The organism is Streptomyces sp. NBC_00223, assembly GCF_036199905.1.
In the GTDB taxonomy this organism is placed as follows: domain Bacteria; phylum Actinomycetota; class Actinomycetes; order Streptomycetales; family Streptomycetaceae; genus Actinacidiphila.
In genome coordinates this window covers 7470001-7526548 of sequence record NZ_CP108109.1, presented here as the reverse complement: position 1 = coordinate 7526548, position 56548 = coordinate 7470001, and the positions used below count along the sequence as shown (strand labels likewise).

Below are 56548 nucleotides of genomic sequence, written 5' to 3'. Positions count from 1 at the left end.
CTGGCCGGCCGCGTGCGGTGCCGCCTGGGCGGCGGGCTCCGTCAGGGTCCCCGCCGGTGGCGTCGGACAGTCCGTCACCGGACCCCCGCCAGATCGATGCCGAGGTGGCCGACGGAGGTGTCCACGGTGTCGAAGAGGCGGTTGACCGGGCGCGGCAGACCGTAGTGCTCGCGCAGCGTCGTCCCGGTGTATTCGGTGCGGAACAGCCCGCGCTCCTGGAGGATCGGGACGACCCGGTCCACGAAGAGCTCAAGGCCGGAGGGCAGTACGGCGGGCATGATGTTGAAGCCGTCCGCCGCGCCCTGGCCGTACCAGTGCTCGATGGTGTCGGCGACCTGCTCGGCCGTGCCCGCGAAGGTGCGGTGGCCGCGTCCGCCGCCGAGCCGGCCGATCAACTGACGTACCGTCAGCCGTTCCCGCCTGGCCAGCTCCACGACGAGCGTGTAGCGGCTCTTGGCGCCCTCGATCTCATCCTCGGTGGGTATGTCCAGGGGCAGTTCGGCGTCGAGGTCGAGGTCGTCGGGCGCGATCCTGAGCCGCTGGGCGAGCTGCCGCTTGGCGAACTCGGGGCGGATCAGCCGGTTCAGCTCGTCGTCGAGCGCGTGCGCCTCGGCCTCGGTGTCCCCGATGACGGGCACGATGCCGGGCAGGATCTTGATGCCCTCGGGGTCGCGGCCGAAGCCGGTCACGCGCTGCTTGACGTCCTTGTAGAAGGCGACGGCCTCCTCCAGGGTCTGCTGCGCGGTGAAGACCGCCTCGGCGTAGCGCGCGGCGAAGTCCTTGCCGTCCTCGCTCGACCCGGCCTGGACGAGCAGCGGGTAACCCTGCGGCGAGCGCTGGACGTTGAGCGGGCCGTCCACCCGGAAGAAGTCGCCCTTGTGACCGAACTTCCGTACCCGCTCGGCCAGCGCGTGCACCCCGGCCTCCTTGTCGGCGACGATCGCGTCGTCGGCCCAGCTGTCCCACAGCTTGGTGGCCACGTCCACGAACTCGGCCGCCCGCAGATAGCGTTCGCGGTGCAGCGGGGTGTCGTCGAGGCCGAAGTTGCGGGCCGCGTCGGCGCCCGCGGTCGTGACGATGTTCCACCCGGCCCGCCCGCCGGAGACATGGTCGACGGAGGCGAACCGCCGGGCCAGGTTGTACGGCTCGTTGTAGCTGGTGGACGCGGTCGCGATCAGACCGATCCGGCTGGTCACCCCGGCCAGCGCGGTGAGCAGCACGGTCGGTTCCAGCTTGCTGACCGGCCGCCGGCCGGGGTCGCCCTGGAGCACGGGGCTGTCGGCGAGGAAGAGCGAGTCCAGCTTGCCGCGCTCCGCGATCCTGGCGAGGTTCTTGTAGTGCTCCAGGTCGGTGCCGCCCGAGGCGGGGCTCTCCGGCAGCCGCCAGGCGGCCTCGTGGTGCCCGACCGACATCAGGAACGCGTTCAGATGCAGCGGCTTGCGGTCAGTCCTGCGGGTCATGGGGGTTCTTCTCCTCGTGAGAGCGCGCGGGATCGGCGGATACGGGGGCGGCGGCCGGTACGTCGGCGGACGGTACGGAAGCGGTCGGTACGGGGGCCGTCGGGTCAGCGGGTACGGCGGCGGCCGTCGCGCGGGCGGCCGGGTCCGGTTCCGTCACGCCGAGCGCGGCGAGCAGCGTGTCGCGGTACTCCTGGAACCGGGGATCACGTCGGCTTCTGGGGGTCGGCAGATCGACGGCCAGGTCCACCGCGATCCGGCCGTCCTCCAATACCAGTACCCGGTCGGCGAGTTCCACAGCCTCGTCGACGTCGTGGGTGACCAGCATGACGGCGGGGCGGTGCCGCTCGTACAACTCCCGCAGCAGGTCGTGCATCTTGATCCGGGTGAGCGCGTCGAGCGCGCCGAACGGCTCGTCGGCGAGCAGGAGTTCGGGGTCGCGGACCAGGGCGCGGGCCAGCGCGGCGCGCTGCTGCTCGCCGCCGGACAGCTCGTGCGGCCAGGAGCGTTCCCGGCCGGCGAGGCCGACTTCGGCGAGCGCGGTGCCGCCGCGTGCGCGGGCGTCGGGGCCGCGCACTCCGAGCACCACGTTGTCCAGCACCCGCATCCAGGGCAGCAGCCGGGAGTCCTGGAAGGACAGCGACACCCGTTCGGGCACGGTGAGTCCGCCGGAGCCCGCCACACCGTGATCCAGCCGGGCGACGGCCCTCAGCAGGGTGGACTTGCCCGAGCCCGAGCGGCCCAGCAGGGCGGTGAACTCGCCCCGGCCGATGGTCAGATCGAGCTCCTTGAGCACGTCCCGGTCGCCGAAGCTGCGGACCAGCCGGGTGGTGCGCACGGCGGCGTCCACGGTGTCCGTGCCACGGGGACCTCGCGGGGCCGCCGTGTCCGGCGGGCCGTCCGTACGGGGGTGTGGGGCGGTCAGCCCGCCAGTGTGCGTCGCCATGACAGCACCCTCCTTTCGACCGCCCGCACCGCCGCGTCGGAGGCGAAGCCGAAGATCCCGTAGATCACGAGGCCGACGATGATCACATCGGACTGGGCGTAGAGCTGGGCCTGGAACATCATGTAACCGATGCCCCTGGTGGCGTTGATCTGCTCGACCACGACCAGGCCGAGCCAGGACGAGGTGACGCCGAGCCGCAGCCCGACGAAGAAGCCGGGCAGCGCGCCGGGCGCGACCACCTTGCGGATGAACTGCCAGCGGCTCAGGTCCAGGCTCTCGGCCAGCTCCACATATCTGCTGTCGATGCCGGTGAGCGAGGCGTAGGTGTTGATGTAGACGGTGACGGCGACCCCGAGCGCGATGAGGGTGACCTTCATCTGCTCGCCGATGCCCAGCCACAGGATGAGCAGCGGCAGCAGGGCGAGCGAGGGAATGGCCCGCTTGACCTGGAGGGTGCCGTCCAGCAGGTACTCGCCGACCCGGCTGAGCCCGGCGGCGACCGCGAGCACCACCCCGGCGACCACCCCGAACAGCAGGCCGAGACCCGCGCGTTGCAGGGAGATCAGTACGTTGTCCTGGAGCCGGCCGCTGCGGATCAGGTCGAGCGCGGTGGACGCGACCGCGCCGGGTCCCGACAGGATGCGCGGGTCGAGGTACTGGAGTGCGGAGGCCGCCCACCAGACCACGACGACCAGCACCGGGCCGAGCAGCCGCGCGAAGGGGATCGCCCGGCCGGGGCCGAGCCTCCGCCGGGTGCCCCGGGCGGGGGCGAGCGGCCGGGCCGACGGCGCCGCGGCGGGTACGGCGGCGGGTGCGGGGGCCGCCGCAACCGGCTTGGCGCGTCCGAAGGACCGTACGGTCGTGGCGGGCGAGGTGGCGGCAGGGTCGGCGGGGTTGGCGGCGGTCCGCGGTTCCCCGGGGCGGACGTCCGACAGGGCCTCGGTCATGACGCCACCCGGTACTTCTCCGCCACGGCCCGCGCGGCCAGCCCCTCGAAGCGGCGGTCGAACAGCTCCTCGGCCTTGACCTTCTTCACGAAGCCGCCCTCCGCCATCAGATCGGCGGTCTCCTGCTCCCAGGCGATGGCCTTGTCCCAGCTGACCGGGAACTGCGGCTGCGACAGCGAGGCCACGATGCGCTTGCCGTCCTCGGCGGTGACGCCCTGGTCCTTGACGTAGTACGACTGGATCCACTCGTCGGAGTGCTCCCACGCCCACACCACGCCCTGGGCCCACAGCGGGATGAAGCTGCGGATCGCGGCGGCCTTCGCCTCGTCCTCGATCACCTCGATCGGCGCCCACAGGATGGACAGCAGGTCCACCACATCGGTCTTCACCCCGACCGCGCCGTCCTTGCCGTACTGGCTCAGGTACTTGGTGAGCGACGGCTCGCCGAGCGGCGCCACATCGACCTGCCGGGACTGAAGGGCGGTCAGGAACTGGGTGCTGGGCAGCGCCACCAGCTGGACGTCGGAGTTCTTCAGCCCGGCCTCCTTCAGCGCCCGCAGTACGACCACACCCTGCGCCTGCCCTTGCGAGAAGGCGATCTTCTTGCCCCGGAAATCGTCGGCCGAGGTGATGGAAGTGCCCGGCGCGGTGGCGAAGCTGTAGATCGGGTGATTGCGCGACTGCACGGCCACGATACGGGCGCCCACGTCAATGGCCTGCGCCTGGATCGGCGGAACTCCGGCATTGCTGGCCAGATCGATGGAATGCGCGCGGAATCCCTGGATCACATCGGGTCCTGCGGTCAGATTCGGCCAGCTGGAGACGGTGAAGGGCAGTTTCCTGTCCAGCCCGGAGCCGGCGAGCTGGAGTTTCGAGGTGTGAATGGATATCGCGAGCTTGGTACCGGGCGGCGGCGCACCCGAGGGAAGCGCTCGCGTGGGTACGGTGTCCGCCCCCGTGCCCGTGTGCCGTGCGCAGGCGGCGAGGGAGAGTACGGCGCCTCCGGTGAACGCGAGAAAGGATCTGCGGCGAAGGAGTTCGGACGATGAACCGGTGGCCATGGTGAATTCCAGGTGAGTAGGTGTCCGGCGCGGGTCGGCGCGGGTCAGAGGGAGTGATAGGTGCCGTCGTGGAAGAGCAGCGGGCTGCGGCCGTCGTCGAGCCAGGAGTCCTCGACCCGGGCGACCACGATGCGGTGGTCGCCGGCCGGGACGATCTGCTCGAAGCCGACCCGCAGCCAGCCGGTGACGCCGTCGAGCACGGGCTCGCCCTGCGGCAGCCTGCGCCACCGGGTCGGCGCGGCGAAGCGGTCGATCCCGCTGGTGGCGAAGCGCCTGGCCACGTCCTCCTGCTCGGCGCCGAGGAAGTTCACCACCGCGCCGCCGGCCTGCTCGACATGCGGCCAGGACGACGCGGTGACGGCGATCCCGAAGGACACCAGCGGCGGCGTCAGGGAGAGCGAGGTGAGCGAGGTGGCGGTGAAGCCGGCCGGTCCGCGGCCGGCGTCCACGGTCACGACGACCACCCCGGCCGGGTAGTTGCGGAATACCTTTTTGAACCGCTCCGGGGCGATGCCCGTAGCGGGAAGCGAAGACACGGTGACAGTCAACGTCTCCCCCAGGAGAAAAGAGTGCGGGTTTTCCGGCGGACGGGCAGGGCGGACCGGCGCCCCTGCCGTCCGGGAGCGGCAGGACGCGAGCGGTGCCGTGGGTCACCGGGAAATGGCGGTGCCGGCGCGGGTGTGCGCGGATTTCGTCCGGGAATTTCCGCGGACCGCCGTTATGGCCGAGGGCTCAATCCGGAAGGCGCTCGGGATTCAGCGAGAGCCCTGACAGGAATACGGAACGCGGCACACGCGACAGTCGTGCGCGGCGGCACCGGAGAAACCGTACTGCCCGGCACGACCGGTACCGCCGGAACACCCGGCGCGTGCGGCGCGACAACACCGGCGGAGCGCGAATCCGCACTCCGGGAGAGCGGCCGCGCGGAAGCGACGTGCCGGTGTCGGCACGTTCGGCGTATTCCGCTGCTGGCTGCTCATGAATCCATTGTCCTGTTCGGGATCTGCCCTGGTCAACAATGCAACTTGCTGAATTAAGTCGGATACCGAGGCCGCCGCCGCGCCGGGGTCAGGAGACCGCGGGCAGCGCGGGCCAAGGGCCGAGCGGGTCGGCGTAGAGCGCGCCGAGGGCCACCGCGCCGCCCGCGACGGGCAGTACGGAACCGGTGAAACTGCTGGCCACGACGGCCCGTTCGGGATCGTCGCAGACCCAGGACCGCTCGGCGACCTCGGCCCGCAGCTCCGCCAGGCACTCCGGCAGCCGGCCGGCGCCCGGCTCGACCACCACCAGCACCTCGGGGTCGAACATGTCGAGCAGCAGGGCCGCGACCCTGCCGACCAACCGCGCCCTGCGCCGCATGAGTTCACGCGCCTTCGGGTCCCCGGCGAGCGCCAGGTCGAGCAGGTCACGGAAGACCCGTACCGGCAGTCCGAGGTCCACCGCCCGCTGGACCATGGTCAGTTCGGAGACCTCGGACTGGAGACAGCGCGGTGTGCCGCACGGGCAGACCTCCACCACCGGGCCGTCCCACGTGTCATCGGGCCCGACCGGCAGATGGGCCACGCTGCCGGCCCCCGAGCGCGGGCCGCGGTGCACGGTGCCCGCGGTGGCGAAGGCCGCGTCCACCACCGCGCCGACGAAGAGCAGCACCGTGCTCTCCCGGGTCGAGACGTCGCCGAACAGCTGCTCGGCGCGGGCCAGCGCCCGGGAGTGGCTGTCCACGTGCACCGGCAACCCGGTGGCGGCGGTGAGGAGTGCACGGGCGGGCACATCGCGCCAGCCGAGCCGGGGGTGGTCGACGATCACCCCGGTGGCCGGGTCCACCCACTGCCCGGTGGCCAGTCCGAGCGCGAGCACCGTACGGCCGTCCGCGTGCCCCGCGACCAGCCGGGGCAGCCGCGCGGCCAGTCCGCCGAGCACCCGTCGCGGGTCGGTGCCGCGGTGGACGCGGCGGTCCTCGGCGACGATCCGGCCGCGCAGATCCATCAGCGACAGCGTGGAGTGCGCCACCGCGATGTGCGCGCCGGCCACCAGATAGCGGGCGGTGTCGATCTCCAGCGGGATGTGCGGGCGGCCGAGGCCGCGCGGGCCCGCGGTCTCCGGGCTCTCCTTGATCAGCCCGCGGGCCAGGAACTGCGCGCTGTGCCCGCTGACCGCGGCGGGCGAGAGCCCGGTGAGCCGGGCCACGGTGCTGCGGGCCACCGGGCCGTGGTCGAGGATCGCGCTGAGCACGGCGCCGGCCGCCGACGTACGGCGGACCGGCGCGGTCGGCGGAAGGTCGGCGCGGCGCAGCGGTGTCGGGAGGTGCAAGGAGGCAGGACGGGGGTCGGGCGGCAGTCGTACCACGGATGCCTTCCAGGTCATGGGTGGCGGAGGGAGCCGTCCCGAGCCGCGCGCCGGCGGCGGGCCGACGGTGAACCGGCGGGGCGGGAGCTCCCGTTGACGCTCCTTGACGGAGTCGTTCGCTCAGACCTGGTGACACGCGGCGGAGCACACACGCTTGAGGTCGACATGACCTCGCGTCGTCAGGTGTGTGGTTCGCTGCATGCCGCGCAACGTAACGGGCGCGGCGAGAGTCGGTCAAACACATGACCGCATGGTGGACAGCGGGCGCCCGCACGGCGGGACACCGCGGCGGCGGGGACACACCGCCGTATTCCCGCGTTTCCCACGGCGACAACACCCGCTGACGTGCCGTCAGCCCCGGAAGGTCTCCAGCAGCCGCAGCCAGACCTCGCTGATCGTGGGGTAGGCGGGTACCGCGTGCCAGAGCCGCGCCAGGGGCACCTGTCCGGCCACCGCGACCGTCGCGGAGTGCAGCAACTCCCCGACGCCCGGGCCGACGAACGTCACGCCGATCAGGTTTCCCCGGTCGAGGTCCACGACCATACGGGCCTTGCCGCGGTAGCCGTCCGCGTACAGGCTCGCGCCCGCGACCTGCCCGAGGTCGTAGTCGACGACCTTGATCCGGCGGCCGTCGCGTTCGGCCTCCGCCGCGCTCGGGCCGACGGCGGCGACCTCGGGGTCGGTGAAGACGACCTGCGGTACGGCCTCGGTGTCCGCGGTCGCCACGTGCCGGCCCCAGGGGGCGGTGTCCAGCGGCTCGCCCTTGGCGCGGGCGGCGATCACGGCTCCGGCGATCCGGCCCTGGTACTTGCCCTGGTGGGTGAGGAGCGCGCGGTGGTTGACGTCACCGGCCGCGTAGAGCCAGCCGTCGGCGACCTCGGTGACGCGGAGGGTGTCGTCCACGGTCAGCCAGTCGCCGGGGGTCAGGCCGACGCTCTCCAGGCCGAGGTCGCCGGTGTGCGGGTCGCGGCCGACGGCGAACAGGATCTCGTCGGCGGCCAGTTCACCGCCGTCGTCGAGAACGGCCCTGACCTCGCCGCCCTCGCGGCTCACGGACGTCACCGACACCCCGAACCGCACCTCCGTCCCGGCCTCCCGCAGGCTCTCGGCGACCAACTCGCCCGCGAACGGCTCCATCCGCGGCAGCAGCCCGTCGCCGCGCACAAGGACGGTCACCCGCGCGCCGAGTGCCTGCCACGCGGTGGCCATCTCGACGGCCACCACACCGCCGCCGACCACGAGCAGCCGTCCGGGCACGTCCTTGGCGCTGGTGGCGTCCCGGCTGGTCCACGGGCGCGCGTCCGCGATCCCCGGCAGATCGGGCAGGGCCGCGACGGTGCCCGTGCAGACGGCGACCGCGTGCCGCGCGGTGAGCCGCAGGGTGCCGCCGTCGGGCGTGCTCACGGTCACCTGGCGGGGGCCGTCGAGCCGGCCGTGGCCGCGTACCAGTTCGACGTCGACGGAGGTCAGCCAGTCGACCTGGCTGTCGTCCTTCCAGTGCGAGGTGAACTCGTCGCGGTGCGCCAGGACCGCGGCGGCGTCCAGCGGGCCCGCCACCATCTGCCGCACCCCCGGCACCCGGCTCGCGTCGGCGCGGGCGACGACCGGCCGCAGCAGCGCCTTGCTCGGCATGCACGCCCAGTACGAGCACTCGCCGCCGACCAGCTCGCTCTCCACGATCACCGTGCTCAGCCCGGCCGCCCGGGTACGGTCCGCCAGGTTCTCCCCGACCGGGCCCGCTCCGATGACCACCACGTCGTAGGTGCGGGATGCGTCGTTCATACCGGCTCCTGTGCTGCTGTCGCTGTCGGACGGCTGGTCCGCCCGCTCGGCCCGTGCCCGCTCGGCCCGTGCCCGCGCGGCCCGTGCCTCCGCGCCGCCCGGGTACGCCGCCGCGCGTCCCCCGCGGGTCGCGCGTCCTTACGATCAGACCGAGACCGCGCGACCGCCGCAACCGGGGCCGCCCGGCCTCGTCGTACGGTCGCGGCGTGCCGGTGAGCCTTTCCCGCGGCCCACGGTTCATGCGGGGCACGGGAGTTGGGCGGGCCGGGCGGTACGGCTTGGCGTCGGCAGGACGAGGGCCGGGAGCGGGCGGGCGGGGGTACGGGGTCGCGGTACGGGGACGTCGCCGCGGGCGTTCCGCGAACAGGGCGACGTATGATCACAAAGCGGCGCCGAGGGGCGTCACCGGAGGTGTCTCGATGGGCGAACTGGTTCTGGTCCGGCACGGGGAGACCGAGTGGTCCCGCTCCGGGCAGCACACCAGCTACACCGATCTGCCGCTCACTCCGGACGGCGAGGAGCAGGCCCGTACGCTGGCGCCGCTCTTGGCCTCGCCGAACGTCGCACGCGTCCTGACCAGCCCGATGCTGCGGGCGCGGCAGACCGCGAAGCTCGCCGGACTGGGCCGGGCCCGGGTCGACCCCGACCTGCGCGAGTGGGACTACGGCGGCTACGAGGGTGTCACCTCGCTCGACATCCACCGGGCCCGCCCGGACTGGGACCTGTGGCGCGACGGCGTCATCCCGGGACCCGAGGGGCACCCCGGGGAGACGGCGGCGGAGGTCGGCGAGCGGGCCGACCGGGTGCTGGCCCGCGCGGAGGCGGATCTCGCGGACGGCGATGTCGTCCTGGTCGCCCACGCCCATCTGCTGCGGGTGCTGACCGCGCGGCGGCTGGGCCTCGCGCCCGCCCACGGCGCCCTCTTCCAGCTCGCGACCGGGACGGTGAGCCGGCTCGGCTCGGAGCACGGGTACCACGTCCTCACCGCCTGGAACCGGCTGCCCTGAGGCGCCGCCGCTCGGGGCCGACTGCTTCGGGGCGGCTTTCGGGGCGGCTTTCGGGGCGGCTGAGGCCGCTCGGCTCATTGAGGCAGCGGGGGCGCCCGGCGCGTCGTCCGGCGGGCACGCGTCGCCCGGACGGCCCGTCCGGCGAGGCGGGACCCGCGGTGGTCCGCGGAGACTGGGCGGGTAAGGCTCCCAGGAAAGGACGCGATCATGGGGTTGGCGTACCGCAAGGACCTCGGACTGCTCGCTCTGCGTCTCGGCGCGGGGTCGGTGCTGTTCGCGCACGGCACCCAGAAGCTCTTCGGCTGGTTCGGCGGGGGCGGGATCGAGGGGACGGCGGGGGCCATGGACCAGATGGGCTTCCGCCCGGGGCGGCCCGCCGCGATCGCCGCGGGGCTCGGTGAGGCCGGCGGCGGCGCGCTGCTCGCCCTGGGGCTCGCCACGCCCGTCGCGGGGGCCGCGGCCGCCGGGGCGATGGCCAGCGCGGTCTCCTTCCACGCGCCCTCCGGCTTCTTCGCCGCCACCGGGGGCTTCGAGCACCCCGGGCTGCTCGGCTGGACCGCCGCGTCGATCGGCGTGACCGGGCCCGGGCGCTTCTCTCTCGACCACGCGACGTGCCATGTGCTGGACCGGCCGTGGGTGATCGTGACGGCGTTCGCGGCAGCGGCGGCGGCCGCGACGGTGGTGATCTCGTCGCGGGCGAGGAACCTGCGGGAGGCGGCTTCGGAGGCGGCGGCGGAGACGGGGCTGGAGGCGGACGCGACCTGAGCGGGCGGCGTCCGCCGGTTGTCGGGCCGGGCCGTCGCGCGCGCAATGGGTGCGCTGCCCGCGGGCGTCCGCCGCCGACCGTAGGCCGAAGCTGCCGGCCACCGGGCCCCGGGGTGACTCGGAGGGGCGGGGGCGGGGGAGGATGGGCGCAGACGGCACCGCAGGTGAGGGCGCCCCAGTGGTGAGGGAGCGGGTATGACGGTGACGGCCGAGGAACGCGCGACGGCCCTGCTCTCCTCTCCCTGGACCCGTGGGCTCGCCGCGGCCGCCGCGGGCGCGCTGCCCGCGCTCGCCTTCCCGGCGCCGTCGCTGTGGTGGCTCGCGTACGTGGCGCTGGTGCCGTGGATGCTGCTGGTCCGCTCGGCGGGGACCGGGCGGCGGGCCGCGCTGGACGGATGGCTGGGCGGGGCCGGGTTCATGCTGGCCGTGCACCACTGGCTGTTCCCGAGCCTGAACGTGTTCCTCGTCGTCCTCGCCCTCCTGCTGGGCGCGCTGTGGGCGCCGTGGGGGTGGGTCGTACGGCGCCTGCTGGGCACGGGTGCCGGGGCGGCGGCCTCGTCCGGGGCGGGGGTCGGGGTGCGGCGGGTGCTCGCGGCGACCGTACTGGTCCCGTCGGCCTGGCTGCTGGCGGAGCTGGTCCGCTCGTGGCAGTACCTCGGCGGACCCTGGGGGCTGCTCGGCGCCAGTCAGTGGCAGGTCACGCCCGCGCTGCGGCTCGTGTCGATCGGCGGGGTGTGGCTGGTCAGTTTTCTGCTCGTCGCGGTGAACACGGCGCTGACCGCGCTGATCGCCGTACGCGCGCTGCGCCGTCCCGCCGTGGCGGCGCTGGCGGCGGTGGGCGTGGCGGCGACGGGGGTGTGGCTGTGGGCGCCGCGTCCGCAGTCGTCGGGGTCGGCGCGGATCGCCGTCGTCCAGCCCGGGGTGATCGCCACGGCCGACGCGCGGTTCGCCCGCGAGGTGGAGCTGACCCGCGGGCTCGCCGGTACGCATCCGGACCTGGTGGTGTGGGGGGAGAGCAGCGTCAGCGTGGACCTGACGAACCATCCCGAGGTCGCGGACCGCCTCGCCTCGCTCTCCCGCGAGGTCGGCGCGGACCTGCTGGTCAACGTGGACGCCCCCCGCGCCGACGGCACCGGCATCTCCAAGACCTCGGAACTGATCGGGCCGGACGGCGTGACCGGGCCGACGTACGACAAGATGCGGCTGGTCCCCTTCGGCGAGTACATCCCGCTGCGGTCGGTGCTCGGCTGGGCGACGTCGGTCGGCAAGGCGGCGGGCGAGGACCGCAGGCCGGGTACGCGGCAGGTGGTGATGGACGCGGGCGCGCTGCGGTTCGGTCCGCTGGTGTGCTTCGAGTCGGCGTTCCCCGACATGAGCCGCCATCTGGCGGGGAACGGGGCCCGGTTGCTGATCGCGCAGTCGTCCACGTCGTCGTTCCAGGGGAGTTGGGCGCCGGCGCAGCACGCGTCGCTGGCGGCGCTGCGGGCGGCGGAGACCTGGCGTCCGATGGTGCACGCGACGCTCACGGGGATCAGCGCGGTGTACGACGCGGACGGCCGGGCGGTGGGCGGCCGGGTCGGCATGAGCGCGAGTACGTCGGCGGTGTACGAGGTGCCGCTGGCCTCGGGCCGCAGCCCGTATGTGCGGTTCGGTGACTGGGTGCCGCGGCTGGCCCTGCTACTGCTGGCCGGGGCGGCGGCGTACGAGGGGACCCGGCGGGTCCGGGGACGGGGGCGGGGTGCGGCGGGGGCGGGGGTCGGGGCCGGGGCTGGCGAAGAGGGCGTCACGAACGTGACACCCTCTAACAAACGCGACACCGCTCGCGCCGGGCGCAAGCGTGACAGCCTCTAACGAAAGTGAGGGCCAGCCACGTCGGGTGGGTGCGTGACAGCCTCTAACAAACGTGAGAGTCGGCCCGGCCCGACAGGGGCGTGACACCCTCTAACGAACGCGAGGGCCAAGCAAAGCGTGAGACCCCCTCACGAAAGCGAGGCGCCAAGCAGGCGTGAGACCCTCTCACGAACGCGAGAGCCAATCGCAAGCGCGAGCCACCCTCGCCAACGCGAACCCCGCCCAGTATCGCAACCGCCCCGCCCGCTCAGCCCAACACGTCCAGGACGATCCGCTCGCACAGCTCGTGCGTGGCCAGCGCGTCCCGCGCGTCCAGCGTCGTGCCCGACCGGACCGAGTCGAGGAAGGCGAGCGTGATCTGCTCGATCCCGCGCTGCCGCGCCACCGACACCCAGTCCCCCCGCCGCCGCACACTCGGCTGCCCCTTGTGGTCGATGACCTCGGCGAGGTTGAGCACCTGGCGACGCGAGTCGCCCCCGCTGACGTCCAGCGACTCCTCCGTCGACCCGCTCATCCGGTTCATCGACCCGATCGCCGTGAAGCCGTCCCCGGCCAGGTGCAGCACGACGTGGTGCAGCAGCCCGTCCCGCACCTTCGCCGACACCTTGACCTGCTCGACCGGCCCCGGCGCCAGGAACCGCAGCGTGTCGACCACATGGATGAAGTCGTCGAAGATCACCCCGCGCACCTCGTCCGCGAGCCCGATCCGGTTCTTCTGCATGAGGATCAGGTCGCGCGGGTGGTCCACGCACTGGGCGTAGCCGGGCGCGTAACGGCGGTTGAACCCGGCCATCAGTGTGACGCCCCGCTCCCCCGCCAGTTCCACCAGCCGGCGGGCCCCCGCCAGATCCTGGGCCAGCGGCTTGTCCACGTACGCCGGCACGCCCGCCTCGATCAGGCGCTCGGTGATGTCCACATGCAGGGCGGTGGGCGCGTGCACGAAGGCGGCGTCGAGCCCCTGGTCGAGCAGCGCGTCCAGCGAGGTGTGCCGGTCCGGCAGCCGGTAGGTGTCGCCGACCAGGTCGAGCGTGGCCGGAGTACGGGTGTGCAGATGGAGTTCGACGCCCGGCTGGGCGGCCAGCACCGGCAGATACGCCTTCTGCGCGATGTCACCGAGTCCGATGACGCCGATCTTCAGGGGGGCGCTGCCGGGTGCCATGCGTACTCCTGTCGTTCCCGCCGCCGGCGGGGTGTTTTTTGCGGTGTCCCCGCAGCATACGGGCCTGCGACCGGCCTCCGGTGGACGGTCCCGGACGGCCCCCGACGGGCCGGACCTCACTCGTAGGGGTGAGGAGCGAACGGACGGGGCCGAACGTTCACCCGCCCGGGGAATACCCCACTGAACGGGTTTACGGCACAGTTACCGAAGTGCGCCGTATCTCCGCTGTGGTGATCCTCGTGACGGCCTGCGCCGCCGCCGGATGCACCACCGTCTCCCCCTCCCCGGCCCCCGCTCCCGCCGCGCGGACCTCAGCCCCCTGGAAGCAGGGCACCGACGTGCCCGACGCGCTCACGGTGACCCCGCCGCCCGACCACGAGGTGCTGGCGACCGTACGCCCCGACCCGGTCGCGGGCCCGTCCCCGTCCGCCGCTCCCCCGCACCGGGCGACGCCCGCCGTACCCGGTCGGCGCCCCGCCCGTCCGGCCCGGCCCGAGCAGCGGCCCCGCAAGGCGCACGCCCCGACGGTGGCGCTACCCGGCGGCCCGGGCATCTGCACCCTCGGCGAGAGGTACGGCGGCTGGCCGTCGGGCAGCCCGGCCTCCCGTATCTGCCGGGGGGCCTACGGCAGGTGACACCCGGCGGGCGCGGGCAGCACCCCCGGCCACCGCCCGCGCCCGCCCGCCTCGTGCCCACGCACCCCCGCCCCGAGCCGGCCCCGCCGCCGGACCGCTAGGGCAACTGCTCCGACCCCGTCAGCCGCAGCTCCATCCGCCCGATCGCGGCCCGCACCCCGTCCCCGTAGGCGTCGTCCCCCAGCGCCCCTGACGCCTCGCGGGCCAGCGCGAGGTGGTTGCGGGCCAGCCCGGACTCCCCCACCTTGGTGTACGTCGCCGCGAGGTTGAGGTGCAGCGAGGGGTAGAAGCCGCGTACCTGCCCGGCCGGCCCGGACCCCTGCCCGGTGAGCAGATCGGCGGCGCGCAACGCCCGCAGGTCCCAGACCAGTTCGTCCTCGGGGTCGTCCTGGGTGTCGGCCATGTAGTGCGCCAGTGTGCAGCGGTGCAGCGGCTCGCCCTGCTCGCCGATCTCCGCCCACAGCGCGGCGAAGCGGTCTCTGGCCTCTTCCCGGTCACCGCCGTGCAGCAGCATCAGGATCTGCCCGATCCGGGTCATCATCGGATCGTCGCCCACCGAGTCCGGTTCTTCCACTTCGTCCACCGGCGCCTCCTCGCCTCGTCCTGGCGAAGACGCTAGCTGGCCCGCGCCTCCAGATCCGGGATGCGCCAGTCGATCGGGTCGTGGCCCTGCGCCTTCACGGCGTCGTCGATCTGCCCGAAGGGCCGGCTGCCGAGGAAGAGCTTGGCCGACAGCGGGGACGGGTGCGCGCCCTGGATGACGGCGTGCCGCTCGGTGTCGATCAGCGGCAGCTTCTTCTTGGCGTAATTGCCCCACAGCACGAAGACCGCCGGGTCGGACCGCCCGGACACCGCGCGGATGACGGCGTCGGTGAACTTCTCCCAGCCCTTGCCCTTGTGCGAGTTGGCCTCGCCCTCGCGGACGGTGAGCACCGCGTTGAGCAGCAGCACGCCCTGCTCGGCCCAGGGCATCAGATAGCCGTTGTCCGGCACCGGGTAGCCGAACTCGTCCTTGAGTTCCTTGAAGATGTTCCGCAGCGAGGGCGGCGTCCTGACCCCCGGCCGCACCGAGAAGCACAGCCCGTGCCCCTGGCCCTCACCGTGGTACGGGTCCTGGCCCAGGACCAGCACCTTCACCCGGTCGAACGGGGTGGCCTCCAGCGCGGCGAACACCTGGTCCTGCGGCGGGAAGACGCGGTGCTCGCGCCGCTCGGCCGCCACGAAGTCGGTGAGCTGCTGGAAGTAGGGCTTGTCCAACTCCTCGCCGAGCGCGGTCTCCCAGGAGTCGGGCAGCATGCTGGGCATGACGGGAACCTCCGGTGTTGCGATCCATGACGCGGCCGTCCGCACGGTCGTCCCGTGCGGTCGGACACCGCGATCAGTTACTGCGTCAGAACGTACCGTGCGCCACTGACAACGCCCCTCACGCGGCGTCCAGCCTGGCCCTCAGCTCGGGGTCGAGGTCCAGGGCGACCGCGCCCAGCACCTCGTCGAGCTGCGCGACACTGCTCACTCCGACCACCGGGACGACCGACGGTGTCCCGCCCATCTGCCAGGCCAGGACGACCTGATGGGGTGTCGCCCCCGCCTCGGCGGCGACCTCGCGCAGGACCGCGAGCCGCCGGTGCGACGCCGGGTGGTCGTAGGGCGCGGGCAGCGGCTTGTCGGCGCGGGTGTAGGCGCCGTGGACGAGCGGGCCGTACGCCATGAGCGTCATGTCGTCGTGCGCGGCCACCAGGTCCAGCAGGTCGGCGTGGGCGTAGTCGCGGGCGCCCCACTCGCCGCCGGGCGCCGGCCACAGATAGGTGTGGCGCTGCTCGACGCAGGTGTAGCCGGGCAGGGCCCGGTCGGCCGCGTACTGGCGGGCGGCGGCGACCGACCAGGCCGCGTGGTTGCTGGCGCCGAGCAGCCGCGCGGCGCCGCCGCGTACCACCTCGGCGAACGCCTCGACGGTCTCGGCCATCGGCACGTCGCGGTCCTCGATGTGGGCGTAGTACAGGTCGACACGGTCGGTGCCCAGGCGGCGAAGGCTGCCCTCGATACCGGCCCGGATGGTCTTCGCGGCCAGCCCCTCGTAGGCGTCGGGCCACACCGCGGTGCTCCCGGCCGGCGGCCGGGCGCCCACCTTGGTGGCGACGACGGTACGGTCCCGGGCGCCGCGGGCGCGCAGCCAGCGGCCGAGCAGCAGTTCGCTCTCGTCGCCGGTGCCGCCGGGGGCCCAGACCGAGTAGTTGTCTGCGGTGTCGACGAACGTACCGCCGGCCTCCGCGAACCGGTCGAGGATCGCGAAGGACGTGTCCTCGTCGACGAGGGTGCCGAAGGGCAGGATGCCGAGGCACAGGGTGCTGACCTCGATTCCGCCGCCGGGCGTGCCGGCGGCGAGCGTGCGGTAGCGCATGGGTGGGTTCTCCGTCATGTGGAAGTCCTCGCGCGGCGGGCCGGTGCGGGCCGCCACGCGAGGACTGTGCACGTCGGAGTACGGACGAGGGCAAGCGCCGCCGAGGACCGCGGCCGTAATCGCCCGGCGGGCCCTCAGGCGCCGCCCGCGCCCAGGAAGAGCCCGCCGTCGATGACCAGGTTCTGCCCGGTGATCCAGCCGGCCTGGTCGGACAGCAGGAAGGCCGCGGCCCCGCCGATGTCCTCGGGCACGCCGAGCCGCTTGAGCGGGTAGGCCGCCGCGGCCTCCTCCTCGCGCCCTTCGTACAGCGCGGCGGCGAACCTGGTCTTCACCACCGCCGGGGCGATCGAGTTGACCCGTACCCCGGGTGCCATCTCCGCGGCGAGCTGCACGGTGAGGTTGACCAGGGCGGCCTTGCTCATGCCGTAGGCGGCGATGAAGGGCGAGGGTGCCAGGCCCGCGACGGAGGCGATGTTGAGGATCGCGCCGCCGTGCTCCTTCTGCCACGCCTTCCAGGTCTGCTGGGCGAAGCCGAGCGCGGACAGGACGTTGGTCTCGTAGACCTTGCGGGCGACCGCGAGGTCGAGGTCGGCGAGCAGGCCGTAGACGGGGTTGGTGCCCGCGTTGTTGGCGAGGTAGTCGACGCGGCCGAACGCCTCCATGGTGCGTTCGACGGCGACGGCCTGGTGCGCCTCGTCGTGGGCCTTGCCCGCCACGCCGATCGCCCGGTCGGCGCCGAGCCGTTCGACGGCCTCCTTGAGCGCGTCCTCGTCACGTCCGGTGATGCACACACGGTCGCCGCGGGCGACGAGCGCCTCGGCGATGCCGTATCCGATGCCGCGGCTGGCGCCGGTCACTATGGCGGCGCGGCCGCTGTCGGGGCGGGGGTTCTGGTCTGTCATGGGAAGGGGCCTCCGGCCGGTCAGTCGAGGGGGCCGCCGGCCACGTACAGGACCTGGCCGGAGACGAAGCCGGCCGCTTCGCCGGTGAAGAAGGCGATGGCGTTGGCGACGTCGTCGGGCCGGCCGACGCGCTGGACGGGGATCTGGGTGGCGGCGGCCGCCTGGAACTCGTCGAAGTCCATGCCGACGCGGGCGGCGGTGGCGGCGGTCATGTCGGTGGCGATGAAGCCGGGAGCGACGGCGTTGGCGGTGATGCCGAACTTGCCGAGTTCGATGGCGAGGGTCTTGGTGAAGCCCTGGATTCCCGCCTTGGCGGCCGAGTAGTTGACCTGGCCGCGGTTGCCGAGCGCGGAGGACGAGGAGAGGTTGACGACCCGGCCGAAGGCGGCGTCCACCATGTGCTTCTGGACCGCGCGGGTCATCAGGAAGGCGCCGCGCAGATGGACGCCGATCACCGTGTCCCAGTCGGAGGCGGTCATCTTGAAGAGCAGGTTGTCGCGCAGGACGCCGGCGTTGTTCACCAGGACGGTGGGCGCGCCGAGTTCCTGGACGACCCTGGCGACGGCCGCCTCGACCCGGTCCTCGTCGGACACGTCGGCGCCGATCGCGACGGCCCGGCCGCCGGCCGAGGTGATCGCCTTGACGGTGCCCTCGCAGGCGGCCTCGTCGAGGTCGATCACGGCCACGGCGCGGCCCTCGGCAGCCAGCCGCACCGCGGTGGCGGCGCCGATCCCGCGGGCGGCGCCGGTCACGATCGCGACGCGCTGCTCGGTGGTGGACATCTGTGTCTCCTCAGCCCGGTGTGGCGGCCGCCCCCACACGTCCCCGCGCATGAGCGACCGCTTAGTAGGTCCCGTAGCCGAAACCGTAGGAGGGCCGTGACCCAGTGTCAACGCCGCCACGGACGATGTGGTTCAGTGCACGGGCGGCCGGCCGGCGATCAACACCCGTGGCACCGTGCGCCGTGCACCATGACCTTGCACCGTGCGCCGGCCGATCGACCGGCCCCTCACCGCACCAGCAACTCCAGCAGCCTGTCGGCCTCCTTGGCGGCGTCGTCCGTGAGCCCGGTGTGGATCGGCCCGGGCTGCACGATGGTGCTGCGCGGCGCGGTGAGCCAGCGGAAACGCCGTCCGGGGTCGTCCCCCGCCGCCTGCCCGGCCCGCTCGCCGCCCTCGCAGACGCCCTGGTAGCCGCGCAGCGCCGCCCGTACGCCGTCCACGTCGGCCGCCGGGTCGAGGCAGCGCAGCCGTGCCTCGTCCAGGTGCACGCGGGCGCCGACGAATCCCTGCGCCCGGCAGTACAGCAGCACCCCCGCGTTGATCAGCTCGCCGCGCTCGATCCGCGGCACCACACGCACGAGCGCGTACTCGAAGACGTCCCGGCCGCTCACTTGGCGTTCTTCCCTTCGACCCACGGGCGCAGCCACTCGGGCGGCGGCTGTTTCTCCCGCTGCCCGGGTGCGCTCCTGATCCGCTCGTGCACATCGGCCGCGCGGGCCCCCAACAGCTCGCGGTACGCGGCGCGTACGTCGTCGGGCGTGGCGAAGCCGGGCTCGTCGACCAGCCATTCGTCGGGCACCAGGGCGGTCACCTCGGTCAGCAGCTCGTCGGTGATCTTGGGTGCCAACTCGGCTGCGGCGACGGCCGGTTCGGGGCCGAAGCGGGACAGCGCGTGGTCGGAGGCGTCGTACGGCTTGGCCGAAGCCGCCTGCGCGGACTTCCAGTTGTGGTGCCAGATGAGGGCGGCCCCGTGGTCGATCAGCCACACGTTCCGGTGCCAGACCAGCATGTTAGGATTCCGCCACGATCGGTCGACATTGCCGATGAGCGCGTCGAACCAGACGATACGGCTGGCCTCCGCGGAATCCATGGTGAAGACCAGGGGATCGAACCCGAGGGCGCCGGGCAGGAAGTCCATCCCGAGGTTGAGCCCGCCGCTCGCCTTCAGCAGATCCTGGATCTCCTCGTCGGGTTCGCCGAGGCCGATCACCGGGTCGAAGTCGAAGCGGACCAGCTCCGGCACCCGCAGGCCGAGCCGCCTGCCCAGTTCCGCGGCGATCACCTCGGCGATGAGCGCCTTGCGGCCCTGCGCCGCGCCGGTGAACTTCACGACGTAGGTTCCGAGGTCGTCGGCCTCGACCACTCCGGGCACCGAGCCGCCTTCACGCAGCGGCGTCACATAGCGGATGCCCGTCACTTCTCTCAACATTCCCCCAGGTTAGTGCGGTGGAGACTGCCCGTATGGACACCTCTTCCGCAATCACCGACAGCACTGGACACCCTGATCGCTCGAACCACTCCCCCTACCGGGACTTCCCCCGCCGAATCGCCCGCACCCAGCGCTTCTCGCTCGGCGCGCCCCACGCGTTCACCCTCTCGCCGGACGGCCGGACCGTGCTCTTCCTGCGCACCCTCGGCCCCGAGGACCGCACCGGATGCCTGTGGCTGCTCGACGAGGACGGCGAACGGCTGCTCGTCGACCCCTCGGCCCTCCCCGCCGCCGGTTCCGGCGAGGTGCCGCGGGCAGAGCTGGTCCGCCGCGAACGCGCCCGCGAACGGACCCGCGGTATCGTCGGATACGCCACCGACGCCGCCGTGCGTACGGTCGTCTTCGCGCTCGACGGCGCCCTGTGGACGCTCACCGCGGACGGCGGTACGGCCCGCCATGTGCCCACCGCGGGCCCGGTGGTCGACCCGCGGCTCGACCCACTGAGCCGCCGGGTCGCGTACGTCTGCGGGGGCGCCCTGCGGGTGGTCGAACTGGACGGCGGCGCCGACCTGTTGCTGGCCGCGCCCGAGAGCGACGACGTGACGTACGGGCTCGCCGAACATGTGGCCGCCGAGTCGATGCACCGCCACCGCGGCCACTGGTGGTCCCCCGACGGCGACCGCGTCCTGGTGGCCCGCGCCGACACAACGGCCGTCCAGCGCTGGTGGATCGGCGATCCCGCGAACCCGGCGACGCCGCCGCGCCAGGTGCCCTATCCGGCCGCCGGTACGGCCAACGCCGAGGTCTCGCTGCACGTCCTCGGCCTCGACGGGCGCCGGACCGAGGTGAGTTGGGACCGCGAGGCGTACGAGTACCTGGCCACCGCGGCCTGGGACGCGCAAGGTCCGCTGCTGAGTGTCCAGAGCCGCGACCAGCGGACCGTACGCGTACTGGCCGCCGACCCGGCCACCGGTGCCACCCGGCTGCTGCACGAGCAACGCGACCCCGCGTGGGTCGAGTTGATCCCCGGCACGCCCGCCAGGACCGCGTCCGGCGCCGTCGTCCACACCGCCGACGCCGGGAGCACCCGGCAGCTGACCGTGGGCGGGGAGGCGGTCACTCCCGAGGGCCTACAGATCCGCGAAGTGGTCTCCGTGGACGGCGAGTCAGTGCTGTTCGTCGCGAGCGACGAGCCGACCGAGGCACACCTGTGGTCCTACGATCCGCGGTCCGGTCCGGTACGGCTCAGCGCGGGCCCCGGGCTGCACGGCGGACAGCGCGCGGGCGGCGCCCTGTTGCTCGCCTCGCGCACCGAACGCGGCCGGGCCTTCCGGCTGTTGACCGACGGCCGGACCCGGACCGTCGCCTGCTTGGCCGAGGAGCCGGCTCCGGCGCGACCGACCTGGATGCGGGCCGGCCCGCTGGAGATCCGTACGGCGCTGCTGCTGCCGTCCTGGTACGAGCCCGGCTCCGGACCACTGCCGGTGCTGATGGCGCCCTACGGCGGCCCGGCGATGCAATTGGTGACCCGGGCGGGCAACTGGCCGCTGAGCGAGGCCCAGTGGTTCGCCGAGGAGGGCTTCGCGGTGGTGATCGCGGACGGCCGCGGCACCCCCGGGCGCGGCCCGGTGTGGGAGAAATCCGTGCACGGCGACACGCTCAGTGCCCCGATCGAGGACCAGGTGACCGCGCTGCGGGCCGCCGCCGCGCACTGCCCCGACCTGGACCTCGGCCGGGTCGGCATCCGCGGCTGGTCGTACGGCGGCCTGCTGGCGACGGCGGCGGTGATCCGCCGGCCCGAGGTCTTCCACGCGGCGATCAGCGGCGCGGGGCCGAGCGACCAGCGGCTGTACGACACGCACTGGCGGGAGCGCTTCCTCGGGCACCCGGACGTCAACCCCGAGGCGTACGACCGCTGTTCGCCCGTCACGGAGGCGGCCGCACTGCGCCGCCCGCTGCTGCTCGTGCACGGCCTGGCGGACGACAACGTGGTGGCCGCGCACACCCTGCGGCTGTCCGCGGCGCTGCTGGCGGCCCAACGCCCGCACCGGGTCCTGCCGTTGTCGAACGTCACGCACTCGCCCACCGACGAGGTGGTGGTGGAGGGGCTGCTGCGCCACCAGTTGGATTTCTTGCGGGAGTCGTTGAACGTTTCGCCCATCGGAGTCGTATGAACGGTCACGCGTGACCAAACGCTGCCGGACGGCGACGCTACGGCGCCGCCGCCCGTCCCCACCAGCGGACAGGATGCAAGTCATGGCAGAAAGTTCCGGATTCCCCGAGTCCCTCACCCGCCGCGGTGTCGTCGCCGCGGCGGGCGGCGTGGGGCTCGCCGCCGTACTCACCGCCTGCGGCTCCGATTCGGACTCCGGCTCCGACGCGGCCTCGCCGGCCGCCTCGGACACCACGGCCGCGTCGGACACCACCTCCCCGGCGGACTCCGGGGCACCGGCGACCGCCGGCGACGGCATGGTCGTACTCGGGACGGTCGACGACATCCCGGTCGGCGGCGGCAAGATCTTCAAGGACCAGAAGGTGGTCGTCACACAGCCCGCGAGCGGTGAGTACAAGGCGTTCTCCGCCATCTGCACCCACCGCGGCTGCACGGTCACCAGCGTGTCGGACGGCGTCATCCTGTGCCCGTGCCACAACACCACCTTCAAGGTGGCGGACGGCAGTGTGGTGAAGGGCCCCGCGACCACCCCGCTGCCCGAGAAGAAGATCATGGTGGCCGGCGACAAGGCCATGCTCGCCTGAGCGGGCGGGTCCCGGCCGGGGGGCCACGCCCGGCCGGGCCCGTGTGTCGTGAGGTCAGGGGCGGGAAGCGCTCCGGGCGTCAAGCGCCCCCTGGCCCGAGCCGTTCCCGGCGGCGGGCACCCCGCCGTCCGCGACGTTCCCGGGAGCCGGGCTTCCGCGGTCCGGGCCGCGGTGGTCGGCGGCCGAGCGCAGCAGCGCGTCGACCGCGACGCGGATCGCCGGCCGGCGGTCCGCGTCCTCCCGCCACACCGCGTAGACGTGCCGCCGCATGGTGTGCCGCACCGGGGTGATCCGTACGCCCTCCGGCATCGGGTCGCGGCCCAGCCGGGGCATCACCGCCACGCCGAGGCCCGCGGCGACCAGCGCGAGCACGGTCGCGTGCTCCTCCGCGTGGTGCGAGATCCGCGGCTCGACGCCCTTGCCGCGCAGGGTGAACAGCAGCCACTCGTGGCAGAAGCCGCCGTCGGGCCAGGCGATCCAGTCGTCGTCGGCCAGCTCGTCCAGCTCGATCTCGGACCGGTCCTCGAGCGGGTGGCCTGCGGGCAGCGCGACGTCCACGATGTCGTCGTAGAGCGCCGCCTTGGCCAGTCCGCCGGGCAGCGAGAGCGGCTTGTTGTACCAGTCCAGGACGACGGCCAGATCGATGTCCCCGCGGCTCAGCCGGGCCAGCGACTCGTGCGGCTCCAGCTCGTGGACGACCGTGCGCAGTTGCGGGTGTTCCGCGCTCAGCACGCCGAGTGCCCGGGGGAACAGGCCGCGGACCGCCGTGGGGAAGGCGCCGGCCCGCAGTTCGCCGACGGCGGCGCCGCGGTGCGCCTCCAGGTCCGCGTGGGCCAGCTCGACCAGGGACAGTATCCGTTCCGCGTGCCCGGACAGCAGCCGCCCGGCGTCGGTGAGCCGTACCCCGCGGCCGTTCTTGGCCAGCAGCGACTGCCCGGTCTCCCGCTCCAGCTTCGCCATCTGCTGCGAGACCGCCGAGGTGGTCACGCTCAGCACGTCGGCGGCGGCGCTCACCGAGCCGTGCAGATCGATCGCGTGGAGGATCCGGAGTCGTTCCAAGCTCAACATGTAAGTAATTCTACGTGGTACGTGTACCAAATCTCGCTTGTTCTAAGAGGTCGCAGCGGTCATCGTAGGGACATGACCGCACCGGCCGAGAGCCTGCCCGCCGCCGCGACGACCGCCGGGGACCCCGAGACCCCCGCCGTCGCCGTCGCCACCTCCCCCGCAGCCGTGCCCGCCGGGCCGCGCAGCGTGGTGGACTGGCGGATCCGCTTCGCCGCGCTGGGCCTGATCTGGGGGTTCAGCTTTCTGTTCATGAAGGTGGGCAACGAGGCGTTCGCCCCGCTCCAGGTCACCCTGGGCCGGATGGTGTTCGGCACGGCGGTGCTGGCCACGGTCGTCGCGGTCAAGCGGGAGCGGCTGCCGCGCGGCGGGCGCACCTGGCTGCATCTGACGGTCGCGGCCTTCCTGCTGAACGCGCTGCCGTTCACCCTGTTCGCCACGGCCGAGAAGACCATCCCGTCGATGCTGGCCGGGATATGCAACGCGGCCACCCCGCTCTTCGCGATGCTGGTCTCGGTGGTCGCGCTGTCCGAGGACCGGCCGTCCCGGCAGCGGTTCGCCGGGGTCGGCCTCGGCTTCGCCGGGGTGCTCACCGTGCTGGGCGCCTGGCAGGGCTTCTCCGGCCAGGACCCGAAGGGCACGGTGATGGCCCTGACGGCGGCGGCCAGTTACGCGGTCGGCTGGGCGTACGTCCGCCGCACCCTGACCGGCAGTGGCAGCTCCCACCTGGCGATGTCCGCGAGCCAGCTGGCGCTGGGCGCGCTGCAACTCCTCCTGGTCACCCCGTTCTTCACCTCGGTGCCGTCGTCGTACCCGGCCAAGTCGGTGCTCGCGGTGCTGGCGCTGGGCGCGCTGGGCACCGGGATCGCGTTCCTGGTCCAGTACGGTCTGGTGGCCGAGAAGGGTCCGACGATCGGATCGATGGTCACCTATCTGATACCCATCGTGGCCACCGCGGCGGGCGTTCTGCTGCTCGGCGAGTCCCTGAGCTGGAACGAGCCGGTGGGCGCGGTGGTCATACTCGTCGGCGCGGCGCTCACCCAGCGGAGGCCCAAGCCGGCGGCCGAGCCCGTAGCCGTGTCCGTGCCCGAGCCGGCGCCCGTGTCTGAGGAGCCGCGGCCCGCGACCGTCCGCGACGGTCAGCCGTAGCGGCCCTCGCCGCCCGGGCGCAGTACGGCGGCCACGGCGTCGGCCAGCGGCGGGATGTCGGCCAGGGCGAGGGACGAGACGGTGAGCCGGATGCCGGGGGCGGAGCGCACCCGGAAGCGGGCGCCGGGCGCCACCGCCCAGCCGCGTTGGAGCAGTCCGGCCACCGCGCCCGTCTCGTCGGGGACCGGCACCCAGACGTTCATACCGCTGCGCCCGTGCGCGGTGACGCCCTGATCGGCGAGCGCCCGCACCAGGGCGTCGCGCCGCTCGCCGTAGGACCGGGCGGTGGTCTTCGGGTCGACGGCGCCGGTCCGCCACAGGTGCGCGACGGTCCGCTGGAGCAGATGGCTGACCCAGCCCGCGCCGAGCCGGTGCCTGCCGCGTACCCGGTCCACCGTCACCGTGTCGCCGGTGTAGAGCGCGAGCCGCAGATCGGGGCCGTACGCCTTGGCGGTGGACCGGACGAGCGCCCAGTGGTCGGTGACGCCGGACAGGCAGTGCAGCGGCAGGTCGACAAGGCCGTGCACATGGTCGTCGTCGATGACCAGTACCTGGCGGTGCTGGGCGAGGAGTTCCCGCAGTTCGGCGGCCCGGGCGGCGGAGATGGCCGCGCCCGTGGGGTTCTGGCCCCGGTCGGTGACCACCAGCGCCCGTGCGCCGGCCTGCACCGCGCGGGCCACCGCGGCGGTGATCGGGCCGTCGTCGTCCACGGCGACCGGTACGGCCCGCAGCCCCATCGCCAGGGCGAGGTCGAGCACGCTGCCCCAGCCCGGGTCCTCGACGGCAACGGCGTCGCCGGGCCGAAGATGGGCGGACAGCACCCGCTCGATCGCGTCCAGGGAGCCGGAGGTGATGCCGATCGGGCCGTCCGGCACACCGTCGGCGTCCAGGCCCGCGCGGGCCAGCCGGTTCAACTCGGGGTCCACCGGCGGGCCGCCGTAGAGCGCCGGGGCCTGCGCGTGATGAGCGGCCGCGTCGGCCAGTGCGGCGGTCAGCGAGGGCAGCAGAGTGGTGTCGGGGTTGCCCGCCGACAGGTCCCGTACGCCCGGCGGGACGTCGATACGGATCGCGTCGCGCGGTGCGGTGGCGGGTCGGGCTCTGATCCGGCTGCCCCGGCGGCCCGCGGTCTCGATCACCCCGCGGTCGCGCAACTGCCGGTAGGCGGCGGCGACCGTGTTCGGGTTGACGTCCAGCTCACGGGCGAGCTCGCGCAGCGGCGGCAGCGGCTCGCCGGGGCGCAGCGCACCCCTGCCCACCGCGCTCTCGATGTCCGCCGCAATTGCCGATGCACCGCGACCGGTGATCCGATACTCTCCTAGCACAAACATCATTATGCACTAGTTCAAAGGATCGCGCCATGACCGCCGAGCCCGCCGCGCTTCCCCAGCCGCCCGAGTCCGCCGTGCCGGACGAGCCCACCGGGCCGCACGCATCGGCCGCGTCGCCCGAGCCCGCGGGGCCGGACGAGCCCACTGGGCCGCACGCATCGGCCGAGTCGGCTGCGGGGCACGAAGAGTCGGCCGCAGGGCCCGAATCGGCCGCGCCTCCCGGTTACCCGCCCACGGACCGCTCCGTCCCGACCCGCTCGCGCGAGCGCGCCGCGTACGACCGCGAGACGGTGCACGCGATCCTGGACGAGGGGTACGTCTGCCACCTCGGGTTCGTCCGGGACGGCCGGCCCGTCGTCCTGCCCACGCTGTACGCGCGCGTGGGCGAGCGGCTGTATGTGCACGGCTCGACCGGTTCGCGGCCGCTGCGCGGGGCGGGGGCCGGGCTCGCGGTGTGTCTGACCGTCACCCACGTCGACGGGCTGGTGCTGGCCAGGTCCGCCTTCCACCACTCGATCAACTACCGCTCGGTGGTGGTGCACGGCGTCGCCCACCAGGTCCAGGACCCCGAGGAGCGGGCGCTGGCGCTCGACGCGATCGTGGAGCAGGCGGTGCCGGGCCGGGCCGCGGACTCCCGCCGGGCGAACGCGAAGGAGCTGGCCGCCACCTCCGTGATCCGGCTGGATCTGCTGGAGGTCTCGGCGAAGCTCCGCACCGGCGGACCCAACGACGAGCCCGAGGATCTCGAACTCCCCTACTGGACCGGGGTGGTCCCGGTGACCAGGGCGTACGGGACCCCTGTGCCGGCCGACGACCTCGACCCCGCCGTGACGCTGCCCGGCTATCTGTCGCCGGCCGGCCCGCGCGGCGGTGTCTGAGAGGAGGGCCCTCCGTATGCTGATCCACCCCTGGGACGCGCCGGCCGACGACACCGAGTGGCGGACCTGGCTGGCCGGGCACGACTTCGGGCAGCTCGCCGTCAACGGCCCGGACGGCGAACCGCCGTTCGTCCAGCCCACACACTTCCTCTACGACCCCGGGCCCGGTGAGCACGGTGAGGTGCTGCTGCATCTCGCCCGGCCGAACCCGCTGTGGCGGGCGCTGGAGGCGAGCCCGCGGGTCACGCTGAGCGTGGTGGACGACTACACGTTCATCCCCGGCCCCTGGCACGCGCCGCTCGACGAGCCGACCGATCGCGGCACGCCGACGAGTTTCTACGCGGCGGTCCAGCTGGTCGGGGTCGCCCAGGTGCTGGACGACCCCGAGGTCAAGGCGGCGCTGCTGACACGGCAGTTGGCCCACTTCCAGCCGAGCGGCGGGACGGCTCCGGTCGTTCCCGGGCAGGAGCCGTTCGGCCGGATGCTCGCCGGGCTGCGCGGGGTCCGGGTCGAGGTGACGGAGGTCCAGGCGAAGTTCAAGTTCGGCGGCAACAAGGCGGCGGCGGTCCAGCGCCGGGTGACCGGTCTCCTCGCCGCCCGCGCGGCCCCCCATGACGCGGCGGCCCGCGCCCACCAACTCCGCCGCCTCCTCTGACACCGCGCCCGCACCGCCCCGCCGCCGGACCGGACTTCCGTCAGTCGGCGGGCTGCGGCCGGGCCGGTCGGGGGTGGGACTCGTCCCAGGCGAGGGCGGTGACCGCGGCGAGGAGGATCACCGTGCCGAGGGCCGTCGCCACAGTGAGGTCCTCGCCGAGGAGGGTCACGGCGATCACGGCCGCGGAGACGGGTTCGATCAGGGCGACGACCGAGACGGTCGTCGCCCGCAGCACCGCCGCGCCCGCGAAATAGAGCGCGTAGGCGAAAGCCGTCGGCACCGACGCGAGATAGCCGAGCAGCGCGACCGTACGGCCGAGCCCGGCCGCCTGCGGCCACATCCCCTCGCCGAGCGCCGCGGGCAGCATCAGCACCGCGCAGATCCCGAACGACCACAGCGACGTGTCCAGCGGGTCCCCGGCCACCCCCTTGCGGCCGAACCACCGGGTGAGCAGCGTGATCCCGGCGTAGCCCGCCGCGGACAGCACCGCGAACAGGACCCCGACCGGCCGCACCGCCGTACCGCCGCCGCCGAGCACCAGGACGGCCAGCCCGGCGAGCGCGCCCGCCACCGCCGCCACGCCGCCGCGGCCGAGACGTTCGCCCATCGTCAGCCGGGCGGTGAGCGCGATCAGGACCGGGCCCGAGCCGAGGGTGACCACGGTCGCGACCGCCAGCCCGGTGGATTTCACCGCGCAGAAGTACGCGATCTGGAAGAGCGTGAGCCCGGCCCCGGTGAGCAGGACGCGTGGCAGCGCCCGCACCCGGACCCGCGCCCGGACCCGGAAGGTACGGCGCGGCGCGGGTGCGCCCGGCCGCAGGGCCCGGGCGCCGAGCAGCAGCAGGAAGCCGCCGGCCGCCCGCCAGAAGGTGAGGGCGAACGGCCCCAGCCCGCTGCCGTCGTAGAGCAGCGCGGCGGCCGCTCCCGCCGTACCCCAGGCCGTGGCCGCGAAGACGACATAGATCAGGGCCCGGCCCGCGGGCAGCGCGGCCCGGTCCGGGGCATGGGCATACGAGACGTGCGTGAGTGACACGAGAGTTCTCCCGCGAGAAAGGTGAGGGGTTGACCGATCACCGTCTGCGGGCAGCACCCTTCGTCCGACGCGCCCCCGTCGTACGACGAGGTGCTTCGGGCCGGATCATCCGTGGTCGCGCCGCCCGCGTCAGGCGGCGGGAGGAGGGAGAACAGTGAGGTGCATGGCGCGACCCTACCCCTTGCCCGTGGGCGCGCCCGCCGGATGGGCGAATTGCTCCTCGGGGCGCGGCCCGGGAAGGTCGGGCAGGGGTTCGGGCGCCTTCACCGCCGCCGCGGTCTGCGCGGCGAAGGCCCCGACCAGCACGAGCGTGCCGCCCAGCACCTGCCAGCCGCCGAGGTGTTCGTCGAGCAGCACCCACGCCAGCACCGTGCCAACGACCGCTTCGAGGCAGGCGACGACCCCGGCGACCTGCGGGGTGAGCCTGCGGACGGCGATGACCCCGGTCAGGTAGGCGACGACGGTCGACACCAGCACGATCCAACCGATGAGCAGCACCGCGGGGACGTCCCGCTCACCGAGCGCGGCCTGCTGGGACAGCGCGGTCCAGGGGATGTTCCAGGGCCGGGCGACCACGGTGAGCACAAGGGTGCCGACGATCAGTCCGTGGGCGATGACGGCCACGGGTTCGGGGGCGTCGTCCCCGTGCGTGCCGTGGTCGGCGAGGACGAAGTAGGCGACCTGGCAGCAGGCCGCGCCGAAGGCGAAGAGCAGCCCGAGCGCGCCGAAGGCGAGACCGGACCAGACCTCCACGACGCAGGCCATCCCGGTCACGGCGAACATCACGCCGATGACGGCGGCCCGGCTGACCGGCCGCCGCTGTACGAACCGCACCCACCCGAGCAGCAGCGCGGGCCCGAGGAATTCCACCAGGATCGCCACCCCGACCGGGATCCGCGATATGGCCAGGAAGTACAGCCCCTGACAGCCCGCGATGCCGAGCAGCCCGAAGCCGAGCAGCAGTCCTGGCCGCAGCCGGACCAGCCTCCGGTGCCGCAGCGCGACGGGCAGCAGGATCAGCGCGGCGCCCGCGACCCGCATCCAGACCACGTGCAGCGGATCGAATCCGGCCTCGATCAGCGGCTTGGCCGCGACCCCCGAGCCGCCGAACGCGAAGGCCGACGTCAAGGCCAGTCCGAGTCCTCTGTTCCTCCCCTGAGTTGCGCGCATCCGGTCATGATGTCAGCTCACGACAGGACCGTCACCCCGGTGACGGCTGACACACTCCGGGTCACCGTCCGGCCCGCCACCCGACGGCCCACCCCACCCGGCGTCCCGGCCCTCCTCGCCCGCCCATCCCTCGTCCGCCGCGCCGCGCCGCCCGGCGTCCGCAGGCGTCGCGCGCGGCAGGGTCGCTCTCCGGCAGGGAGTGCGGCAGATGCGCGGTGTCGACCTGCCGGTCGCCGTCCCGGACCGCTCGGCGGCGACCACGGCGCGCACCTCGGCGGTGAGGGGCGCGTCGTCGGCCAGGTGGTTCAGGTCGAGGGGCGACCCGTGGCCGCGGTGCGTACGAACCAGCCCATCAGGCGGCTCCGGCGTGGCGCATCGGCTCACGGGGCCATGCGCGTACGGCCCGCGGGAGGAGTCCGGCCGACGGGTCCTTCATCCCCCGGGATGAGTCATGGCCACAGCAACGTACGGGACCAGCCGTCACCTTCCCGTACATACCGCACCCGCAGATGGAAGTGCGCCGGGTCGGCCTGGAAGAACTCGGCCTCCCGTGCCCGCAGCCGGTGGACGACATGTGTGTCGGGTACGCGGTCGGGTTCGGCCGCCACCCGGGCCCGCGCGGCCTCCCGCGCGCGGTCGTACTCCTCGGGACCGGCCAGCGGCTCACTCATCCGCCCGGTGAACCCGGCGACCCGCGATGTCTCACCGCGCCCGAGGAAGTCCCGCCGGGTGGCCTCCTCGCCGAGTACGGTCACCGGTCCGGCCATCCGGATCTGCCGGCCGTGCGCGGGCCAGTACCAGGTCAGCGCCGCCTGCGGATTGGCGGCCAGGTCACGGCCCTTGGGGCTGCCGGAGTCGGTCGCGAAGACATAGGCGCAGTCGGCGGTGTCGATGCCGCGCAGCATCAGGACGCGCGCGCTCGGTGTGCCGTCGGCGGCGGCCGTGCTGAGCGTCATCACATGCGGCTCGGGCACGCCGTCGGCCAGGGCCTGTTCGAGCCAGCGGGCGAAGAGCGGCCCGGGCGCGTCCGGCGCGGCCCGGGGGTCGAACCCCGGCAGCGGCCCGGCCAGTACGGGCGCGGCCCGCATCCGCGCGAGCAGCGCCTCGTCGCCTTCCGTGGAACCGCCCGCGGAGCCCCCGCCGTCCTTGCCGTTCATCCGACCTCCCGTTCCGGCGCCGGGAGCGCGAGCGCGCCCCGGCAGGTCCCGCTGCCGGGTCCCATCAGACAGCAGACGCCGGGCCGCGAGCGGGATTTCCCGCCCACGGCCCGGCGCCCGGCAAACCGGTGGCCGGCACTCGACGGCGACGAACCGCCGGGCACCGGCCCCGGATTCAGCCCTCGCTCAGCGCAGCGTCACCGTCGTCGACTGGCCACCGGCCGAGAAGACGTAGTCGCCGCGTGCCACCTGCTGCTGACCCGCGCCGTCGATGTCGCCCGGGGTGACCGCCAGCTCGCTCGGCGGTACGGAGAGCGAGACCGTACGGGACTGGCCCGCGTTCAGGTGCACCTTGGTGAAGGCGACCAGCTTGGTGGCCGGGGTCAGCACGTCGCTGACCGGCTGCGACACGTAGACCGGCACCACCAGATCGCCCGCGCGGGCACCCGAGTTGGTCACCGTCACCTTGAGGTGCAGGGTGTCCTTGGTGCGCGCGGTGGCCGCGTCCGCCTTGATCGAGCCGAAGGCGTAGCTGGTGTACGACAGGCCCGAGCCGAACGGGTAGGCGGCGTCGTAGGAGGACTGGGGCCCGGCGTTGGTGCCGGGGAGCTGCTGGTAGTACAGCGGCTCGTTGCCCAGGTCCTTCGGCCACGAGACGGACAGCCGCCCGCTCGGGTTGACCTTGCCGAAGAGCACGTCGGCGACCGCGTGGCCGCCCTCGCCGCCGGGCAGCCAGGACATCAGCAGACCCTGGGTGCCGTCCGCGTCGCCGAGCACCAGCGGGCGTCCGGCGATCACGACGGTGACCACCGGCTTCCCGGTCGCCTTCAGCGACTTGACCAACGCCTGCTGGTCGGCGCTCAGTTCGGGCCGCGGGCTGTCGGCGCTGCCTTCGGCTGCGGCCTTCTCCCCGACCACGACGACCGTCAGATCGGCGTTCTTGGCCTGGGTGACGGCGTCGGCGGCGCCCGCGGCCTGGACGACCTTGGTGCCGGACGGCGCGGCTTCCTTGATCCCCTGGAGCACGGTGGTGCCGGGCAGCTTCACGCCGTCGGGCACGCCCTGCCAGCCGACCGTCCAGCCGCCGGCCTGGTCGTTGATGTCGTCGGCGTAGGAACCGGCGACCACGATCTTCTTCGTCGAGGACGACAGCGGCAGCACATTGCCGTCGTTGCGCAGCAGCACCTGCGACTCGTCGGCGGCCTGCCGGGCGACGGCGGTGTCGGCGCCGAGCACCCGCCCGTTGGCCTTCGAGGCGTCCACATAGGGGTGTTCGAACAGGCCGAGTTCGAACTTCAGCTTCAGGATGCGCGTCACCGACTGGTCGATCCGCTTGACGGAGACCAGCCCGCGGTTGACCGCCGCGGTGAGCCCGTCGCTCCAGCCCTGGGCGTCGTACGGCTCCATGGCCATGTCCAGGCCCGCGTTGACGGCCTTGGCGATGGCCCCGGGGTAGTCGGCGGCGACGTGGTACGAGGTCTGGAGGGCGCGTACGTCCTGCCAGTCGCTGATCTCGACGCCCTGGAAGCCCCACTTGTCGCGGAGCACCTTGGTGAGCAGATACGACGAGGCGGTGGCCGGAATCCCGTTCACGGCACCGGAGTTGACCATCACGGACTTGGCGCCCGCGTCGATGGCGGCCTTGTAGGACGGCAGCAGCGTGTCCTGGAGGTAGCGCAGCGAGACATCGGCGGGCACCCGGTCGTGGCCGTTGGACGGCTCGGAGTAGCCCGCGAAGTGCTTGACGGTGGCGGCGATCTCCTTGGCGCCGTCGGCGTGCTGGATGCCGTCCACCGCGGAGGCGGCCAGGGTGCCGGCGAGCAGCGGGTCCTCGCTGTAGGTCTCGTAGTAGCGGCCCCAGCGCTGGTCGCGGGAGAGGTCGGCGACGGGCGAGAAGTTCCAGTCGATGCCGGTGGCGGCGACCGCGCGTCCGGTGGCGGCGCCGGCGTCCTTGACCAGGGAGGGGTTCCAGGTGGAGCCGAGGCCGATCTCCTGGGGGAAGATCGTGGCGCCCAGGACGTTGTTGTGGCCGTGCACGGCGTCCACTCCGTAGAGCACCGGAATGTGCAACCGGCTGTTGTCCACCGCGTACTTCTGCACGGTGTTGACCATCTTCGCCCAGTTTTCCGGCGTGTTGACCGTCGGTCCCGCGCCGCCGCCGGACAGGATCGAGCCGGCGGCGTTCTTCACCAGGACGTTCTTCAGGCAGGATTCGGTGAAGTCACCGCCGCTCCACTGGCAGTCGCCCTGCGTGTTGACCACGGATATCTGGTCCATCTGACCGATCTTCTCGGCCAGAGTCATCCGCTTCAGCAGATCCTTGACGCGCAGGTCGATGGGCGCCTTAGGGTTGGTGTAGGTCGGACGGTTGTCGTGAGCCTGTGCCGGTACGGTCGCGACGGCCGCCACACAGGCGGCCGCGGTGGCGAGCGTTAAGAAGGTTTTGGTGCGGAAGCGTCGAGCGTTTGCTGGCATCGCAGGAGTCCCGTTCCTGTTCGGGGCCCCTCAGTGGGGGCCGAGTGCCGTAAACGTTTCCGATGGGCCGGAAGTCTGTCCCTCACCCTTGCTGATCGTCAAGACTGTACGCAGGAGCCATTTTCGTTCACCCTTTCCACCATGGCTTCTCGCATTTCGCCTCGTGTCCACTCACGCAGAACGGGTACCTCGTGAACATCCGTGAACTCGCCCGCCGCAGCGGCGTCTCGACCGCCACTGTCTCGCGGGCGCTCAACGACCGGGCCGAGGTCAGCGAGGCCACCCGCGAGCGCATCCGCCGCCTCGCCGTCGAGCTGGGGTATGCCCCCAACGAGCCGGCCCGTACCCTGGTACGCCGCCGCTCGGACACCATCGGCCTGATCTGGGACAGCGGCCAGGAGGCGCAGGGGCTGCACAACCCCTTCCTGCTCGGCCTGCTGAGCGCGGTCCGCACGGCGCTGTCCGAGGCGGACTACCACCTGATGCTGCTGACCACCCCGAGCCCCGAAGACCCGGACGGCGCCCACCTCCAGGCGGTGCGGCGGCACAACCTGGAGGGCGTCATCGTGCTGACCACGCCCCCCGACGACCGGTGTCTGCGCATGCTGGCCGCCTCCCCGGTGCCCTGCGCGGGCATCGACACGGCCTTCACCGGTCCGCGTACGGTACGGGTCAGTTCGGACAACGCGGCCGGCGCGGAAGCCGCGGTGCAGCATCTGTACGAGCTGGGGCACCGCAGGATCGCCACCATCACCGGGCCGCTGCACCTGCCGCCGGCCGCCGAGCGGCTGGCGGGCTACCGGCGGGCCTGCGTCCGGTTGGGGCTGCCGGTCCCCGAGGACTACGTGGTCGAGGGCGACTTCTTCCTCGACAGCGGCGAGTCGGCGGCCAGGCGGCTGCTGGCCGCGCCGCAGCCGCCCACCGCGATCTTCGCGGCGGGCGACCAGATGGCGATAGGGGCGATGCACGCGGCCGCGGACGCCGGCCTGTCGGTGCCGCGCGATCTGGCCGTGGTGGGCTTCGACGACATCGACGCGGCCGCGCTGGTCCGGCCCGCGCTGACCACGGTCGCGCAGGACCAGCGGGCGCTGGGCGAGGCGGCGGTCGCCGCGCTGCGCGGGCTGCTGGACGCGGGCCCCGGCAAGACCAAGACCAACCAGCCGGCCGAGGCCCGGATCATACCGACGCGTCTGCTGATCCGCGGATCGAGCCGGCCCGGGGCGTGACGCCCCGGGCCGGTTCTCGTCCGTATGCGGTTGTCCCGGCGGCCCGCTCCCGGTGTCCTGCCGTCCGTGACCCGGTGATCCGGGCCCCGTACGGGCGGACCGCCGTCGCGGCGCGACCGCTCAGTCCTGCGCCGGGTCCTCGTCGGCGAGGATCAGATAGAGCCGCTTGCGGGCGTCGTTCACCACGGTCAGCGCCTTCTCGCGCTGCTCCGGGGTGCCGGTCGCCCACACCTGGCGGAATGCCTCGATCAGGCCCCCGCCGGCCTTCCGCACCTCGTTGAGGGCGTCCCAGTCGACGCCTCGGCCGGCCTCCTCCCACGGGGCGTCCCCGCCCGCGTCGGCTTCGGTCCGGCCCGCGTCGGTGAGCGTGAAGAGCTTCTTGCCGCCCTCGCTCGCGCTGGTGATCAGGCCCTCGTCCTCCAGCAGTTGGAGCGTGGGGTAGACCGAGCCGGGGCTCGGCCGCCACGCGCCGCCGCTGCGTTCGGCGATCTCCTGGATCATCTCGTAGCCGTGCATCGGGCGGTCCTTGAGCAGTGCCAGGATCGACGCCCGCACATCGCCGCGGCGCGCGCGGCCGCGCGGTCCGCCGTGCCCCCGGCCGCCGGGCCCGAAGGGCCCGCCGCCGAAGGGTCCGCCGCCGAAGGGCTGCGGTCCGAATCCCCCGAAGGCCGCCCTCAGCCCCTCACGCTCGCCCCAACCGTGACGGCCGGGGCCACCGTGCCCGTGTCCGTGCTCATGTCCGTGTCCTTGGGAACGCATGATGTCGCTCCTTCCATCGTTGACCGTTCGCGACAGTTCAACGATATATCGGAACAACGCGAACGACAACCCCCGATCCCAGACACCCTGATCTCGCGCTGCTCCCCCTTGACCTCAAGCCCGCTTGAACCGCGACTCTGACCCGGTGACTCTCCCGCCGACCACGCGCTTGCTGCCGCGGCCCTACCAGCCGCTTTTCGTCCACCGTCCGTTCCGCCGGCTCCTGCCGGCCCTGGCGGCCTCCGACCTCGGTGACGGGATGAGCGTGGTCGCCGTGGCGTGGCTGGCCGTGCTGATCGCGCCTCCGGGCAGGACGGGGCTGGTCGTCGGTGCGGCGGTCGCCGCGTACGCCCTTCCCGGGGCCGCCGGGGCGCTGCTCTTCGGCCGTTGGCTGCGCCGCCTGCCCGCCCAGCGGCTGATGGCCGCGGACGGCCTGCTGCGCGCGGTACTTCTCGGCTGCGTGCCCCTGGCCTGGGCCGCGGGGATCCTGCACCCGGCGCTGTACGTCGTCCTGCTCGCCGGCTCGTCGGTGCTGCACGCCTGGGGAAGCGCGGGAAAGTACTCCCTGCTCGCCCAGATGCTCCCCGCCGAACAGCGGCTGGCCGCGAACGCGCTGGTCAGCTCGTCCACCTCGGCGTCCGTGATCGTCGGTCCCGCGCTCGCCGGATTCCTGGCGACAGTCGTCAGCCCGGCCTGGATCATCGGCCTCGACGCCCTGTCCTTCGCCGTCCTCGCCGTCCAGGTGGGCCGGCTGGGCGAGGTGGCCAAGGCGGTGCCGACGGCCGCGCCGGTCGATTCCGGCCGGTCGGCGGCCGGTCTGCACGTGCTGCGCGGTCAGCCCGAACTGCTCGGGGTGCTCGCCGTGACGTGGTTCTTCAACTTCCTCTACGGGCCGGTCGAGGTCGCGCTCCCGCTGCACGTCACCGATGACCTGCACTCCGGCGCGGGCCTCCTCGGGCTGTACTGGACGCTCTTCGGGGCGGGCGCCGTGCTCGGCGCCCTGGCCGCCGGCGCCCTGCGCAGGCTCCCGCTGTGGCCGGTCATCTTGGGCATCGTCGCCGGGTGGGGCCTGACGCTGGTGCCGTTCGGCCTGGGGGTGTCCGCGGAGGTCTCGCTGGCCTGCTTCGCTCTCGGCGGCCTGATCTACGGACCCTTCACGGCGCTGTCCTTCACCCTGTTCCAGGACCGCACCCCGGCGGCCCTGCTGACCACGGTCCTGGCCGCCCGTGGCGCCGCCCTGCTCACCGCCTCACCGGTGGGCACCGCGCTGGGCGGCCCGCTCACCGCCGCCATGGGGCCCCGGCTGGTGCTGGGGGTCTCGGGGATCGCGACCCTCGCCCTGGCCGTCGTCGCCGCCGGGGCGCGCGCGTGGGGAATGCGGCGTTCCGCCGAGCCGGGTCGTCCCGCGAGCTGAGCCGGGGTCCGCGGCGCGTGTCCGGGTGCCCGGCCTCATCCCCGGCCCGCCCGTCGCCTACGCTCCTGGCATGCGTATCCGAATCGTGGACGCCTTCACCGACCGCCCCTTCGCCGGGAACCCCGCCGGCGTGCTCCTGCTGGAGGCGGACGCCTTCCCCGCGGACCGCTGGCTCCAGCAGGTCGCGGCCGAACTCAACCTCTCCGAGACCGCGTTCGCCCACCGGCTGCCGGAGGGCGGGGACGCGGACTGGGCGCTGCGCTGGTTCACCCCGCTGACCGAGGTGGGTCTGTGCGGCCACGCCACGCTGGCCACCGCGCATGTGCTGCGCACCACGGGCGAGGCCCACGGCGTGATCCGGTTCCGTACCAGGGCCGGGGTGCTGGCCGCCGAGGCCGACGGCGACGGGACGATCACGCTGGACTTCCCGGCCGCGCCGCTGACCCCCGCCGAGGCTCCCGCGGGCCTGGCGGCGGCACTGGGCGCCGAGCCGCTGACCGTGCTCGACACCGGCCCGGACTGCGGTGACCTGCTGGTCGAGGTCGCCGACGAGCCGGCCGTGCGCGCGCTCGCCCCCGACTTCGCGGCGCTGGCCCGGCTGTCCGAGCGCGGGGTGATCGCGACGGCCGCCGCCGCCGACCCGGCGCGGGGCTACGACTTCGTCTCCCGCGGCTTCTTCCCCGCGGTGGGTGTGGACGAGGACCCGGTGACGGGGAGCGCGCACACGGCGCTGGCCCCGTTCTGGTCGGCCAGGCTGGGCCGGGACGCGCTCACCGGGTTGCAGGTCTCGGCCCGTACGGGACTGGTCGCCACCCGGCTGAGCGGCGACCGTGTCCTGCTCACCGGCTCGGCGGTGACCGTCGTGGACGGCGAGCTGCACGCCGTACCGTGACCGGCCGCCGCCGGGCGGGCGGGCCGGTCAGCCCGTGGGCAGCCAGCCGACCTTCCCCGCGAGCAGCGCGTAGCCGACGAAGGCGACCGTGTCGATGAGCGAGTGGGCCGCCACCAGCGGCCCCACCCGCTTCCAGCGGCGGTAGAGCAGCACGAAGACCACGCCCATGGCCATGTTGCCGACGAAGCCGCCGATGCCCTGGTAGAGGTGGTACGAGCCGCGCAGCACCGCGCTGGCGGCGAGCGCGGCCATCGGCGACCAGCGCAACTGGTCGAGTCTGCGCAGCAGATAGCCGACGACGATGACTTCTTCGAGGACCGCGTTCTGGACCGCGGAGGCGATCAGCACGGGGATCTTCCACCACACGTCGGGCAGCGACTCGGGGACCACCGTGAGGTTGAAGCCCGCCGCCCGCGCGCCGAGGTAGAAGGCGAGGCCGGTGCCGCCGATGACGGCCGCGACCAGGGCGCCCCACGCCAGGTCCAGCCGCGGCCGGCGCAGGTCGAAGCCGATCGCGGGCATCCCGACCCGCTCGCGGGCCAGCAGGTGCGCGACCAGGGCGACCGGCGCCAGGGCGGTGGCGATGGAGAAGACCTGCCAGGCCAGATCCAGCCACGGCCGGTGCGGGGCGTAGGAGCCGACGAGGGTCGCGGCCTGGTTCTTGAGCGCGCCGGGCCGGGTGACCGAGCCGATGAAGCTGATGAGCGCGGAGACCCCGCTGGCGCCCAGCGAGAGCGCGAGCACGATCAGGGTCTCGCTGCGCAGCATCCGCGCGTCGCCCGGGGCCTCCACCTCGTATGACTGTGTCTGCACGCGGCCCTCCATGTTCGCCGTCCCCCTCCAGCGCCGGTGCGCGCACGAACAGGGTCTCCCGGAACAAGATACGAAGATCGCGCCCATGGGTTCGTAGCCACCCCCGCACAGGACGGGCGGGGGTCGGGGGTCGGGGTCGGGGGTCAGCGCAGCGGCCAGGTGTGGACCGGCTCGCCCTCCTTCATGTACTCGCGGTAGCGCTGGGTCATCGCGGCCAGGGCGGGACGGCGGTCCAGGCCCTGGTCGCGGAGGCGGTGATAGACCTCGGACTGCCATTCGGCGCCATTGGTACGGCGCCGGCAGCGCTCCTCGATGATGCCGAGGTAGCGGTCGCGGTCGACGGGGTCGATGCCCCAGGAGTCGAGGCCGGCGGCGGCCAGCGGCAGCAGCTCGTCGCGGATCAGGTCGGCGGCCGGGACCTCGGCCAGCGCGGAGCCCCTCGGGCGCGGCCAGCGCAGGACGGCGTGGACACCGTCACGGCAGGCGGCGTCGAAGTTGGCGGCGGCCGCGGCGAAGGGCAGCCGGTGCCACAGCGGCCGGGGGGCCTCGGCCAGGGCGCGTACCAGCCCGTAGTAGAAGGCGGCGTTGGCCAGGACGTCGGCGACGGTGGGCCCGGCGGGCATCACCCGGTTCTCCACCCGCAGATGGGGGACGCCGTCCACGACCTCGTAGACCGGCCGGTTCCAGCGGTAGATCGTGCCGTTGTGCAGGGTCAGTTCGCGCAGCCGGGGCACTCCCCCGTCGTCCAGCACCCGCAGCGGGTCCTCGTCGTCGCAGATCGGCAGCAGGGAGGGGAAGTAGCGCACGTTCTCCGCGAACAGGTCGGCCGCGGAGTCGACCCAGCGTTCGCCGAACCAGGTCAGCGGCCGTACGCCCTGGGCCCGCAGCTCCTGCGGGCGGGTGTCGGTGGCCTGCTGGAAGAGCACCGGGCGGGTCTCGCGCCACAGCTCCTTGCCGAACAGGAAGGGCGAGTTGGCGCCCACCGCTATCTGCGGGGCCGATATCGCCTGCGCGGCGTTCCACACGGCGGCGAACCGGCCGGGCGTGACCTGGAGGTGCATCTGCGTCGAGGTGCAGGCCGCCTCGGGGGCGATGGACGCCGAGGTGTAGACGAGGTGTTCGACGCCTTTGATGTCAAGGGTGATGTCCTCGCCGCGCATCGCCAGGATGCGGTCGTTGAGGAGCGTGTAGCGGTCGGCGCGCGAGAGGTTCGCGGAGACCAGGTCCTGCACCTCCAGGGTGGGCAGAATTCCCACCATCACGATGTGCGCGCCCACTTCGCCGGCCATCCGGTCGGCGTAGCCGAGGCCGGTCCGCAGTTCCTCGGCCAGCCGGTCGAGCACCCGGCCGGAAAGCGGGTGGGGCGCGATGTTCACTTCAATATTGAACTGAGCGAGCTCCGTCTGGAAATCGCGGCTCGCGATGCGCTCCAGCACCTCTTCGTTCATCATGCGGGGCAACCCGGCGGAATCCGCGAGATTCAATTCGATCTCCAGGCCCATCAGATTGCGCGGCCGGTCGAATCGTCTCTCCGCCAGCAGTCGCTCGAGGCCCAGCAGACACTGCTGGAGCTTGCGCCGGTACCGTCGTCGGTCGGCCAGGTCGAACGCGTTGGCAACGACCTTCTCCCCCATCCAAGCGTCCTTCCTCGCGCGGGCCCCCACGGGAGGATGCCCACCCAAATGATCGATAACGCCCCCTTCGGCCCGGCGCCCACGCTAGGCTTGCCGTATCGGCCGTCCGAAGCACGTTCCCGGAGCATGTTCCCGTGGCACATTCGTCCAGCACATTCGGCCGCCCACGGGCTCCGTCGTAAACAGTTCGTGAATACGACCGGCGAGTTCCGGACGACCGCGGTTGGCCGATATAGCCACCGCAGGCCCGATAACCTGCGGCGATGGGTCACGCCTCCCTGCGGAAGAAGGCGAATTCTCGCCTTGCGCGTAATACTGGCGGCGAGTAGATGAAACACTGAGCGAACACGCGTCGTATAAACTCCGCGCACAAGGCAAGGTATCCGCCGTCGCGGACGTGCCTGAGCAGCAAAACTCCCCGTGCCGACAGGGCCGTCCGCACCCCGCCCCAGCTCCACTGTGCCCGCACCAACGTGTCTCCCAGTGAGAGGCGACATCATGCCGCTGCTTGTCCCCCCAGCACCCGCTCCAGCCCTGTTGAGCGTCCTGGCCGCGCTCAGTTCCCCCACCGCGGTCCTGGAGACCCGGACCCCGGCGCTGCGCACCGCCGAAGGCCCGCTGGACGCCGAACACCCGCTGCCTGTCCATGTGTTCGAACCGGCCGCCGTGCCGGGCGGTCTGCCCCAGGCGCGACTGATCGGCTGGCGGTTCCATATCAGGGCGGGTGCCCGGGTGGCCGCCGCGGGAGAGACCGTGGTCACCGCGGACGGGTGGGTGTTCTCCCGCTTCTCCGAGGGCCCGTACCTGGTGTCGACCGAGCGGGCCCTGCGCCAGGCGGAGGCGCTTCCGGCCACCTACCAGCCGCATCTGCTCTCGGTGCCCGGTCTGTACATGCTGGCCCTGTGGCTGCACTGCCAGCCGCGTGCGGACGCGGCGACCGTGCAGCCCGACCCGGGTGATCTGCTGATCCCGCTGGCCCCCGCGCCGCCCGGTATCACCTCGCACCGGGTGCACCGGCTGGTGGAGCTGGTGCCGGTGCTGCGCGGACGGCTCGCGCCGCCGCCGCTGGCCGGATCGCCCGCCTGACCGGCCCGCGAAACCTCGTTCCCCGGTGCCCCTCGCCCTCAGCGGGCGGGGGGCACCGCCGTACGTCCGGGCGCCGACGGTGACGCCGACCGCCCGGGTGGGTGACGCCGTGTCCCCCGATCCGGACCGCCTGCGGCAAATCCCTGCGGAACCACTCCGGGAGGGCAACACTGGAACCGGCCGCTCCACTCGCCTCTGGCAGCGAAAGAAAGACACCCCTCACCATGTGCAAGCACCACCCGCAGTGCCCTTCCGCAGCGTGTTCGGACCGTGAGGCCGCCTCCACCGTCGCCCACCACCCGGAGCAGGGCTGGAGCCTGCTGTGCAACGGGGTGCTGCTCTTCGAGGACACGGGAGAGTTGCTGCCCGACGGCCGGATCATCGCCCCGCACCGCCCGCTGGGCAGCGAGCAGGTCACCACCGCGGCCTGAGCGCGGACGACCGCCCGGCCCGGGCGAAGCTCTGGGGGCGGAACGGGCCCGCTAGGGGCGCGAGGAACTGCGCGAGCAACCCCCCACCGGCCGGTGGCCGGAAAACCACCCGAAGGGGCAGCCCCCTGGGGCTGGACACCCGGCCGCAGCCAGTGGCGGGCTGAGCGCGCAGTTCCTCGCGCCCCCAAAGACAGGGGCTGCCCCCTGAGGCCGAGTGCCGGCAACTGGCCGGCGGCGGGCTGAGCGCGCAGTTCCTCGCGCCCCCAAAGACAGGGGCTGCCCCCAAGGCAGATGTCCGGCCACCGGCCGGTGGGCGGCTGAGCGCGCAGTTCCTCGCGCCCCCACGGCGGGCTCAGTGCTCGTAGGCGTCCAGCGGCGGGCAGGAGCAGACGAGGTTGCGGTCACCGAAGGCCCCGTCGATGCGGCGCACCGGCGGCCAGTACTTGTCGGCCGCGGTCACCCCGGCCGGGAAGACCGCGTCCTCGCGGCTGTAGGGGTGCTGCCAGTCGCCGCCCAGCGCCGCCGCGGTGTGCGGGGCGTTGCGCAGCGGGTTGTCGTCCGCGGGCCACTCGCCCGAGCCGACCCGGTCGACCTCGGCGCGGATCGCGATCATCGCCTCGCAGAAACGGTCCAGCTCGGCGAGGTCCTCGCTCTCGGTCGGCTCGATCATCAGGGTGCCGGCCACCGGGAAGGACATGGTCGGCGCGTGGAAGCCGTAGTCGATCAGCCGCTTGGCGATGTCGTCCACGCTGACGCCGGTCTCCTTGGTCAGCGGCCGCAGGTCGATGATGCACTCGTGCGCGACCAGCCCCGCGGGGCCGGTGTAGAGCACCGGGTAGTGCGGCTCCAGCCGCTTGGCGACGTAGTTGGCGCCGAGCACGGCCACCTGGGTGGCCTGCTTGAGCCCTTCGGCACCCATCAGCCGTACGTATGTCCAGGAGATCGGCAGGATGCCCGCCGAGCCCCAGGGCGCCGCCGAGACAGGTCCGACACCGGTCGCCGGGCCCGCGGTGGGCTGGAGCGGGTGGTTGGGCAGATACGGCGCCAGGTGCGCGCGTACGGCGACCGGGCCGACACCGGGACCGCCGCCGCCGTGCGGGATGCAGAAGGTCTTGTGCAGGTTCAGGTGCGAGACGTCCGCGCCGAACCGGCCGGGCCGCGCGAGGCCGACCAGCGCGTTGAGGTTGGCGCCGTCCACGTAGACCTGGCCGCCCGCTTCGTGCACGGCCGCGCAGATGTCGGTGATGTTGTCCTCGAACACGCCGTGCGTGGAGGGGTAGGTGACCATCAGGACGGCCAGGTCGTCGCGGTGCCGGTCGATCTTGGCGTGCAGGTCGTCGACGTCCACGTCGCCGTCCTCGCGGGTCTTGACCACCACGACCTTCATGCCCGCCATGACGGCGCTGGCCGCGTTGGTGCCGTGCGCGGAGGACGGGATCAGGCAGACCGTACGGCCGGTGTCGCCGTTGGCCCGGTGGTAGGCGCGGACCGCCAGCAGCCCGGCCAGCTCGCCCTGGGAGCCGGCGTTGGGCTGGAGGCTGACCTTGTCGTAGCCGGTCAGCTCGGCGAGCTGGTCCTCCAGGCCGTGGATCAGGGCCAGATAGCCCTCGGCCTGCTCGGCGGGCGCGAAGGGGTGCAGCGCGCCGAACTCGGGCCAGGTCACCGGCTCCATCTCGGTGGTCGCGTTGAGCTTCATCGTGCAGGAGCCGAGCGGGATCATGCCGCGGTCCAGCGCGTAGTCGCGGTCGGCGAGCCGCCGCAGGTAGCGCAGCATCGCGGTCTCGCTGCGGTGCTGGTGGAAGACCGGGTGGGTCAGATACGGCTCGGTGCGCAGCAGGGCGGCGGGCAGCGCGTCCTCGGTGGCCGCGTCCAGCGCGTCGATGTCCGCCCGCGCGCCGAAGGCGGCGAGCACGGCGGTCAGCTGCTCCCGGCCGGTGGTCTCGTCGCAGGCGATGCCCACGTGGTCGGCGTCGGTCAGCCGCAGGTTGACGCCCGCCTCGCGGGCGGCTGCCACGACCTCGGCGGCGCGGCCGGGCACCCGGGCGGTCAGCGTGTCGAAGAACTCCCCGTGCGTGATCTCCACCCCGGCCGCGCGCAGCCCGGCGGCCAGCACCGCGGCGTAGCGGTGGGTGCGGCGGGCGATGCCCGCGAGCCCGTCGGGGCCGTGGTAGACCGCGTACATCCCCGCCATCACGGCGAGCAGGACCTGCGCGGTGCAGATGTTGCTGGTGGCCTTCTCCCGGCGGATGTGCTGCTCACGGGTCTGCAGGGCCAGCCGGTACGCCTTGTCGCCGTCGGCGTCGACCGAGACGCCGACCAGCCGCCCGGGCAGATTGCGGGCGTAGGAGTCGCGTACGGCCATGTATCCGGCGTGCGGGCCGCCGAAGCCCATCGGCACGCCGAACCGCTGGGTGGTGCCGACCGCGATGTCCGCGCCCAGGGCGCCGGGCGAGGTGAGCAGGGTGAGCGCCAGCAGGTCGGCGGCCACGGTGACGACCGCGCCGAGTTCGTGCGCCCGCTCGACGACCGGCCGCAGGTCCCGTACGGCCCCGGAGGCGCCCGGGTACTGGAGCAGCACGCCGAAGATCCCGCGCTCGGCGACCTCGGCGGGGATGCCGTCGCTGAGATCGGCGACGACGACCTCGACACCGGTCGGCTCGGCGCGGGTGCCGATGACGGCGAGGGTCTGCGGGAAGATGTCGGCGTCGACCAGGAAGACGCCGTCCTTGACCTTGCCGACGCGGCGGGACAGCGCCATCGCCTCGGCGGCCGCGGTGCTCTCGTCCAGCAGGGAGGCGCCGGAGGTGGGCAGCCCGGTGAGGTCGGCGACGACGGTCTGGAAGTTGAGCAGCGCCTCCAGGCGGCCCTGGGAGATCTCCGGCTGGTACGGGGTGTAGGCCGTGTACCAGGCCGGGTTCTCCATCACGTTGCGCAGGATGACCGGCGGGGTGAAGGTGCCGTGGTAGCCGAGGCCGATCATCGGGGCCAGCACCTGGTTGCGGTCGGCCAGCGCGCGCAGCTCGGCGAGCACGTCGGCCTCGGTGCGGGCGGCGGGCAGCCGCAGCGCCTCGGCGCTCCTGATGGTGTCGGGCACGGCCGCGTCGGTCAGCTCGTCGAGGGAGCCGTAGCCGACCTGGGCGAGCATCTTCGCCCGCGCCTCGGCGTCGGGGCCGATGTGGCGGCGGGCGAAGGGCACGCCGGCTTCGAGCTCGGCGAGGGAAATGCGGCGATCAGTCATCTGCGGAGGCCTCCTGGTCTGACGACCTTCGGGGGTGCCGCGGCGCGGGCACCCTTACGGCCTCCCCCTCTGTCATCAGAACCTGAGAGCTTCACCGCCCCCGGCGGGGAGCGGCTTTCACCGTCGGTGAGGACACGTCCCGGTCGCGGCGCTTCCGGGGCAGGCCCTGCTTTCCAGAGTGACCTCACCCGTGCGGTACGGATGCCTGAGAGATTCCGGGGAGGGATTGCTCCTTCGGCGCCTCCCTCAACGCCTCTCACGGCGCGTTCTCGGAGGACTCTCCCGCATGGGGTCGACAGCCGCTTCCCAGCTTACCAGCGCGCCTGTCGCGCGTTCCCGGCGCGCCGGTTCGGGTCGACACCGCCCCTGATGTGCCTTTTGGTGGTAAGCAGCAGCTGTTGTCGTTGGTTGGAGGGACCGTGCAGACCGACATCGATCCGCGCAGCCTGATCGGCCGCCGGGCCCTGGACCGTGACGGTACGAGGATCGGCACGGTGGACGAGGTGTACCTGGACGACGCGACCGGCGCCCCCGAGTGGGCGGCGGTGCGCACGGGGCTGTTCACCCGGGACGCGTTCGTACCGCTGGAGCCGAGCGAACTGGTGGGCGACGAGCTGCGGGTGCCGTACGAGAAGGCGCTGATCAGGGACGCGCCGGACTTCGGGGTGGGGCGGCATCTGTCGCCCGAGCAGGAGTTGCAGCTCTACCACCACTACGGCATGGACGTGCCCAGGTCGGACGCCGAGTCGCTGCCGCCGTCGGGCAGGGACTTCGGCGAGCTGGCGGGCGGGGACTGACCGCCGCTCGCCGGGACCGATGGGCCGCCCTCCGGTTCCGCCGGAGCCGTGCCCGAGCCCCCGGCCGCAGGTCCGGCGGCTTCGGGGCCCTCCGCCGGGGCCATGAGCGGCAGCGGATCGCTGTGCGCCAGCGCGGGGTCGTCCGTCGCGAAGGTGCGGACGCGACCGGGCACGGTGTCGGTGGGCACCTCGAAGCGGACCGTGACCCGCCCCACCCCGCTGCCCTGGACCCACCCGGCGCCGTACTCCGTATGGGTGATGTCCTGGCCGGGGAGCCAGCGCCCGGCCCGCTCGGCCCGCTCGGAGACCGGGGGCGGGCTGACCGGCAGTTCCTCGGGCCGCTCGGCGCCCTCCCCGGGCTCTCCCGCGCTCTGGGCGAAAAGGTCCTCCTGGGTGAAGTCCGCGAGCCCGGCGACGCCGACCCCGAGCAGCCGTACGCCGCCGGTCGTGTCGACGGACTCGGCGAGCCTGCGGGCGGTCTCGCGGACCACGGCGGGGTCGTCGGTGGGGGCCCGCAGCGTCTCGGAGCGGGTGAGGGTCGAGAAGTCGTATCTGCGCACCTTGACCACCACGGTCCGCCCGGAGCGGCCGGCCCCGCGCAGCCGCTGCGCGCAGCGCTCGGCGAGCCGGTCGATCTCGTAGCGGACATGGGCGCGGTCGGTGAGGTCGCTGTCGAAGGTGTCCTCGACGGAGATGGACTTCACGTCCCGGTCGGCGACCACCGGCCGGTTGTCGAGGCCGGCCGCCATCGCGTACAGGGAGGCGCCGTGGGCCTTGCCCAGCAGCCGGACCAGCTCGGGCTCCCCCGCCTGCGCGATCTCGGCGACGGTGGCGATACCGGCCCTGCGCAGATGGTCGGCGGTCGCCGGGCCGACACCCCACAGGGCGCGGACCGGCAGCGGGTCGAGTAAAGCGCGCTCGGTGCCGGGCTCGATCACCACCAGGCCGTCGGGCTTGGCCTTCTCCGAGGCGAGTTTGGCCAGCAGCTTGGAGGCCGCGAGGCCGACGGAGGCGGTGAGCCCGGTGGCGGCCCTGATGTCGGCGCGCAGCCGCTCGGCGACGGCGGGCGGGTCGGCGCCGCGCCCGCCGGCCTCCAGGTCGACGAACGCCTCGTCCACGCTCAGCGGCTCCACCAGCGGCGACAGCCGGCCGAGCAGACCCATCACGATCTCGCTGACCTGCCGGTAGATGCCGAAGCGCGGGATCAGATAGGCGGCGTTGGGGCTGAGCCTGCGGGCATGGGCCATGGCCATCGCGGAGTGGACGCCGTGCACGCGTGCCTCATAGGACGCGGTCGACACGACGCCGCGGGGCCCGAGGCCGCCGACCACCACCGGCTTGCCCCGCAGGCTCGGCTTGGACGCCTGCTCGACCGCGGCGAAGAACGCGTCCATGTCCAGATGCAGGATCGTCGGCGTACTTCTCACACCATCGATCGTGCCGCACGGCACCGACAATCACCGTACACGTGTACGGAGTGGCGACCTGGAGGGTCAGACCGCCCGGTTGCGCCGCCGGGCCAGCTCGTCGGCCGGGTTGTGGCCCACCAGGGTCTCCCCGGTGTCGACCCGCTCGCCGTGCATCTCGGACAGGGCGCTCTCCACGTCCCGCCAGACCACGCCCACCGCGATGCCGAAGATGCCCTGCCCGCCCTGGAGCAGGTCGACCACCTCGTCGGGCGAGGTGCACTCGTAGACGGTGGCGCCGTCGCTCATCAGCGTCATCCGGGCCAGCTCGGCCGGGCCCACGGACCGCAGGTGCTGTACGGCCGTCCGGATGTTCTGGAGGGACACGCCGGTGTCCAGCAGCCGCTTGACGATCTTCAGCACGACGACGTCGGGGAAGCTGTAGAGCCGCTGGGTGCCCGAGCCGTACGCGGGCCGCACGCTCGGCTCGACCAGGCCGGTACGGGCCCAGTAGTCGAGCTGGCGGTAGGTGATGCCGGTCGCCGCGCAGGCCGCCGGCCCGCGGTATCCGACCTGCTCGGCCGACGGATCGGCGACGGGCGCGGCCGCCGCCTCGGCGGCGGTGCGGGCCAGGGTCCCCTGGGTCGGATACGGGCCGCCGGTCGCCAAACCGTCGCCGGTGCTTCTCACGCAGCCCTCCGTCCCTTCACATCCGGTGGCCGTGTGCACGTGCCACCGGACTTTCCCTCCCGACGGTAGGCAGTCGTCAGGGGTGCGTCAACGATCGCCACACTCGGCACGCCGAGTGAAATTCACCCCAGGAGTGGTTTCATCTGACCGCAGCCCGGGAACGGCACTTCGAATGGTCTCAACTGAGCAACCTTGCTCCCCGCATCAGGCCGCGCAAGGCCCTCGGCCGACCGCCGCCGAGCGGCTCTCCGATCGGCCGAACGGGTTACTGGTTGCTGGTGCCGAAGTCCTCCGGAGAGATCTGGTCGAGGAATTCGCGGAACTTCTCGACCTCGTCCTCCTGCTCGTCCGGGATCGCGATCCCCGCGTCGTCCAGCACACCGTCGCTGCCGTAGATCGGCGTTCCGGTGCGCAGCGCCAGCGCTATGGCGTCGGACGGGCGGGCACTGACCTCGACCCCACTGGCGAAGACCAGCTCCGCGTAGAAGACGCCGTCGCGCAGATCGGTGATCCGCACCTCGGTGAGGGTCTGCCCCACCGCTTCGAGCACGTCCTTGAAGAGGTCATGAGTCAGCGGTCGCGCAGGCGTCATGCCCTGCTGCGCGAAGGCGATGGCCGTGGCCTCTCCCGGCCCGATCCAGATGGGCAGGTACCGGTCGCCTCCCACTTCACGCAGGAGCACGATCGGTTGGTTGGAGGGCATTTCGACCCGGACACCCACAACGTCGAGCTCGTTCACACAGCAACCCTAGGCCGTGCCCGCCGGGTTTGGGTAGTCGGGCACTCCCCGGCCCGGCCCGCCGGCCCCGCCGGACCCGGCGATTTCCCCGTCAGCGCAGGCGAAGCCGCAGTGCGGACCGCATCAGCGCGGCATGCAGCCGAACGGAGAGCGAGGCCAGTTCCCTGGCGGTGACCTCGGCGTGGGTACGGGTCTGGGGGTTGCGGTGCCTGCGCAGCGGCGCCACCACCTGCTCCACCAGGCCCGCCTCCCGCTCGGCCGCGGCCTTCACGGCCCGCAGATGGCGCGGTTCGAGGCCGAACCGGCCCAGGTCCACGATCAGCCGCGCGATGGTCAGCGTCTCGGCGTCGAAGCCGCCGTCCCGGCCCGCCTCGACCAGGCCGTACGACTCCCACTCCGCCAGAGCGGCGCTGTCGGCCCCGGTGGCGGCCAGCAGCTCCTCCCGGCCGATCCGGACCTCCGCGGGCGCCTCGGGCTCCTCGGAGCCGTCCAGGGGCTCTCTGGCCTCCGCGGGCCCTGGCAGCGCGACCTGCTCACCGCGGTCCAGGGCGTCCAGGTGCTCCCTGATCACCCGCAGCGGCAGATAGTGGTCGCGCTGCACCCGCAGCACGTACGCCAGCCGCTCCACGTCCTTGGCGCCGAACTTGCGGTAGCCCGAAGGAGTGCGCTGCGGGTCCACCAGCCCCTCCGCCTCCAGGAAGCGGATCTTGGAGATGGTGACCTCGGGGAACTCGTCCTGGAGCCTGCCCAGCACCGCGCCGATGCTGAGCAGGGCGCCGTCGTCGTCGACAGCGGCGGCAACGGTGGCGGTGCCGTCCCCGGCACCGCCTGACGTTCTCGGCATGAACACCTTCCCTGGGGTCCCCGCGAAGGGGGGTCAGACCCCCCGCAGGCTCGCGTAGAAGACCAACCGGTACTTGCCGATCTGCACCTCGTCGCCGTTGGACAGCCGCACGGCGTCGATCCGCTCCCGGTTGACGTAGGTGCCGTTGAGGCTGCCGACGTCGGAGACGGTGAAGCCGCCGTCCTGGCCGCGCCGGAACTCCACATGGCGGCGGGAGACGGTCACGTCGTCCAGGAAGATGTCGCTCTGCGGGTGACGCCCGGCCGTGGTCAGCTCACCGTCCAGCAGGAAGCGGCTGCCGGAGTTCGGACCCCGGCGCACCACCAGCAGCGCGGAGCCGATCGGCAGCGCGTCCACGGCGGCCTGGGCCTCCTGGGACAGCGACGGCATCTGCGTCTGGCCGGTGGCCTCCGCGTCGTACGCCTCCAGGCCGGAGATCGAGATCGTCGAGGTGGTCTCGGACGGGCGCTCGAAGGCCCCACCCGCTCCGGCGCCCCGCAGCGGCGCGCCGCAGTTGTTGCAGAAACGGCTCGCCGCCGCGTTGGTGTGACCGCACCTGCTGCATACCGGCAAGTCGGACCCTCCACCCGTGGTCGGGGTCGCTGATTCCCCGAAACCTATGCGGGCGGCCGAAGCGGGGTCAACAGACGCCACGCCGGGCGTGCCGGAGTTGCCGCCGGCGGGGCCCTGCGGATCGGCCCTGAACAGCGGGCGGTCCGCGCTCTGCTCCTCCTCCGGTGCGTTCCGGGGCGCGCGATGGCGCGCCGTGGCCGGGTCACCCGACTGACGCGCGCTCTTGCCGAACAACTTCCCAAACAACTTCACGGGCGATTCCCCTTGAAAGAAGCAGACCCGCCCGTGGGGCAGGACGAACTCTCGCTACACACAGTTTCCACTACACGACACCCCACTGATGCCCGACCCCCCGCCTCACTGGGATGACCGAGCGTAGTCAGGCTGCTTCGGCGGCCGCAAGGCGTCCACGACGATCTTCTGCGACCTGACGACATCCGCCGTGGCCTGCTCCTTCTGCAGCGTCTGCACCACCCCGCCGGGGATGTTGAGCGCCGGTTCCAGATCGGGCGGATTGCCGATGACCTTGAACTCGTACGGCTGCGACACATGGTGCCCGTCGATCAGCACGCCGTCCGTACCCTCCGTGAAATACGTGTCCGCGGCCACCCGGACGTCATTGATCTGGATCGCCTCGGCGCCGGCCGCCCTCAGCTCCTGGAGGGTATCGAGGAGTGAGTCGGCCTCGACACCACCGTGCGGGTCCTTGATCGTCAAAGTGATGCCGGGACCCTCCGCGGGCACCGTACCGGCCAGCACACCCAGCTCCTGGGCCTTCTGCCGGGTCTGTTTGAGCGCCTCGGCGGCCTGGTCGGAACTGGTCTCCAGCTGCGAGCGCTGGTTCTCCAGGCCGCGTTTCTCGTCCTGGAGGCGCTGGCCCCGGTTGTCCAGCTCCGTGAGGATACGGACCAGGTCCTCCTGGCGGGCGCCGCGCAGGGCGCCGCCGTTGTCGCTGGTGGACCTCACCTGGATGGCCAGGCCGAGGCCCAGCACGAACAGCAGCAGCGCCACGATCAGCTGGGCCCTGGACAGCCGCGGCGGCCAGAGCCCAGCCAGCAGCCGCTGCCGCCCGGTGAGCGGCGCCTCGGCGTCCCGCGGAGCCCCGGTGTCCTCGGTGGGCGGGCCGGCCGCGGAGGCGTCCTCGCGGTCCCGCCCTCCGTGCTCCGCCGGGTGCTCCCGCTCCGGGCGGTTCTCGTGCTCGTCGCTCATACGGTCGTCACGCCCGGAAGACATGCCGGCGGATGGCGGCGGCGTTGGAGAAGATCCGGATGCCCAGGACGACGACCACACCGGTCGACAGCTGCGCGCCCACACCGAGCTTGTCGCCGAGGAAGACGATGAGCGCCGCCACGACCACGTTGGACAGGAAGGAGACCACGAAGACCTTGTCGTCGAAGATCCCGTCGAGCATGGCCCGCAGGCCGCCGAAGACGGCGTCGAGCGCGGCGACCACGGCGATCGGCAGGTAGGGCTCGACTCCGGAGGGCACCACGGGGCGCACCACGAGTCCGACCACGACCCCCACGACGAGGCCCAGTACGGCGATCACTTCTCATCCCTTCCCGTTCCCGGAGCTGTCCGCCTTGTCCCTGGCGGCGCCCGGCTTCTCCCCTGCGGTGTCCGGCTTGGCGTACCGCACGATCAGGCTGGGCGCGGCGGAGAGCTCGACCTCGTCCTGGACGCTGACGCTCGCCCGGATCCCGTAGTTCTCCCGCAGAACGCGCAGATACTGGCCGTCCGCGCTGTTCTGGAATGCCGTGCTCAACCGCTTCCCGTCCCCGATCGCCAGCACCGTGTACGGCGGTGCCAGCGGTTTGTTGTCGACCAGTATGGCGTCACCGGCGGCCCGGATCGCCGAGAGTTCGGTCAACCGCTCCCCGTTGACACTGATCGCCTCCGCGCCGCAGGCCCACAGGCCGTTCACCACGCGCTGCATGTCACGGTCGCGGACCCGGCCGGTGTCCGAGAAGCCGCTGCTCGACCGGGGGCCGCTGGAGCCGCCCTGGCTGGCTTCCCTGGCGTCGTCCACGACCAGCTTGACCCCGGGCCCGTGGACGGGGGTGGCGGCGGCCAGCAGCTCCAGCAGTCCGTTGCCGTCGCCGCCGTGCTGGCGCAGCGCGGCCCGCTGAGCGGCGGAGACGGTCTCGCGCAGCGAGTCGACGCTCTTCTGCAGCGCGTCCGCGTCCTTGGTCTCGCTCTGGACCCGGTCGATGAGCTTCTGCCGCTCCTTGGCCGCGGTGGGCGCCGACGCCTTCGTCTGGGCGGCGCCCACCGTCACCACTATCGCGGCCAGGACCAGGCCGGCCGCCAGCCCCAGCTTGCCGCTGAGCGCCTTCGGCAGCCGGGACGTGCCGACCTCACCGCGGCGGGCGGCGGCCTCCGCGTAGCCCTCGTCCAGGCTGTGTTCCATGACGTTGGTGAGCAGCGACATCGAGGCGTCGGGACGCCGCGGAGCAGCCCCGGTGACGGGACTGCTCCGATCGGGTCGCTGCGGCATGCCGCACATCGTCGCACGTCGGGGCCGTCACACTCGAATGGCCCCCTCGTGGCGCGCCGTTCGGCCGTACGTTCAGCGTCCGGCGCTCTCCACCACCTCTGACCAGTCGTCCAGCAGTGCCTGCGCGGAGGCGTCGTCCGGCCCCTCCGCCCACAGGTGGGTGACGGCCTCGGCCGGGTCGGGCAGGACCATCACCCAGCGCCCGTCGGCCTCCACGACCCGCACGCCGTCCGTGGTGTCCACCGAGCGGTCCCCGGCCTCCTCGACCACCCGGCGCATCACGGAGCCCTTCACCGCCCACGGCGTCGGCACGTCCCGCTTGAGGACGTGCGCCCGCGGAATGCGGGCGTCGATCTGGCTGAGAGTGAGCTGTGTCCTGGCCACCAGGCCGATCAGCCGTACGAACGCCGCCGATCCGTCGAACACGCTGCTGAACTCGGGCACGATGAAGCCGCCGCGCCCGTCGCCGCCGAAGATCGTGCCCTCGTCCCGGCCCACCCGGGTCAGGTCGTCGGGCGAGGTCGTCGTCCAGGTGACCTGGGTGCCGTGGTACGCGGCCACCTGCTCACCGATCCGGGTCGTGGTCACCGGCAGCGCCACCCGCCCGCTGCGGCGCTCGGCCGCGACCAGGTCGAGCAGCACCAGCAGCGCCCGGTCGTCCTCGACGATCCGGCCCCGCTCGTCCACCAGCGACATCCGCTCGCCGACCGGGTCGAACCGCACACCGAACGCGGCCCGCGCGGACGAGACGATCTCCCCGAGCCGTACGAGTCCGGCCCGGCGGCTCTCCTCCGTCTCCGTGGGGCGGGCCTCGTCGAGGCCGGGGTTGATGGTGAGCGCGTCCACGCCGAGCCGGCCGAGCAGGCTGGGCAGCACCAGGCCCGCGCTGCCGTTCGCCGCGTCCACGACCACCTTCAGACCGGACTCGGCGATCCCGGAGATGTCCACGGCCCGCAGCAGCGCGCCCGTGTAGGAGTCGAAGACGGTGGCCGGGAATCGCAGGTCGCCGATCTCACCGGGGAACGCCCGGCGGAACTCCTGGCGGGCGAAGACCCGGTCCAGCTTGCGCTGGGCGGCACCCGACAGATCGGCGCCGCGCTCGTCGAAGAACATGATGTCGAGCGAGTCCGGGCGGCCGGGAGATGTCCGGATCATGATGCCGCCCGCACTCCCCCGCGCGGTCTGCTGCCGCGCGACGGGCATCGGTACGTTCTCCAGGTCCCGCACGTCGATCGCGCTGGTCTGGAGCGCGGAGATCACCGCGCGTTTGAGCGCGCGGGCGCCGCGGGAGTGGTCGCGGGCGGTGGTGACCGTCGCGCCCTTCTTGAGCGTGGTGGCATACGCGCCCGCCAGCCTTACGGCCAGCTCCGGGGTGATCTCCACGTTCAGAATTCCGCTGACGCCACGGGCGCCGAACAGATGTGCCTGCCCGCGGGACTCCCAGATGACCGAGGTGTTGACGAACGCGCCGGCCTCGACCGTCTTGAACGGATACACCCGGACGGTGCCCGCGATGATCGATTCCTCACCGATCAGGCACTCGTCGCCGATGATCGCGCCTTCGTCGATCCGTGCGGCCCGCATGACATCGGTGTTCTTGCCGATCACACAGCCGCGGAGATTGGTCTGCGGACCGATGTATACATTGTCGGCGATCACGGCCTTGTGCAGAAAAGCCCCGGACTTGACGACCACATTGGAGCCGATGACCGTGTGCTCACGGATTTCGGCGCCGGCCTCGACCTTCGCGTAGTCACCGATGAAGAGCGGACCGCGCAGGATGGCGTCGGGGTGGACCTCGGCGCCTTCGGCGACCCAGACTCCGGGCGAGATCTCAAATCCGTCGATGTCGACGTCGACCTTGCCTTCGAGCACATCGGCCTGGGCCTTCACATAGCTCTCGTGCGTGCCGACGTCCTCCCAGTAGCCCTCGGCGATGAAGCCGAAAACCGGCTTGCCCTCCTTCATCAACTGCGGGAAGACATCACCGGACCAGTCGACGGGCACATCGGGCTCGACGTAATTGAAGACCTCGGGCTCCATCACATAGATGCCGGTGTTCACCGTGTCCGAGAACACCTGGCCCCACGTGGGCTTCTCCAGGAACCGTTCGACCTTGCCCTCGTCGTCGACGATGGTGATACCGAACTCCAGCGGATTGGGCACTCGGGTCAGGCAGACCGTGACCAGCGCGCCCTTTTCCTTGTGGAACTCGATCAGCTCGGTCAGATCGAAATCGGTGAGGGCATCACCCGAGATGACCAGGAAGGAGTCGTCCTTCAACGCCTCCTCGGCGTTCTTGACGCTTCCGGCTGTACCGAGCGGCTTTTCCTCGTTGGCGTATGTGAGCTCCATTCCGAAATCCTCGCCGTCCCCGAAATAATTCTTCACCAGGGAGGCGAGAAACTGAACGGTCACCACGGTCTCGGTGAGCCCGTGCCGCTTCAGAAGCGTCAGTACGTGCTGCATGATGGGGCGATTCACCACCGGCAGCAGCGGCTTGGGCATGCTCGACGTCATTGGGCGAAGGCGGGTACCTTCGCCGCCGGCCATAACAACCGCCTTCATGTCGGAAACATCCTCCTCGTCGAGTCTCAGTCAGGAGTGGTGTCCGCCCTCACCAGTCGACGGACCTGCACCACATAGAGGATTCCTGCCCACCAGTACAGGGTTGTACCCCATCCGGTGAAGGCCCAGCCGAAAACAGATGCCAGGGTGGCAAGCCATCCGCTGCTGTCGCTCAGCAACAGCAGCGGAAAGGCGTACATGAGGTTGAAGGTAGCCGCTTTCCCGATGAAGTTCACCTGGGGAGGGCCGTAACGGTGCCTCCGCAGAATCAGCAGCATCACAGCCATCATCGCCTCCCTCGCGAGCAGGAGCGCGGTGATCCACAGCGGGAGGATGTCCCGCCAGGTGAGACCCACCAGGGTGGAGAGCACATACAGCCGGTCCGCGGCCGGGTCGAGCAGCCGGCCCAGGTTGCTGATCTGATTCCAGCGCCGGGCCAGTTTGCCGTCGAGGTAGTCGCTCACCCCGCTGAACGCCAGCACCAGCAGCGCCCAGCCGTCGACCTTGGGACCGCCGAACTCGGGCCACAGAATCAGCCACAGGAACACGGGAACGCCCACCAGGCGCGCCATACTCAGGAGGTTGGGGATCGTGAAGATCCGATCCGTTTGCACCCGTGTCTCCTGGACCTCCACCGGGTCCCCTCCTGATGTATCTACGTACGGACGTTGCGGAGCGACTCTACCCCAAGCACAAAAAAGGCCCGGCCTCGGATACGAAATCCGAGGCCGGGCCTCCAATAATTGTTCGGCGGTGTCCTACTCTCCCACAGGGTCCCCCCTGCAGTACCATCGGCGCTGAAAGGCTTAGCTTCCGGGTTCGGAATGTAACCGGGCGTTTCCCTAACGCTATGACCACCGAAACACCATGAAACACACACCACACACCCCTACCTAAAGGGATGTGTGTGGTGGCTGGTTGTTTCAGAACCACACAGTGGACGCGAGCAACTGAGGACAAGCCCTCGGCCTATTAGTACCGGTCAGCTCCACCCCTTACAGGGCTTCCACATCCGGCCTATCAACCCAGTCGTCTACTGGGAGCCTTACCCCATCAAGTGGGTGGGAGCCCTCATCTCGAAGCAGGCTTCCCGCTTAGATGCTTTCAGCGGTTATCCCTCCCGAACGTAGCCAACCAGCCATGCCCTTGGCAGGACAACTGGCACACCAGAGGTTCGTCCGTCCCGGTCCTCTCGTACTAGGGACAGCCCTTCTCAAGACTCCAACGCGCACAGCGGATAGGGACCGAACTGTCTCACGACGTTCTAAACCCAGCTCGCGTACCGCTTTAATGGGCGAACAGCCCAACCCTTGGGACCGACTCCAGCCCCAGGATGCGACGAGCCGACATCGAGGTGCCAAACCATCCCGTCGATATGGACTCTTGGGGAAGATCAGCCTGTTATCCCCGGGGTACCTTTTATCCGTTGAGCGACGGCGCTTCCACAAGCCACCGCCGGATCACTAGTCCCTACTTTCGTACCTGCTCGACCCGTCAGTCTCACAGTCAAGCTCCCTTGTGCACTTACACTCAACACCTGATTGCCAACCAGGCTGAGGGAACCTTTGGGCGCCTCCGTTACCCTTTAGGAGGCAACCGCCCCAGTTAAACTACCCACCAGACACTGTCCCTGATCCGGATCACGGACCGAGGTTAGACATCCAGCACGACCAGAGTGGTATTTCAACGACGACTCCACCACGGCTGGCGCCGCGATATCAAAGTCTCCCACCTATCCTACACAAGCCGAACCGAACACCAATATCAAGCTATAGTAAAGGTCCCGGGGTCTTTCCGTCCTGCTGCG

The 56548-nt window shown here is 72.3% G+C and carries 51 protein-coding genes, 2 rRNA genes and 1 riboswitch (2 of these 54 running past the window's edge); of the genes, 15 read left to right on the top strand and 38 right to left on the bottom strand.

Annotated features, from left to right (window positions below; genetic code table 11):
* From OHA30_RS32060 to OHA30_RS32025, 8 genes are all read right to left on the bottom strand, one after another.
* Nucleotides 1–78 carry the 5' portion of an ABC transporter ATP-binding protein gene (locus tag OHA30_RS32060; protein ID WP_405784922.1) on the bottom strand. 3957 nt of this gene lie to the left of the window's left edge, so only the first 78 of its 4035 coding nucleotides appear in the window; the start codon lies at nt 76–78; the stop codon falls past the left edge of the window.
* The gene (locus OHA30_RS32055) at nt 75–1460 is read right to left on the bottom strand and encodes an LLM class flavin-dependent oxidoreductase (RefSeq protein WP_328917361.1); all 1386 of its coding nucleotides are present in this window, start codon (nt 1458–1460) and stop codon (nt 75–77) included. Before OHA30_RS32055 ends, OHA30_RS32060 begins: the two co-directional genes overlap by 4 nt.
* Nucleotides 1444–2403, bottom strand: coding sequence for an ABC transporter ATP-binding protein (locus OHA30_RS32050; protein WP_328917360.1), 960 nt, complete (start codon nt 2401–2403; stop codon nt 1444–1446). The genes OHA30_RS32055 and OHA30_RS32050 overlap by 17 nt, the downstream gene beginning before the upstream one ends.
* The gene (locus OHA30_RS32045) at nt 2379–3350 is read right to left on the bottom strand and encodes an ABC transporter permease (protein WP_328917359.1); all 972 of its coding nucleotides are present in this window, start codon (nt 3348–3350) and stop codon (nt 2379–2381) included. Before OHA30_RS32045 ends, OHA30_RS32050 begins: the two co-directional genes overlap by 25 nt.
* Nucleotides 3347–4411 (bottom strand): ABC transporter substrate-binding protein, encoded by a 1065-nt coding sequence (locus OHA30_RS32040; RefSeq protein ID WP_328917358.1) that lies wholly within the window; start codon nt 4409–4411, stop codon nt 3347–3349. Before OHA30_RS32040 ends, OHA30_RS32045 begins: the two co-directional genes overlap by 4 nt.
* A gap of 44 nt (nt 4412–4455) precedes the next feature.
* Complete coding sequence (locus OHA30_RS32035; RefSeq protein ID WP_405784925.1) at nt 4456–4959, bottom strand: flavin reductase family protein; 504 nt, start codon at nt 4957–4959, stop codon at nt 4456–4458.
* 520 nt (nt 4960–5479) lie between these two features.
* On the bottom strand, nt 5480–6775 hold the full coding sequence (locus tag OHA30_RS32030; protein ID WP_405784927.1) for an ROK family transcriptional regulator: 1296 nt from the start codon (nt 6773–6775) through the stop codon (nt 5480–5482).
* A 333-nt stretch (nt 6776–7108) separates the two neighbouring features.
* The gene (locus OHA30_RS32025) at nt 7109–8539 is read right to left on the bottom strand and encodes a dihydrolipoyl dehydrogenase family protein (RefSeq protein ID WP_328917355.1); all 1431 of its coding nucleotides are present in this window, start codon (nt 8537–8539) and stop codon (nt 7109–7111) included.
* Between the two features lie 419 nt (nt 8540–8958).
* Here OHA30_RS32025 and OHA30_RS32020 point away from each other — a divergent pair, with 419 nt between their 5' ends.
* From OHA30_RS32020 to lnt, 3 genes are all read left to right on the top strand, one after another.
* Nucleotides 8959–9546: a histidine phosphatase family protein gene (locus OHA30_RS32020; RefSeq protein WP_328917354.1), complete on the top strand. Its 588-nt coding sequence runs from the start codon at nt 8959–8961 to the stop codon at nt 9544–9546.
* A gap of 207 nt (nt 9547–9753) precedes the next feature.
* Entirely contained in the window at nt 9754–10311 is a 558-nt protein-coding gene (locus OHA30_RS32015; RefSeq protein WP_328917353.1) for a DoxX family membrane protein, read from the top strand.
* Nucleotides 10312–10506: 195 nt separating this feature from the next.
* Nucleotides 10507–12162, top strand: a complete 1656-nt coding sequence (gene lnt / locus OHA30_RS32010; RefSeq protein ID WP_328917352.1) for an apolipoprotein N-acyltransferase — start codon at nt 10507–10509, stop codon at nt 12160–12162.
* 247 nt (nt 12163–12409) lie between these two features.
* On the opposite strand, the gene OHA30_RS32005 is transcribed toward lnt, so the two are convergent.
* Nucleotides 12410–13300, bottom strand: coding sequence for a Gfo/Idh/MocA family protein (locus OHA30_RS32005; RefSeq protein WP_328918083.1), 891 nt, complete (start codon nt 13298–13300; stop codon nt 12410–12412).
* Between the two features lie 230 nt (nt 13301–13530).
* On the opposite strand from OHA30_RS32005, the gene OHA30_RS32000 reads away from it, so the two are divergent.
* Nucleotides 13531–13956 carry a hypothetical protein gene (locus OHA30_RS32000; protein WP_328917351.1) on the top strand — a complete coding sequence of 142 codons (426 nt, stop codon included), beginning with the start codon at nt 13531–13533 and terminating at the stop codon, nt 13954–13956.
* A 97-nt stretch (nt 13957–14053) separates the two neighbouring features.
* Here OHA30_RS32000 and OHA30_RS31995 read toward each other — a convergent pair whose 3' ends face one another.
* The 7 genes from OHA30_RS31995 to OHA30_RS31965 form a co-directional block, all read right to left on the bottom strand.
* A complete protein-coding gene (locus OHA30_RS31995) occupies nt 14054–14497 on the bottom strand; it encodes a hypothetical protein (RefSeq protein WP_328918082.1) in 444 nt (147 codons plus the stop codon).
* 74 nt (nt 14498–14571) lie between these two features.
* Nucleotides 14572–15261, bottom strand: a complete 690-nt coding sequence (ung, locus tag OHA30_RS31990) for a uracil-DNA glycosylase (RefSeq protein WP_328917350.1) — start codon at nt 15259–15261, stop codon at nt 14572–14574.
* A gap of 118 nt (nt 15262–15379) precedes the next feature.
* On the bottom strand, nt 15380–16354 hold the full coding sequence (locus OHA30_RS31985; protein WP_328918081.1) for an aldo/keto reductase: 975 nt from the start codon (nt 16352–16354) through the stop codon (nt 15380–15382).
* Nucleotides 16355–16488: 134 nt separating this feature from the next.
* Nucleotides 16489–17256, bottom strand: coding sequence for an SDR family oxidoreductase (locus tag OHA30_RS31980; RefSeq protein WP_328917349.1), 768 nt, complete (start codon nt 17254–17256; stop codon nt 16489–16491).
* A 20-nt stretch (nt 17257–17276) separates the two neighbouring features.
* Nucleotides 17277–18038, bottom strand: coding sequence for a 3-oxoacyl-ACP reductase FabG (gene fabG / locus OHA30_RS31975; protein ID WP_328917348.1), 762 nt, complete (start codon nt 18036–18038; stop codon nt 17277–17279).
* A 227-nt stretch (nt 18039–18265) separates the two neighbouring features.
* Complete coding sequence (locus OHA30_RS31970) at nt 18266–18649, bottom strand: DUF3037 domain-containing protein (protein ID WP_328917347.1); 384 nt, start codon at nt 18647–18649, stop codon at nt 18266–18268.
* Entirely contained in the window at nt 18646–19467 is an 822-nt protein-coding gene (locus tag OHA30_RS31965) for a HipA family kinase (RefSeq protein ID WP_328917346.1), read from the bottom strand. The genes OHA30_RS31970 and OHA30_RS31965 overlap by 4 nt, the downstream gene beginning before the upstream one ends.
* A gap of 32 nt (nt 19468–19499) precedes the next feature.
* Between OHA30_RS31965 and OHA30_RS31960 the strand changes: the two genes are divergently transcribed.
* Together OHA30_RS31960 and OHA30_RS31955 are read left to right on the top strand one after the other, a co-directional pair.
* Nucleotides 19500–21641 carry a S9 family peptidase gene (locus tag OHA30_RS31960; protein WP_328917345.1) on the top strand — a complete coding sequence of 714 codons (2142 nt, stop codon included), beginning with the start codon at nt 19500–19502 and terminating at the stop codon, nt 21639–21641.
* 82 nt (nt 21642–21723) lie between these two features.
* Nucleotides 21724–22224 (top strand): Rieske (2Fe-2S) protein, encoded by a 501-nt coding sequence (locus OHA30_RS31955; RefSeq protein WP_328917344.1) that lies wholly within the window; start codon nt 21724–21726, stop codon nt 22222–22224.
* Between the two features lie 54 nt (nt 22225–22278).
* Here OHA30_RS31955 and OHA30_RS31950 read toward each other — a convergent pair whose 3' ends face one another.
* A complete protein-coding gene (locus OHA30_RS31950; RefSeq protein ID WP_328917343.1) occupies nt 22279–23292 on the bottom strand; it encodes a LysR family transcriptional regulator in 1014 nt (337 codons plus the stop codon).
* 72 nt (nt 23293–23364) lie between these two features.
* Between OHA30_RS31950 and OHA30_RS31945 the strand changes: the two genes are divergently transcribed.
* A complete protein-coding gene (locus OHA30_RS31945; RefSeq protein WP_328917342.1) occupies nt 23365–24438 on the top strand; it encodes a DMT family transporter in 1074 nt (357 codons plus the stop codon).
* Here OHA30_RS31945 and OHA30_RS31940 read toward each other — a convergent pair.
* Entirely contained in the window at nt 24429–25760 is a 1332-nt protein-coding gene (locus tag OHA30_RS31940) for an aminotransferase class I/II-fold pyridoxal phosphate-dependent enzyme (RefSeq protein WP_328917341.1), read from the bottom strand. The two genes, OHA30_RS31945 and OHA30_RS31940, sit on opposite strands and share 10 nt — an antisense overlap.
* 35 nt (nt 25761–25795) lie before the next feature.
* Here OHA30_RS31940 and OHA30_RS31935 point away from each other — a divergent pair, with 35 nt between their 5' ends.
* Nucleotides 25796–26644: a pyridoxamine 5'-phosphate oxidase family protein gene (locus OHA30_RS31935; RefSeq protein WP_328917340.1), complete on the top strand. Its 849-nt coding sequence runs from the start codon at nt 25796–25798 to the stop codon at nt 26642–26644.
* 16 nt (nt 26645–26660) lie between these two features.
* On the top strand, nt 26661–27299 hold the full coding sequence (locus OHA30_RS31930; RefSeq protein ID WP_328917339.1) for an FMN-binding negative transcriptional regulator: 639 nt from the start codon (nt 26661–26663) through the stop codon (nt 27297–27299).
* Between the two features lie 40 nt (nt 27300–27339).
* Here OHA30_RS31930 and OHA30_RS31925 read toward each other — a convergent pair whose 3' ends face one another.
* The 4 genes from OHA30_RS31925 to OHA30_RS31905 form a co-directional block, all read right to left on the bottom strand.
* The gene (locus tag OHA30_RS31925; protein ID WP_328917338.1) at nt 27340–28332 is read right to left on the bottom strand and encodes a DMT family transporter; all 993 of its coding nucleotides are present in this window, start codon (nt 28330–28332) and stop codon (nt 27340–27342) included.
* A gap of 174 nt (nt 28333–28506) precedes the next feature.
* Nucleotides 28507–29502: an EamA family transporter gene (locus OHA30_RS31920; protein WP_328917337.1), complete on the bottom strand. Its 996-nt coding sequence runs from the start codon at nt 29500–29502 to the stop codon at nt 28507–28509.
* Between the two features lie 449 nt (nt 29503–29951).
* Nucleotides 29952–30659, bottom strand: a complete 708-nt coding sequence (locus OHA30_RS31910; protein WP_328917336.1) for a pyridoxine/pyridoxamine 5'-phosphate oxidase — start codon at nt 30657–30659, stop codon at nt 29952–29954.
* Between the two features lie 186 nt (nt 30660–30845).
* On the bottom strand, nt 30846–33134 hold the full coding sequence (locus OHA30_RS31905; protein WP_328917335.1) for a glycoside hydrolase family 3 N-terminal domain-containing protein: 2289 nt from the start codon (nt 33132–33134) through the stop codon (nt 30846–30848).
* A 191-nt stretch (nt 33135–33325) separates the two neighbouring features.
* Here OHA30_RS31905 and OHA30_RS31900 point away from each other — a divergent pair, with 191 nt between their 5' ends.
* Nucleotides 33326–34360, top strand: a complete 1035-nt coding sequence (locus OHA30_RS31900; protein WP_328917334.1) for a LacI family DNA-binding transcriptional regulator — start codon at nt 33326–33328, stop codon at nt 34358–34360.
* A 120-nt stretch (nt 34361–34480) separates the two neighbouring features.
* Here the strand turns inward: OHA30_RS31900 and OHA30_RS31895 are convergent, their stop codons facing one another.
* Nucleotides 34481–35119 (bottom strand): PadR family transcriptional regulator, encoded by a 639-nt coding sequence (locus tag OHA30_RS31895; RefSeq protein WP_328917333.1) that lies wholly within the window; start codon nt 35117–35119, stop codon nt 34481–34483.
* Between the two features lie 145 nt (nt 35120–35264).
* On the opposite strand from OHA30_RS31895, the gene OHA30_RS31890 reads away from it, so the two are divergent.
* Nucleotides 35265–36533 (top strand): MFS transporter, encoded by a 1269-nt coding sequence (locus OHA30_RS31890; RefSeq protein ID WP_328917332.1) that lies wholly within the window; start codon nt 35265–35267, stop codon nt 36531–36533.
* A gap of 70 nt (nt 36534–36603) precedes the next feature.
* On the top strand, nt 36604–37425 hold the full coding sequence (locus OHA30_RS31885; protein WP_328917331.1) for a PhzF family phenazine biosynthesis protein: 822 nt from the start codon (nt 36604–36606) through the stop codon (nt 37423–37425).
* 27 nt (nt 37426–37452) lie between these two features.
* Here OHA30_RS31885 and OHA30_RS31880 read toward each other — a convergent pair whose 3' ends face one another.
* On the bottom strand, nt 37453–38250 hold the full coding sequence (locus tag OHA30_RS31880; RefSeq protein ID WP_328917330.1) for a CPBP family intramembrane glutamic endopeptidase: 798 nt from the start codon (nt 38248–38250) through the stop codon (nt 37453–37455).
* A 131-nt stretch (nt 38251–38381) separates the two neighbouring features.
* Entirely contained in the window at nt 38382–39872 is a 1491-nt protein-coding gene (locus OHA30_RS31875) for a glutamate--cysteine ligase (protein WP_328917329.1), read from the bottom strand.
* A gap of 498 nt (nt 39873–40370) precedes the next feature.
* Between OHA30_RS31875 and OHA30_RS31870 the strand changes: the two genes are divergently transcribed.
* Together OHA30_RS31870 and OHA30_RS31865 are read left to right on the top strand one after the other, a co-directional pair.
* Nucleotides 40371–40958 carry a hypothetical protein gene (locus tag OHA30_RS31870; protein ID WP_328917328.1) on the top strand — a complete coding sequence of 196 codons (588 nt, stop codon included), beginning with the start codon at nt 40371–40373 and terminating at the stop codon, nt 40956–40958.
* Nucleotides 40959–41182: 224 nt separating this feature from the next.
* The gene (locus tag OHA30_RS31865; protein ID WP_328917327.1) at nt 41183–41389 is read left to right on the top strand and encodes a DUF5999 family protein; all 207 of its coding nucleotides are present in this window, start codon (nt 41183–41185) and stop codon (nt 41387–41389) included.
* A 352-nt stretch (nt 41390–41741) separates the two neighbouring features.
* Here the strand turns inward: OHA30_RS31865 and gcvP are convergent, their stop codons facing one another.
* Entirely contained in the window at nt 41742–44627 is a 2886-nt protein-coding gene (gcvP, locus tag OHA30_RS31860) for an aminomethyl-transferring glycine dehydrogenase (RefSeq protein WP_328917326.1), read from the bottom strand.
* A 183-nt stretch (nt 44628–44810) separates the two neighbouring features.
* Nucleotides 44811–44922, bottom strand: a riboswitch (glycine riboswitch).
* Nucleotides 44923–45046: 124 nt separating this feature from the next.
* On the opposite strand from gcvP, the gene OHA30_RS31855 reads away from it, so the two are divergent.
* Nucleotides 45047–45424: a PRC-barrel domain-containing protein gene (locus OHA30_RS31855; RefSeq protein WP_328917325.1), complete on the top strand. Its 378-nt coding sequence runs from the start codon at nt 45047–45049 to the stop codon at nt 45422–45424.
* Here OHA30_RS31855 and OHA30_RS31850 read toward each other — a convergent pair.
* The 12 genes from OHA30_RS31850 to OHA30_RS31795 form a co-directional block, all read right to left on the bottom strand.
* Nucleotides 45340–46851 (bottom strand): DNA polymerase IV, encoded by a 1512-nt coding sequence (locus tag OHA30_RS31850; RefSeq protein ID WP_328917324.1) that lies wholly within the window; start codon nt 46849–46851, stop codon nt 45340–45342. The two genes, OHA30_RS31855 and OHA30_RS31850, sit on opposite strands and share 85 nt — an antisense overlap.
* Nucleotides 46852–46917: 66 nt before the next feature.
* On the bottom strand, nt 46918–47520 hold the full coding sequence (locus OHA30_RS31845; RefSeq protein WP_405784935.1) for a MerR family transcriptional regulator: 603 nt from the start codon (nt 47518–47520) through the stop codon (nt 46918–46920).
* A 265-nt stretch (nt 47521–47785) separates the two neighbouring features.
* Nucleotides 47786–48259, bottom strand: coding sequence for a bifunctional nuclease family protein (locus OHA30_RS31840; RefSeq protein ID WP_093716750.1), 474 nt, complete (start codon nt 48257–48259; stop codon nt 47786–47788).
* A gap of 91 nt (nt 48260–48350) precedes the next feature.
* Nucleotides 48351–49103: a transcriptional regulator FtsR gene (ftsR, locus tag OHA30_RS31835; protein WP_328917323.1), complete on the bottom strand. Its 753-nt coding sequence runs from the start codon at nt 49101–49103 to the stop codon at nt 48351–48353.
* 33 nt (nt 49104–49136) lie between these two features.
* Nucleotides 49137–49676: an FHA domain-containing protein gene (locus OHA30_RS31830; RefSeq protein ID WP_328917322.1), complete on the bottom strand. Its 540-nt coding sequence runs from the start codon at nt 49674–49676 to the stop codon at nt 49137–49139.
* A 357-nt stretch (nt 49677–50033) separates the two neighbouring features.
* Complete coding sequence (locus OHA30_RS31825; RefSeq protein ID WP_328917321.1) at nt 50034–50885, bottom strand: DUF881 domain-containing protein; 852 nt, start codon at nt 50883–50885, stop codon at nt 50034–50036.
* A 7-nt stretch (nt 50886–50892) separates the two neighbouring features.
* Nucleotides 50893–51225 (bottom strand): small basic family protein, encoded by a 333-nt coding sequence (locus tag OHA30_RS31820; RefSeq protein WP_202237672.1) that lies wholly within the window; start codon nt 51223–51225, stop codon nt 50893–50895.
* Nucleotides 51226–51228: 3 nt separating this feature from the next.
* Nucleotides 51229–52182 (bottom strand): DUF881 domain-containing protein, encoded by a 954-nt coding sequence (locus OHA30_RS31815; RefSeq protein ID WP_328917320.1) that lies wholly within the window; start codon nt 52180–52182, stop codon nt 51229–51231.
* Between the two features lie 63 nt (nt 52183–52245).
* Nucleotides 52246–54741: a mannose-1-phosphate guanyltransferase gene (locus tag OHA30_RS31810; RefSeq protein WP_328917319.1), complete on the bottom strand. Its 2496-nt coding sequence runs from the start codon at nt 54739–54741 to the stop codon at nt 52246–52248.
* A 26-nt stretch (nt 54742–54767) separates the two neighbouring features.
* Complete coding sequence (locus OHA30_RS31805) at nt 54768–55376, bottom strand: CDP-alcohol phosphatidyltransferase family protein (protein WP_328917318.1); 609 nt, start codon at nt 55374–55376, stop codon at nt 54768–54770.
* A gap of 110 nt (nt 55377–55486) precedes the next feature.
* A 5S ribosomal RNA gene (gene rrf / locus OHA30_RS31800) occupies nt 55487–55603 on the bottom strand.
* A 90-nt stretch (nt 55604–55693) separates the two neighbouring features.
* A 23S ribosomal RNA gene (locus OHA30_RS31795) occupies nt 55694–56548 on the bottom strand (it continues 2272 nt past the right edge of the window).

What these genes read in the sequence shown, in the direction of transcription:
- OHA30_RS31930 (WP_328917339.1), top strand. Translation starts at nt 26,661, where the DNA reads ATGCTGATCCACCCCTGGGACGCGCCGGCCGACGACACCGAGTGGCGG.
- OHA30_RS31885 (WP_328917331.1), top strand. Translation starts at nt 36,604, where the DNA reads ATGCGTATCCGAATCGTGGACGCCTTCACCGACCGCCCCTTCGCCGGG.
- OHA30_RS31895 (WP_328917333.1), bottom strand. Translation starts at nt 35,119, where the DNA reads ATGCGTTCCCAAGGACACGGACATGAGCACGGACACGGGCACGGTGGC.
- lnt (WP_328917352.1), top strand. Translation starts at nt 10,507, where the DNA reads ATGACGGTGACGGCCGAGGAACGCGCGACGGCCCTGCTCTCCTCTCCC.
- OHA30_RS31825 (WP_328917321.1), bottom strand. Translation starts at nt 50,885, where the DNA reads ATGAGCGACGAGCACGAGAACCGCCCGGAGCGGGAGCACCCGGCGGAG.
- OHA30_RS31865 (WP_328917327.1), top strand. Translation starts at nt 41,183, where the DNA reads ATGTGCAAGCACCACCCGCAGTGCCCTTCCGCAGCGTGTTCGGACCGT.
- OHA30_RS31945 (WP_328917342.1), top strand. Translation starts at nt 23,365, where the DNA reads ATGACCGCACCGGCCGAGAGCCTGCCCGCCGCCGCGACGACCGCCGGG.
- OHA30_RS32025 (WP_328917355.1), bottom strand. Translation starts at nt 8,539, where the DNA reads ATGAACGACGCATCCCGCACCTACGACGTGGTGGTCATCGGAGCGGGC.
- OHA30_RS31905 (WP_328917335.1), bottom strand. Translation starts at nt 33,134, where the DNA reads ATGCCAGCAAACGCTCGACGCTTCCGCACCAAAACCTTCTTAACGCTC.
- OHA30_RS32050 (WP_328917360.1), bottom strand. Translation starts at nt 2,403, where the DNA reads ATGGCGACGCACACTGGCGGGCTGACCGCCCCACACCCCCGTACGGAC.
- gcvP (WP_328917326.1), bottom strand. Translation starts at nt 44,627, where the DNA reads ATGACTGATCGCCGCATTTCCCTCGCCGAGCTCGAAGCCGGCGTGCCC.
- OHA30_RS31880 (WP_328917330.1), bottom strand. Translation starts at nt 38,250, where the DNA reads ATGGAGGGCCGCGTGCAGACACAGTCATACGAGGTGGAGGCCCCGGGC.
- fabG (WP_328917348.1), bottom strand. Translation starts at nt 18,038, where the DNA reads ATGTCCACCACCGAGCAGCGCGTCGCGATCGTGACCGGCGCCGCCCGC.
- OHA30_RS32030 (WP_405784927.1), bottom strand. Translation starts at nt 6,775, where the DNA reads ATGACCTGGAAGGCATCCGTGGTACGACTGCCGCCCGACCCCCGTCCT.
- ftsR (WP_328917323.1), bottom strand. Translation starts at nt 49,103, where the DNA reads ATGCCGAGAACGTCAGGCGGTGCCGGGGACGGCACCGCCACCGTTGCC.
- OHA30_RS31810 (WP_328917319.1), bottom strand. Translation starts at nt 54,741, where the DNA reads ATGAAGGCGGTTGTTATGGCCGGCGGCGAAGGTACCCGCCTTCGCCCA.
- OHA30_RS32055 (WP_328917361.1), bottom strand. Translation starts at nt 1,460, where the DNA reads ATGACCCGCAGGACTGACCGCAAGCCGCTGCATCTGAACGCGTTCCTG.
- ung (WP_328917350.1), bottom strand. Translation starts at nt 15,261, where the DNA reads ATGCCCAGCATGCTGCCCGACTCCTGGGAGACCGCGCTCGGCGAGGAG.
- OHA30_RS31870 (WP_328917328.1), top strand. Translation starts at nt 40,371, where the DNA reads ATGCCGCTGCTTGTCCCCCCAGCACCCGCTCCAGCCCTGTTGAGCGTC.
- OHA30_RS31910 (WP_328917336.1), bottom strand. Translation starts at nt 30,659, where the DNA reads ATGAACGGCAAGGACGGCGGGGGCTCCGCGGGCGGTTCCACGGAAGGC.
- OHA30_RS31985 (WP_328918081.1), bottom strand. Translation starts at nt 16,354, where the DNA reads ATGCGCTACCGCACGCTCGCCGCCGGCACGCCCGGCGGCGGAATCGAG.
- OHA30_RS31815 (WP_328917320.1), bottom strand. Translation starts at nt 52,182, where the DNA reads ATGTGCGGCATGCCGCAGCGACCCGATCGGAGCAGTCCCGTCACCGGG.
- OHA30_RS31995 (WP_328918082.1), bottom strand. Translation starts at nt 14,497, where the DNA reads ATGATGACCCGGATCGGGCAGATCCTGATGCTGCTGCACGGCGGTGAC.
- OHA30_RS32020 (WP_328917354.1), top strand. Translation starts at nt 8,959, where the DNA reads ATGGGCGAACTGGTTCTGGTCCGGCACGGGGAGACCGAGTGGTCCCGC.
- OHA30_RS31980 (WP_328917349.1), bottom strand. Translation starts at nt 17,256, where the DNA reads ATGACAGACCAGAACCCCCGCCCCGACAGCGGCCGCGCCGCCATAGTG.
- OHA30_RS31875 (WP_328917329.1), bottom strand. Translation starts at nt 39,872, where the DNA reads ATGGGGGAGAAGGTCGTTGCCAACGCGTTCGACCTGGCCGACCGACGA.
- OHA30_RS31965 (WP_328917346.1), bottom strand. Translation starts at nt 19,467, where the DNA reads ATGTTGAGAGAAGTGACGGGCATCCGCTATGTGACGCCGCTGCGTGAA.
- OHA30_RS32040 (WP_328917358.1), bottom strand. Translation starts at nt 4,411, where the DNA reads ATGGCCACCGGTTCATCGTCCGAACTCCTTCGCCGCAGATCCTTTCTC.
- OHA30_RS32015 (WP_328917353.1), top strand. Translation starts at nt 9,754, where the DNA reads ATGGGGTTGGCGTACCGCAAGGACCTCGGACTGCTCGCTCTGCGTCTC.
- OHA30_RS31935 (WP_328917340.1), top strand. Translation starts at nt 25,796, where the DNA reads ATGACCGCCGAGCCCGCCGCGCTTCCCCAGCCGCCCGAGTCCGCCGTG.
- OHA30_RS31960 (WP_328917345.1), top strand. Translation starts at nt 19,500, where the DNA reads ATGGACACCTCTTCCGCAATCACCGACAGCACTGGACACCCTGATCGC.
- OHA30_RS32045 (WP_328917359.1), bottom strand. Translation starts at nt 3,350, where the DNA reads ATGACCGAGGCCCTGTCGGACGTCCGCCCCGGGGAACCGCGGACCGCC.
- OHA30_RS31950 (WP_328917343.1), bottom strand. Translation starts at nt 23,292, where the DNA reads ATGTTGAGCTTGGAACGACTCCGGATCCTCCACGCGATCGATCTGCAC.
- OHA30_RS31920 (WP_328917337.1), bottom strand. Translation starts at nt 29,502, where the DNA reads ATGCGCGCAACTCAGGGGAGGAACAGAGGACTCGGACTGGCCTTGACG.
- OHA30_RS31955 (WP_328917344.1), top strand. Translation starts at nt 21,724, where the DNA reads ATGGCAGAAAGTTCCGGATTCCCCGAGTCCCTCACCCGCCGCGGTGTC.